At 64.0% G+C, this 50,644-nt stretch carries 46 protein-coding genes (1 of these 46 running past the window's edge); 12 read left to right on the forward strand and 34 right to left on the reverse strand.

Annotated elements, in window-relative coordinates; translation table 11 throughout:
- Window positions 1–38 carry the start of a serine protease gene (locus AC0L3U_RS12325; RefSeq protein ID WP_473361926.1) on the reverse strand. The gene continues 1,321 nt to the left of window position 1, outside the view, so the window shows 38 of its 1,359 coding nt (coding positions 1–38); it begins with the start codon at window positions 36–38; its stop codon lies beyond the left edge, outside the window.
- A 229-nt stretch (window positions 39–267) separates the two neighbouring features.
- Between AC0L3U_RS12325 and AC0L3U_RS12330 the strand changes: the two genes are divergently transcribed.
- The gene (locus tag AC0L3U_RS12330; protein ID WP_473361927.1) at window positions 268–1,071 is read left to right on the forward strand and encodes a HesA/MoeB/ThiF family protein; all 804 of its coding nucleotides are present in this window, start codon (window positions 268–270) and stop codon (window positions 1,069–1,071) included.
- A gap of 9 nt (window positions 1,072–1,080) precedes the next feature.
- Here the strand turns inward: AC0L3U_RS12330 and AC0L3U_RS12335 are convergent, their stop codons facing one another.
- Window positions 1,081–2,088 (reverse strand): aldo/keto reductase, encoded by a 1,008-nt coding sequence (locus AC0L3U_RS12335; RefSeq protein ID WP_473361928.1) that lies wholly within the window; start codon window positions 2,086–2,088, stop codon window positions 1,081–1,083.
- Between the two features lie 115 nt (window positions 2,089–2,203).
- Between AC0L3U_RS12335 and AC0L3U_RS12340 the strand changes: the two genes are divergently transcribed.
- Window positions 2,204–3,115, forward strand: a complete 912-nt coding sequence (locus tag AC0L3U_RS12340) for a LysR family transcriptional regulator (RefSeq protein ID WP_473361929.1) — start codon at window positions 2,204–2,206, stop codon at window positions 3,113–3,115.
- Between the two features lie 3 nt (window positions 3,116–3,118).
- Here AC0L3U_RS12340 and AC0L3U_RS12345 read toward each other — a convergent pair whose 3' ends face one another.
- Window positions 3,119–4,120 carry a 2-hydroxyacid dehydrogenase gene (locus tag AC0L3U_RS12345; protein WP_007598360.1) on the reverse strand — a complete coding sequence of 334 codons (1,002 nt, stop codon included), beginning with the start codon at window positions 4,118–4,120 and terminating at the stop codon, window positions 3,119–3,121.
- Window positions 4,121–4,446: 326 nt separating this feature from the next.
- Between AC0L3U_RS12345 and AC0L3U_RS12350 the strand changes: the two genes are divergently transcribed.
- On the forward strand, window positions 4,447–4,977 hold the full coding sequence (locus AC0L3U_RS12350; protein WP_456767017.1) for an SH3 domain-containing protein: 531 nt from the start codon (window positions 4,447–4,449) through the stop codon (window positions 4,975–4,977).
- 162 nt (window positions 4,978–5,139) lie between these two features.
- Here AC0L3U_RS12350 and irrA read toward each other — a convergent pair whose 3' ends face one another.
- Entirely contained in the window at window positions 5,140–5,631 is a 492-nt protein-coding gene (irrA, locus tag AC0L3U_RS12355) for an iron response transcriptional regulator IrrA (RefSeq protein WP_018455787.1), read from the reverse strand.
- 355 nt (window positions 5,632–5,986) lie between these two features.
- On the opposite strand from irrA, the gene fabA reads away from it, so the two are divergent.
- From fabA to fabI, 3 genes are all read left to right on the forward strand, one after another.
- Entirely contained in the window at window positions 5,987–6,508 is a 522-nt protein-coding gene (fabA, locus tag AC0L3U_RS12360; protein WP_456767018.1) for a bifunctional 3-hydroxydecanoyl-ACP dehydratase/trans-2-decenoyl-ACP isomerase, read from the forward strand.
- Window positions 6,509–6,547: 39 nt separating this feature from the next.
- Window positions 6,548–7,771, forward strand: a complete 1,224-nt coding sequence (gene fabB, locus AC0L3U_RS12365; RefSeq protein ID WP_473361930.1) for a beta-ketoacyl-ACP synthase I — start codon at window positions 6,548–6,550, stop codon at window positions 7,769–7,771.
- Between the two features lie 137 nt (window positions 7,772–7,908).
- The gene (fabI, locus tag AC0L3U_RS12370) at window positions 7,909–8,709 is read left to right on the forward strand and encodes an enoyl-ACP reductase FabI (protein WP_473361931.1); all 801 of its coding nucleotides are present in this window, start codon (window positions 7,909–7,911) and stop codon (window positions 8,707–8,709) included.
- Window positions 8,710–8,798: 89 nt separating this feature from the next.
- On the opposite strand, the gene AC0L3U_RS12375 is transcribed toward fabI, so the two are convergent.
- The 4 genes from AC0L3U_RS12375 to AC0L3U_RS12390 form a co-directional block, all read right to left on the reverse strand.
- A complete protein-coding gene (locus AC0L3U_RS12375) occupies window positions 8,799–9,677 on the reverse strand; it encodes a hypothetical protein (RefSeq protein WP_473361932.1) in 879 nt (292 codons plus the stop codon).
- Between the two features lie 72 nt (window positions 9,678–9,749).
- Window positions 9,750–10,673, reverse strand: a complete 924-nt coding sequence (locus tag AC0L3U_RS12380) for a hypothetical protein (protein WP_473361933.1) — start codon at window positions 10,671–10,673, stop codon at window positions 9,750–9,752.
- Window positions 10,674–10,676: 3 nt separating this feature from the next.
- Window positions 10,677–11,141, reverse strand: a complete 465-nt coding sequence (locus tag AC0L3U_RS12385) for a GNAT family N-acetyltransferase (RefSeq protein ID WP_473361934.1) — start codon at window positions 11,139–11,141, stop codon at window positions 10,677–10,679.
- Window positions 11,142–11,148: 7 nt separating this feature from the next.
- Window positions 11,149–12,075, reverse strand: a complete 927-nt coding sequence (locus tag AC0L3U_RS12390) for a hydrogen peroxide-inducible genes activator (protein ID WP_018455793.1) — start codon at window positions 12,073–12,075, stop codon at window positions 11,149–11,151.
- A gap of 114 nt (window positions 12,076–12,189) precedes the next feature.
- On the opposite strand from AC0L3U_RS12390, the gene katG reads away from it, so the two are divergent.
- Both katG and AC0L3U_RS12400 read left to right on the forward strand, forming a co-directional pair.
- The gene (katG, locus tag AC0L3U_RS12395) at window positions 12,190–14,358 is read left to right on the forward strand and encodes a catalase/peroxidase HPI (protein WP_473361935.1); all 2,169 of its coding nucleotides are present in this window, start codon (window positions 12,190–12,192) and stop codon (window positions 14,356–14,358) included.
- Window positions 14,359–14,545: 187 nt separating this feature from the next.
- A complete protein-coding gene (locus AC0L3U_RS12400) occupies window positions 14,546–16,936 on the forward strand; it encodes a hypothetical protein (RefSeq protein WP_473361936.1) in 2,391 nt (796 codons plus the stop codon).
- 106 nt (window positions 16,937–17,042) lie between these two features.
- On the opposite strand, the gene pnp is transcribed toward AC0L3U_RS12400, so the two are convergent.
- The 8 genes from pnp to rimP all read right to left on the reverse strand — a co-directional run bounded on the left by pnp (window position 17,043) and on the right by rimP (window position 27,510).
- Entirely contained in the window at window positions 17,043–19,196 is a 2,154-nt protein-coding gene (gene pnp, locus AC0L3U_RS12405; RefSeq protein ID WP_007598347.1) for a polyribonucleotide nucleotidyltransferase, read from the reverse strand.
- 463 nt (window positions 19,197–19,659) lie between these two features.
- Window positions 19,660–19,929: a 30S ribosomal protein S15 gene (rpsO, locus tag AC0L3U_RS12410; RefSeq protein WP_007598346.1), complete on the reverse strand. Its 270-nt coding sequence runs from the start codon at window positions 19,927–19,929 to the stop codon at window positions 19,660–19,662.
- A 3-nt stretch (window positions 19,930–19,932) separates the two neighbouring features.
- Window positions 19,933–21,051, reverse strand: a complete 1,119-nt coding sequence (gene truB, locus AC0L3U_RS12415) for a tRNA pseudouridine(55) synthase TruB (RefSeq protein ID WP_456767027.1) — start codon at window positions 21,049–21,051, stop codon at window positions 19,933–19,935.
- Entirely contained in the window at window positions 21,048–21,479 is a 432-nt protein-coding gene (gene rbfA / locus AC0L3U_RS12420; protein WP_027514691.1) for a 30S ribosome-binding factor RbfA, read from the reverse strand. The genes truB and rbfA overlap by 4 nt, the downstream gene beginning before the upstream one ends.
- A gap of 156 nt (window positions 21,480–21,635) precedes the next feature.
- Window positions 21,636–24,341 carry a translation initiation factor IF-2 gene (gene infB, locus AC0L3U_RS12425; protein ID WP_473361937.1) on the reverse strand — a complete coding sequence of 902 codons (2,706 nt, stop codon included), beginning with the start codon at window positions 24,339–24,341 and terminating at the stop codon, window positions 21,636–21,638.
- Window positions 24,342–24,411: 70 nt separating this feature from the next.
- Complete coding sequence (locus AC0L3U_RS12430; RefSeq protein ID WP_473361938.1) at window positions 24,412–25,095, reverse strand: RNA-binding protein; 684 nt, start codon at window positions 25,093–25,095, stop codon at window positions 24,412–24,414.
- 22 nt (window positions 25,096–25,117) lie between these two features.
- The gene (gene nusA, locus AC0L3U_RS12435) at window positions 25,118–26,728 is read right to left on the reverse strand and encodes a transcription termination factor NusA (RefSeq protein ID WP_007603900.1); all 1,611 of its coding nucleotides are present in this window, start codon (window positions 26,726–26,728) and stop codon (window positions 25,118–25,120) included.
- A gap of 2 nt (window positions 26,729–26,730) precedes the next feature.
- Window positions 26,731–27,510 carry a ribosome maturation factor RimP gene (rimP, locus tag AC0L3U_RS12440; RefSeq protein WP_473288314.1) on the reverse strand — a complete coding sequence of 260 codons (780 nt, stop codon included), beginning with the start codon at window positions 27,508–27,510 and terminating at the stop codon, window positions 26,731–26,733.
- A 362-nt stretch (window positions 27,511–27,872) separates the two neighbouring features.
- Between rimP and AC0L3U_RS12445 the strand changes: the two genes are divergently transcribed.
- Window positions 27,873–28,955 (forward strand): DUF2336 domain-containing protein, encoded by a 1,083-nt coding sequence (locus AC0L3U_RS12445; RefSeq protein WP_473361939.1) that lies wholly within the window; start codon window positions 27,873–27,875, stop codon window positions 28,953–28,955.
- Here the strand turns inward: AC0L3U_RS12445 and AC0L3U_RS12450 are convergent.
- From AC0L3U_RS12450 to murJ, 16 genes are all read right to left on the reverse strand, one after another.
- Window positions 28,952–29,662 carry a tRNA (guanine(46)-N(7))-methyltransferase TrmB gene (locus AC0L3U_RS12450; protein ID WP_473361940.1) on the reverse strand — a complete coding sequence of 237 codons (711 nt, stop codon included), beginning with the start codon at window positions 29,660–29,662 and terminating at the stop codon, window positions 28,952–28,954. The two genes, AC0L3U_RS12445 and AC0L3U_RS12450, sit on opposite strands and share 4 nt — an antisense overlap.
- The gene (locus AC0L3U_RS12455; protein ID WP_473361941.1) at window positions 29,659–30,816 is read right to left on the reverse strand and encodes a M20 family metallopeptidase; all 1,158 of its coding nucleotides are present in this window, start codon (window positions 30,814–30,816) and stop codon (window positions 29,659–29,661) included. The genes AC0L3U_RS12450 and AC0L3U_RS12455 overlap by 4 nt, the downstream gene beginning before the upstream one ends.
- A gap of 85 nt (window positions 30,817–30,901) precedes the next feature.
- Window positions 30,902–31,315, reverse strand: a complete 414-nt coding sequence (locus tag AC0L3U_RS12460; protein WP_007598327.1) for a helix-turn-helix domain-containing protein — start codon at window positions 31,313–31,315, stop codon at window positions 30,902–30,904.
- A gap of 210 nt (window positions 31,316–31,525) precedes the next feature.
- Window positions 31,526–33,139, reverse strand: a complete 1,614-nt coding sequence (lnt, locus tag AC0L3U_RS12465; RefSeq protein ID WP_473361942.1) for an apolipoprotein N-acyltransferase — start codon at window positions 33,137–33,139, stop codon at window positions 31,526–31,528.
- Window positions 33,136–34,254, reverse strand: coding sequence for a hemolysin family protein (locus tag AC0L3U_RS12470; protein WP_473345843.1), 1,119 nt, complete (start codon window positions 34,252–34,254; stop codon window positions 33,136–33,138). The genes lnt and AC0L3U_RS12470 overlap by 4 nt, the downstream gene beginning before the upstream one ends.
- 1 nt (window position 34,255) lies before the next feature.
- Complete coding sequence (gene ybeY, locus AC0L3U_RS12475; protein WP_473345842.1) at window positions 34,256–34,765, reverse strand: rRNA maturation RNase YbeY; 510 nt, start codon at window positions 34,763–34,765, stop codon at window positions 34,256–34,258.
- 61 nt (window positions 34,766–34,826) lie between these two features.
- A complete protein-coding gene (locus AC0L3U_RS12480) occupies window positions 34,827–35,885 on the reverse strand; it encodes a PhoH family protein (protein ID WP_219678884.1) in 1,059 nt (352 codons plus the stop codon).
- Window positions 35,886–35,889: 4 nt separating this feature from the next.
- Window positions 35,890–37,278, reverse strand: a complete 1,389-nt coding sequence (miaB, locus tag AC0L3U_RS12485) for a tRNA (N6-isopentenyl adenosine(37)-C2)-methylthiotransferase MiaB (protein ID WP_473361943.1) — start codon at window positions 37,276–37,278, stop codon at window positions 35,890–35,892.
- A gap of 192 nt (window positions 37,279–37,470) precedes the next feature.
- A complete protein-coding gene (locus tag AC0L3U_RS12490; RefSeq protein WP_473361944.1) occupies window positions 37,471–38,151 on the reverse strand; it encodes an HAD family hydrolase in 681 nt (226 codons plus the stop codon).
- The gene (locus AC0L3U_RS12495; RefSeq protein ID WP_007598312.1) at window positions 38,152–38,607 is read right to left on the reverse strand and encodes a Fur family transcriptional regulator; all 456 of its coding nucleotides are present in this window, start codon (window positions 38,605–38,607) and stop codon (window positions 38,152–38,154) included.
- A gap of 38 nt (window positions 38,608–38,645) precedes the next feature.
- On the reverse strand, window positions 38,646–39,131 hold the full coding sequence (rimI, locus tag AC0L3U_RS12500) for a ribosomal protein S18-alanine N-acetyltransferase (RefSeq protein ID WP_473361945.1): 486 nt from the start codon (window positions 39,129–39,131) through the stop codon (window positions 38,646–38,648).
- Complete coding sequence (gene tsaB / locus AC0L3U_RS12505) at window positions 39,128–39,823, reverse strand: tRNA (adenosine(37)-N6)-threonylcarbamoyltransferase complex dimerization subunit type 1 TsaB (protein WP_473361946.1); 696 nt, start codon at window positions 39,821–39,823, stop codon at window positions 39,128–39,130. The genes rimI and tsaB overlap by 4 nt, the downstream gene beginning before the upstream one ends.
- 72 nt (window positions 39,824–39,895) lie before the next feature.
- Window positions 39,896–40,465 carry a NifU family protein gene (locus AC0L3U_RS12510; protein ID WP_354170455.1) on the reverse strand — a complete coding sequence of 190 codons (570 nt, stop codon included), beginning with the start codon at window positions 40,463–40,465 and terminating at the stop codon, window positions 39,896–39,898.
- A gap of 183 nt (window positions 40,466–40,648) precedes the next feature.
- Window positions 40,649–41,143 (reverse strand): universal stress protein, encoded by a 495-nt coding sequence (locus AC0L3U_RS12515; RefSeq protein ID WP_007598307.1) that lies wholly within the window; start codon window positions 41,141–41,143, stop codon window positions 40,649–40,651.
- 106 nt (window positions 41,144–41,249) lie between these two features.
- Complete coding sequence (trpS, locus tag AC0L3U_RS12520; protein WP_247464515.1) at window positions 41,250–42,302, reverse strand: tryptophan--tRNA ligase; 1,053 nt, start codon at window positions 42,300–42,302, stop codon at window positions 41,250–41,252.
- Between the two features lie 73 nt (window positions 42,303–42,375).
- Window positions 42,376–43,926 (reverse strand): murein biosynthesis integral membrane protein MurJ, encoded by a 1,551-nt coding sequence (gene murJ / locus AC0L3U_RS12525; RefSeq protein ID WP_473361947.1) that lies wholly within the window; start codon window positions 43,924–43,926, stop codon window positions 42,376–42,378.
- Between the two features lie 125 nt (window positions 43,927–44,051).
- Here murJ and AC0L3U_RS12530 point away from each other — a divergent pair, with 125 nt between their 5' ends.
- A complete protein-coding gene (locus AC0L3U_RS12530; protein WP_219678907.1) occupies window positions 44,052–45,053 on the forward strand; it encodes an adenosine kinase in 1,002 nt (333 codons plus the stop codon).
- 114 nt (window positions 45,054–45,167) lie between these two features.
- On the opposite strand, the gene AC0L3U_RS12535 is transcribed toward AC0L3U_RS12530, so the two are convergent.
- Entirely contained in the window at window positions 45,168–46,862 is a 1,695-nt protein-coding gene (locus tag AC0L3U_RS12535; protein ID WP_473361948.1) for an AMP-binding protein, read from the reverse strand.
- A gap of 79 nt (window positions 46,863–46,941) precedes the next feature.
- Window positions 46,942–48,135, reverse strand: a complete 1,194-nt coding sequence (locus AC0L3U_RS12540; protein ID WP_473361949.1) for a serine hydrolase domain-containing protein — start codon at window positions 48,133–48,135, stop codon at window positions 46,942–46,944.
- Between the two features lie 348 nt (window positions 48,136–48,483).
- On the opposite strand from AC0L3U_RS12540, the gene AC0L3U_RS12545 reads away from it, so the two are divergent.
- Together AC0L3U_RS12545 and AC0L3U_RS12550 are read left to right on the forward strand one after the other, a co-directional pair.
- Window positions 48,484–48,804: a hypothetical protein gene (locus AC0L3U_RS12545; protein ID WP_007603877.1), complete on the forward strand. Its 321-nt coding sequence runs from the start codon at window positions 48,484–48,486 to the stop codon at window positions 48,802–48,804.
- A 122-nt stretch (window positions 48,805–48,926) separates the two neighbouring features.
- Entirely contained in the window at window positions 48,927–50,420 is a 1,494-nt protein-coding gene (locus tag AC0L3U_RS12550) for an NAD-dependent succinate-semialdehyde dehydrogenase (RefSeq protein WP_473361950.1), read from the forward strand.
- Window positions 50,421–50,644 lie beyond the last annotated feature (224 nt).

A 50,644-nucleotide genomic window follows, 5' to 3' on the forward strand; every position in this document is an offset into this window, starting at 1 on the left:
GCCGCAAACATCAGTGTTGCCGCAAGCATCGATCTCATGACAAATCCAGCCAGCCCATTGAACGCAATGCCATTGAAGCACATCTCGTTGGTCGCGAACAATGTTGCGGTGGTTCAGGCGGGCAGGAGAGGTCTAGCTCCTCATCCTGAGGAGCGGCGTAAGCGGCGTCTCGAAGGATGAAGGCCGTGCAGCTGCAGCGGGGCCTTCATGGTTCGAGACGGCGCTTCGCGCCTCCTCACCATGAGGGGAGGATCTGGAAGGATAACGATGCTGAGCCCGAACGAACTCGAACGTTATGCCCGTCATATCGTGCTGCGCGATGTCGGTGGCCCCGGCCAGGCTGCGCTGAAGCGGGCCTCCGTGCTGGTGATCGGCGCCGGCGGGCTCGGTGCGCCGGCCTTGATGTACCTTGCGGCCGCCGGCATCGGTACGCTCGGCGTGGTCGATGACGATGTGGTGTCGCTGTCGAACCTCCAGCGTCAGGTCATTCACACCACGCCCGATATCGGCCGGCACAAGGTCGAGAGCGCGGCCGAACGGATTTCGGCGCTCAATCCGCATGTCCGCTTCGTCGGCCACGCCACCTGGCTCAATGCCGACAATGCGCTGGCGCTGATCGGCGACTATGACCTCGTGCTCGACGGCTCCGACAATTTCTCGACCCGCTATCTGGCCTCGGACGCCTGCTTCTTCGCCAAGAGGCCGCTGATCACGGCGGCGCTCGGCACATTCGACGGCTCGCTGACCACCATCCGCGCCCATGAGAAGAACGAGCAGGGCGAATTCAATCCGACCTATCGCTGCCTGTTCCCGGAGGCGCCGCCGCCCGGGACCGTGCCGGCGTGCGCGGAAGCCGGCGTCATGGGTGCGCTCGCGGGCGTGATGGGCTCGATGATGGCGCTGGAGGCGATCCGCGAGATCGTCGGCTTTGGCGACGGCCTGGTCGGCCGTCTCCTGATGATCGATGCGCGCGCGATGCGCTTCGAGACGCTGCGCTACGCGCGCGATCCGGCCAATCCGCTCAATGGCGATGGGCCGGTCGTGACCGATTTGAGCGCCCATCGCACCTGATTGCAGACGTCATGCTGAGGCCGGCTTCTCACTGTCGAGATGCGCCATCTGCTCGGCGGCGTAACGCGTACCGGCGGCGACATCGGGCGGGAAGGCCTTTGCCAGCACCGCGAGATGAGCTGGCGTCAGCGTGACCTTGGCCGCGCCAAGTGCCTCGCTGAGGCGGTTGCGGGTGCGGGCGCCGACCAGCGGCACGATCTCCTTCCCTTGCGCCGCCACCCAGGCGATCGCGACTTGTGCCGGCGTTGCGCCAATCTCGGCGGCGATGGCGCGCAGCTGCTCCACCAGCGCCAGATTGACGTCGAGATTCGATCCCTGGAAGCGCGGCGTCATCAGCCGGTAGTCCTTGCCTGTCTTGCCGGAGTCCTTCGACCAATGGCCGCTGATAAGGCCGCGTGCCAACACGCCGTAAGCCGTGATGCCGATGCCGAGCTCGCGGCAGGTCTTCAGGATGTCGCGTTCGATGCCACGCTCGATCAGCGAATATTCGATCTGGAGATCGGCGATCGGGTGCACGGCATGCGCGCGGCGGATGGTGTCGGAGCCGACCTCGGACAGGCCGATATGTTTGATGTAGCCGGCCTTCACGAGATCGGCGATGCCGCCGATGGTTTCCTCGGTCGGAATGTTGGGATCGAGCCGCGCCGGACGGTAGATGTCGATGTAGTCGGTGCCGAGCCGCTGCAGTGAATAGGCCAGGAAGTTCCTCGTTGCGGCCGGCCTCGTGTCCATGCCGGTGAATTCGCCGGCAGGACCGCGCAGCGCACCGAATTTGACGCTGATCTGCACCTTGTCGCGCGGCACGTCCTTGAGCGCTTCGCGCACCAGCATTTCATTGTGGCCCATGGCGTAGAAATCGCCGGTGTCGACCAGGGTGATGCCGGCATCCAGCGCGGCGTGGATCGTGGCGATGCTCTCGCCGCGATCGGCGGGGCCGTAGACCTCGGACATGCCCATGCAGCCGAGACCGAGAGCGGAGACGGTGGGACCGGTTGAACCGAGTTTGCGCTGTTCCATGATGGCTCTCCTCGAAAAGGCGCTGACTGCGCCGCGTGACGAGGCCTGATATGCGCCTGATCGATTGCGCCGATAAGCTGGACAATCGAGAATGGCTTGTTCACACTGGCGAACAATGACCGAGCCCGACCTGCGTGATCTCGACGTCTTCGTGGCGGTCGCCCGCACCCGCAATTTCCGGCGCGCGGCGGTCGAAATTCGCGTGTCGGTATCGAGCCTTAGCCAACGATTGCGGGACCTCGAAGAGCGCCTCGGCGTCCGCCTGATGAACCGCACCACCCGCAGCGTCGCCCTGACCGAGGCGGGCGATCTGCTGCTGTCGCGCTTGGCGCCGGCGCTGCGCGATGTCGGCGACGCCCTCGATCAAGTCCGGGGCCTGCGCGAAGTGGCCTCGGGCCGGCTGCGCATCAACGCGCCGCCGCCCGCGGTCGATCTCGTGCTGGCGCCGATGATCGGGCCGTTTCTTCAGGCCTATCCGCAGGTCGACCTCGACATCGTCTCCGAGAGCGGGTTCGTCGACATCGTCAGCGCGGGCTTCGATGCCGGCGTGCGCTATGGCGAGCATCTCGCGCAGGACATGGTCGCGATCTCGCTCAGCGGACCGCAGAGCTATGTCGTGGTCGCTTCGCCCGATTACCTCGCGCGCCGCGGCAAGCCTGAGCATCCGAAGGACCTGCTCGACCATGATTGCATCCGCGCCCGCTACTCCAGCGGCGTCATGCATGATCTGGAGTTCGAGAAGGCCGGTCAGCTGGTGAAAGTCGATCCGCCGGCAAAGCTGATCTCGACCAACATGGGCCTTTCCATGCGCGCTGCGCTCGACGGCGCCGGCATCTGGGCGACGCTTGATGGATATGTCGGCGAAGCCCTGAAGTCGGGCGCGCTGGTCAGGCTGCTCGAAGACTGGTGCGAGCCGTTTCCGGGCCCGTTCCTGTATTATCCAAGCCGGCGCCAGACGCCCCCGGCACTGCGGGCCTTCATCGATTTCGTCGCCGACTGGCGCAAGCGCGAAACACGCAACAAATAGACGTCACAGCATGCTCGGCAGCACGCGATCCGGCGGCTTGTGGGCGTCGAGGAAGGTGCGGATGTTGATGATCACCTTCTCGCCCATCTCGACGCGGCCCTCGATCGTGGCCGAGCCCATATGCGGCAGCAACGTCACCTTGCCGGCCTTGGCGAGCCGCACCAGCTTCGGGTTCACCGCGGGCTCGTGCTCATAGACATCGAGGCCGGCGCCGCCGATCTCGCCGCCTTCGATCAGCTTGATCAGCGTGTCCTCGTCGGTGACCCCGCCGCGTGCGGTGTTGACGATGTAGGCGTCCTTGCGAATGAGCTTCAGCCGGCGCGCCGACAGCAGATGGTAGGTCGCCGGCGTGTGCGGACAGTTCACCGAGATGATGTCCATCCGCGCCAGCATCTGGTCGAGGCTTTCCCAATAGGTCGCGCCCAGCTCTTCGGCGATCTTGGGCGCCACCGGCCTCCGGTTGTGATAGTGGATCTGCAAGCCGAAAGCGCGGGCGCGGCGTGCGACCGCCTGGCCGATGCGGCCCATGCCGATGATGCCGAGGCGCTTTCCGCCGATGCGATGACCGAGCATCCAGGTCGGCGACCAGCCCGGCCATGGTTTTCCTTCCGTCAGGATCGAGGCGCCTTCGATCATCCGCCTGGGCACGGCGAGGATCAGCGCCATGGTCATGTCGGCGGTGTCTTCGGTCAGAACTTTCGGTGTGTTGGTGACGGTGATGCCGCGGGCATGCGCGGCCTCGACATCGATGTTGTCGACGCCGTTGCCGAAATTGGCGATCAGTTTCAGCCTGCAGTCGGGCTGGTTGACGATGTCGGCGGAGATGTGATCGGTCACGGTGGGGACCAGCACGTCGGCGGTGCGGGCGGCTTCCGCGATCTGCTCGGGCGACATCGGCGCGTCGTCGAGATTGATCCGCGCGTCGAACAGCTCGCGCATCCGGGTCTCGATCGAGTCCGGAAGCTTGCGCGTCACGACGACGAGGGGCTTTTTCTTCACCGACATGTCCTGCCCTCATGAGGCGTTGCGAGCCGCCTCTGTCGCCAAAGGCCGGCCGTTGAGGCCTCATTAACCCGGTTGTTCGACACTGCCTTTGCCGTGTCGTCCCCGGCGTTTCCTTCAAGCTCTCCCGACATTTCCGGCCGGAAAATCGGGACAAACCGGTTGTTCAGACGTCCGTCCTCTCTAGCAGAAGGCCGGGCCAAGACAAGAACCACGGGCAAAGGGCTCGGGAACACCCGCGTGGGGCGGGTCAGGGGCGACGGCGGCCTGGTTTTGGAATTTTGGGGTGAGGGCCCGGCTCGGCCGGACCTTCGACAGGAGACGGGTTGATGGCGTTGGGGCGTTTTTGTTCGGTGATGGCGCTCGTTTGCACCTGGTTGAGCGCTTCGGTCAGTCCCGGGCATTCGGCAAAGGACAGCACACCCCAGACGGCCTCGGGCCTCCCGGTGCCGCGCTACGTCAGCCTGAAATCGGATCACGTCAACGTCCGCGCCGGCCCGACCAAGGACAATGACGTCGCCTGGGTCTACACCCGCTCCGGCCTGCCGGTCGAAATCACCGCCGAGTTCGAGAACTGGCGCCGGGTGCGCGATTCCGAGGGCGCCGAGGGCTGGGTCTATCACTCGCTGCTGTCGGGCCGCCGCACCGCGGTCGTCACGATGAAGCACAAGGACGAGCTCGCGCCGATCTACGATCGCGCCGATCCCGACAGCGCGGTGGCCGCAAAGCTCCAGGCCGGCGTCGTCACCCAGGTGAAGAAGTGCAGCGCAAACTGGTGCCACGTTCTCGGCAACGGCTTTGACGGCTGGATTCAGCAGGAGCGCCTCTGGGGCGTCTACTCGGACGAGCAGGTGAACTGATCTCGTTGTCGTCCCGGCGAAGGCCGGGACCCATAACCACAGGCAGTAGTTTGAGGAAGAGTGGTAGTTACCCGGTCGTCCCGCGATACAGATTGCTGTGATTATCGATAAATCACGCGGTATGGGTCCCGGCCTTCGCCGGGACGACGCGAAATTCGAAGCTCAGCGCTTCTTGCGCAGCCGTACGACCATGTCGATGCGGGCGATCTCGTAACCCGCGGGCACCTCCGGCATCTTGGACAGCGCCAGATGCGGATCCTCGATATCGACCAGCTCATGGCTGTTCTCGAGGTAGTAGTGATGGTGGGTGGTGACGTTGGTGTCGAAATAGGTCTTGGTGCCGTCGACGCTGACCTGACGCAGTAGACCGGCGTCGGTGAGCTGGTTCAGGGTGTTGTAGACGGTCGCCAGCGAGACCGGCACCTTGGCCAGCGTCGCTTCTTCGTAGAGCATTTCAGCCGTGAGGTGACGTGCACCCTTGCCGAACAGGAGCCAGCCGAGCGCCATGCGCTGGCGGGTCGGGCGAAGCCCTGCGGACTGGAGCATTTCGTTGACGTCATGCCACGGGCAACCGGTCAAAGCCGGCTGGCGGCCGGACATAAGAGCCGCCGCATGGGCCTCTTCGTCGCGATGGGGCGCGTTATTTTCGTTCATTTCCAGCTTCGGGCACGCGTGAACACTGTGATCCCCAAACATATATGGAGAGATAGATGCAGATGCAAGTTTCTCGCAACTAGAGTGGTTCTAATCAGGTAGGGAACCGGCTTGGTGGCCCGTCATTTTACCTTCATGAGAGCGCTTTGCTACCCGAAATGGCCTGTGTTAGAGAGCCCGCGGTTCCGCTTAACCGATTTTGGCGCGACCCGGCATTGAAGGCCGCTCGCTATCGATCCAGGGTCCTTCGGTATTCTCGTCCGACAATGGCAACAGATGTTGCCTTTCGAACAGGAGAGGGCCCATTTTCGCCGGAAACGCCGCTCAATCGGGGTTTGAACACAAAGGCTTCCGCATGCTGAACAGGCGCAACGGTTACGAATATGAAGATCTGCTGGCGTGTGCCCGCGGCGAGATGTTCGGCCCTGGCAATGCGCAATTGCCGCTGCCGCCGATGCTCATGTTCGACCGCATTGCGGACATCAGCGAGACCGGCGGTGAATTCGGCAAGGGCGTGGTGCGCGCCGAGCTCGACGTGAAGCCCGACCTCTGGTTCTTCGGCTGCCACTTCAAGAACGATCCGGTGATGCCCGGCTGCCTCGGGCTCGATGCGCTGTGGCAAATGGTCGGCTTTTATCTGGGCTGGAGCGGCGGTGAAGGTCGCGGTCGCGCGCTTGGCCTGAACGAGCTGAAGTTCAGCGGCCAGGTGCTGCCGGAGGCCCGCAAGGTTGTGTACAACATCGATATCAAGCGCGTGATGCGTTCAAAGCTGGTGCTCGGTATCGCCGACGGATGGCTTTCGGTCGATGACCAGATTATCTATCGCGCGAAGGATTTGAAGGTCGGCCTGTTCAAGCAGGGCACGAGCCTGGGCTGAGCGCATCACCACGAAGACAACGATTGAGGCGAGGCTGTCATGAGGCGGGTTGTGGTCACCGGGATGGGCATTGTCTCCTCCATCGGAAACAACACCCAGGAAGTGCTTGCGAGCCTTCACGAGGCGAAGTCGGGCATTTCGCGGGCTGAGAAATATGCCGAGCTCGGCTTCCGTTCGCAGGTGCAGGGTGCACCGACGCTCGATCCTTCGACGGTGGTCGATCGCCGCGCCATGCGCTTCCTCGGTCAGGGCGCGGCGTGGAATCACGTCGCGATGGAACAGGCGATCCAGGATTCCGGTCTGTCGCCTGACGAAATTTCCAATATTAGCACCGGCATCATCATGGGCTCCGGCGGCCCGTCGGCGCGCACCATCGTCGAGGCCGCCGACATCACCCGCACCAAGGGACCGAAGCGCGTCGGGCCGTTTGCAGTGCCGAAGGCGATGTCCTCCACGGCCTCCGCGACGCTTGCGACCTGGTTCAAGATCAAGGGTGTGAACTATTCGATCTCGTCCGCCTGCGCCACGTCGAACCATTGCGTCGGCAACGCCTATGAGACGATCCAGATCGGCAAGCAGGACGTCATCTTCGCCGGCGGCTGCGAGGAGCTGGACTGGTCGCTGTCGGTGCTGTTCGACGCCATGGGCGCGATGTCCTCGAAGTACAACGACACGCCCGCCACAGCCTCGCGTCCCTACGACGTCAACCGCGACGGCTTCGTGATTGCCGGCGGCGCCGGCGTGCTGGTGCTGGAAGAGCTCGAGCATGCCAAGGCGCGTGGCGCGCGCATTTACGGCGAGATCGTCGGCTACGGCGCGACGTCCGACGGCTACGACATGGTCGCACCGTCAGGCGAGGGCGCCGAGCGCTGCATGCGCATGGCGATGTCGACCGTGAAGACCAAGGTCGACTACATCAATCCGCACGCGACATCGACCCCGGCCGGCGATCCGCCGGAGATCGATGCGCTTCGCAGGGTGTTCGGAAGCGGCGAGAAGTGCCCGCCGATCTCGGCGACCAAGGCGCTGACCGGTCACTCCCTGGGCGCAACCGGCGTGCAGGAAGCGATCTATTCGCTGCTGATGATGAACAATGGTTTCATCTGCGAGAGCGCGCACATCCAGGAACTCGACCCCGTGTTCGCCGACATGCCGATCGTGCGCAAGCGCATCGACAACGTCAAGATCGGCACCGTGCTGTCGAACTCCTTCGGCTTCGGCGGCACCAACGCCACGCTGGTGTTCAGCCGGCTGGATGCGTGACGTCCTTGCGGACGCGCTGGTAATTTTCTCGTCATGGCCGGGCTTGTCCCGGCCATCCACGTCTTGGTCCCGGCTTCGAAGGGCGTGGATGCCCGGGACGAGCCCGGGCATGACGAAAGCGGAAAGCGATCGAAACGATGCAGGAACTAATGAAAGGCAAGCGCGGTCTGATCATGGGCATCGCCAATGATCATTCGATCGCCTGGGGCATGGCGAAGACGCTGCATGCCCATGGCGCCGAGCTTGCCTTCACCTTCCAGGGCGAGGCCCTGGGCAAGCGCGTCAAGCCGCTGGCGGAGCAGCTTGGCGTCGACATGGTGCTGCCCTGCGACGTCGAGGACATCGCCAGCGTCGACGCCACATTCACGGCCTTGCGCGAAAAGTGGGGCCGGCTGGATTTCGTGATCCACGCGATCGGCTTCGCCGACAAGAACGAGCTCAAGGGCCGCTACGCCGACACCAGCCGCGAGAATTTTTCGCGTACCATGGTGATCTCCTGCTTCTCCTTCACGGAAGTGGCAAAACGCGCCGCCGAGCTGATGACGGAGGGCGGCAGCATGATCACGCTGACCTTCGGCGCCTCGGGACGCGCGATGCCGAACTACAACGTGATGGGCGTGGCCAAGGCGGCGCTGGAAGCCTCGGTGCGCTATCTTGCGTCGGATTTCGGACCGCGCGGCATCCGCGTCAACGCGATCTCCGCAGGCCCGATCCGCACGCTCGCCGGCTCCGGCATCGGCGAGGCGCGCGCGATGTTCGCCTTCATGCAAAAGCATTCCCCGCTCCGCCGCGGCGTCACGCTCGACGAGCTCGGCGGCTCCGCGCTGTATCTGTTGTCGGATCTCTCCGGCGGCGTGACCGGCGAGATCCACTATGTCGATAGCGGCTACAACACCGTCCTGATGCCGCGGCCGGACGATCTGAAGACGCAGGATTAGCTCTCGTAGAGTGGGCAAAGGCGCGCAAGCGACGTGCCCACGATTTCTTAAAATTGGGCCACGAACTTTTGCCGCGAGCGACGTGTTGATCAGCGTGCGTCGCTGTTGCGTGTCGCGCGTTGAAACCCGAGCAAGAGCGGCAGCGTCTTGTCGAGGCTTTCCGTCAGCATGGCGCGCACGCCGTCGCGCAGTGCGGGATTGTCGGCGGCATCTTCAGGGCGGGTTGGAAACGATTCTGCGGCTAGTTCGCGATAGGGGCCGCCGATTTGCACGCCCAGAAGCCTCTGCACCATGAGGGAATGATGCGTGTTGATCAGCGCAGAACTCTGTCTGACAACGGAAAAGTCGCGCCCGTCGAAGATGCGGACAAACGCCAGGGCATAGAGATAGATGCGACGCCCGAGCACCACATCATGGTTGAGGATGCCGAAGCCGCGGACCGTATAGTTGGATGACCCGAAAGGGCTGATTGAATTGAGGATCTGGATGTAGTGCCGGCAATTCGTTCCTTTCACGACCTCGCGCATGTATTGGGCCAGCTCCGCATTGAGATCGCGGAACAACCTGTCCTTCAATGTGTCCTTGGACTCGTCGTGGGGAGGAAATTTCGCCGGGTTGTAGGGGATTCTCAGAACGGATACGCCGGCAGGGATCGCGGCGCGAGTCCGCGCGAAGATCAGTTCATTGAGTCCCCAGCCCGGGATCGGGACAACCGTCTTCTTGTTCTGAAATACGGTCAGGCCGGTCGTCAGCACGGTGAACTCATCGCCGGTGGTGACGACGACACCGAAGTCGCACGAGCCGCCGACCACGGGAGCGGGTTTGGCCGTCCGCGTGGTCGTCTTGTTGTTGTTTTGCTTGACGGCTGATCCTGCCGTCTCCGTCCCTGGTGGTCCCGATTTGGTCTGCGCCCAGGCAGATGTCGAAAAGCACCACACGACAGCCGCCACCACGAGCAGCCGGGCCATAACCTCAAATGCAGCCCAGCCGCAGGAAGCGGACGAGCGATAGTCTTTGTCGCGTCCCCTCGGCAAAGGCGCTTACTCGCCCTTGATATACGCGGGTAGATACCTGTCCAGCTGGGCCGTGAGCAGGCTGCGTGTGCTGTCACGCAGCAATGCGCTGCTAGTCACCTGTTCCGGAGTCTTGGGAAATTCGAGATTGTTGAGGATTTGCATATTGTCGTTCTTGTTGGAGAAACTCGAAGCAATCACATCGCCGAAGCTGCGGGTAGGCGCCCGATGGATGTCGAAAGTCCGTCCGTCAAAAACGTTGATGCGGAAATAGGAAACCACGACGCCGCGCCCGGAAGGGCTCGCCCAATTCTTGTAGACCCCGAGGCCCTCGATTGATTGATTGGTGCCATCAACCGAAACGCGGGCTTTCGTGGCTACGACGTAACGTTCGCAATTTGAAGTTCCGGCGATCTGCCGCACCAGCGCCGTCAGGTCGTCACGGTCCTTGCGGAACAGTTTCGCTTCCGGATGATAGTAAGGCTTGAAGGCTCCGCTCGCGTAAGCGATCTTTCGGACAGCGGTGCCGGGCGCCGCGGCGCGAACCCTCGCGACGAACAGATCATCGATACCCCACGTCTCGATCGGCGCCTCCATGTACTCGTTTCCGAGCATCGTGAGGCCGACATGTTGCACCGAGAACTGGTCTCCGATCGCGGAAATGACGCCGATCTGGCAGGGGCCACTCTCCGCCCCGACTGGCTGTTGTGCAGCCGGTTTGGCCTTCGGCGCCGCCTTCTTGACTGCCTTCTTGGCCGGCGCCGCCGTCTGAGCGGGAGGCGCGGCGGTTGCGGGAGGGGTCTGCGCGGCTGCCGCAGTGAGCAGGGACAGCAACGCGATCAGCGAGACAGCAATTCGAAACATCGATTCCGGGAGATCAGGGCAGGAGGACGGCGGATACACCACACTAAATTGGAACCGTGACAACCGCAAGCTGCACCAGGCGACCACTGCCTATCCGGTACGTCCCGGCCGCCGCCACCTGTAATACTTCATCATAAACCCGTTCGATGGTTCGATCTCTTGCTTCTCGAACACAAAACCTTCGCGCTCGTACCAGCGCCAGGCTTTTTCGTTCTCGCGGACGCAGCGCAGAGACATCTCATCCGGCATTTGCGTGCGCGTGAAGGCGAGCAATTGGCGGCCGAGCGATTGACCCTGATAGACGGGCGCGACGAACAGCATGTCGAGATAGAATTTTGGCAGATGCAGCGCCAGCATCGCGGCGATCGTGCCGTTGTCGTCGGCAACGAACAGGCTCCAGCCGTCCTCGATCTCGCGCCGGATGCGTGCACGCAGGTTTGCCAGCAGGAAGTCGCTCGTCTCGCCGAGCCCGGTCGAGACCCAGCTCTCCATCCAGACACGGCCGATCTCGTCGTATTCGTCCGCGCGGGCCGGGCGGATGATGGGATGCGACATCGAGGCCTCAGGTCGGCTTGCTGCGCACGGATGGACGCGCGCGAACCTTACCCGCCGACAGGCACACTACCTCGGAGATCTGCAGCAGTTGCCGCGCCAGCGGGCTGGTCTTGCGCCAGACCATGCCGATGGTGCGTGACGGCTGCGGGTCGCGGAAGCGTGCCAGCGAGACCGAGGCCGATCGCGTCTCCACCGACACGGCCATCTCCGGGATCAAGGTGACGCCGATGCCGGCGCTGACCATCTGGACCAGCGTCGACAGCGAATTGGCGTCCAGCATCTCGCGCGGCGGCGCCGATTGCATGTTGCAGAATGACAGCGCCTGATCGCGGAAGCAGTGTCCTTCCTCGAGCAACAGCAGCCGCATCTCGCGCATCATCTCCCGCGATGGTGCCGGCGTTCCCTCGTCCGCGCTCGGCCGCACCAGCAGGAATTTTTCCTCGAACAGAGCGACCTCGGTGAGCGAGGGCTCGGACACCGGCAACGCCACGATGGCGGTATCGAGCCGACCTTCCACCAGTTCCTGGATCAGCCGCGGCGTCATCGTCTCGCGCACGCGGATGTCGAGCTCCGGATGCATGCGCGTCAGATTCTTGGTGATTGTCGGCAGCAGATAGGGCGCAATCGTCGGAATCATGCCGATGCGCAACCGTCCGGAAAACCGGTCCTGCGAGGCGCGGGCGAAATCGCCGAGCTCGTCGACCGAGCGCAAGATGTCGCGGACGCGCTGCGCGAGCTCCTCGCCGAATCGGGTCAGCGCCACCTGTCGGGCGCTGCGCTCCAGCAGCAGGCCGCCGAGCGCCTCCTCCAGCTCCTTGATCTGCATCGACAGGGCAGGCTGCGAGATCGAGCAGGACTCAGCCGCGCGGCCGAAATGACTGTGACGCGCCAGGGCGTCGAAATACCGGAGCTGGCGCAGGGTGAGGTTTAGCATCAGAAAATCTTATCGCTGCGATCATTAAAGTCAACTTCCCCTGATCGAACGTGAAGCTTAGAGTGCTTCCACCTGGTCAAAGGCGCGAGTTCGACGCCACCAGAGGAGGTATTCATGGACGACTCTTCAAAGTGCCCGTTTTCGGGTGGAAAACGCGTGCCGGCGAACCGCGATTGGTGGCCGACCCAGCTCAGCATCGAGATGCTGCACAAGAATTCGGCCAAGTCCGACCCGATGGACAAGGACTTCGACTACGCCAAGGAATTCAAGTCGCTCGACCTGAACGCGGTCATCAAGGACCTGACCGCTCTGATGACCGAATCGCAGGAATGGTGGCCCGCTGACTTCGGTCACTACGGCGGCCTCATGATTCGCATGGCCTGGCATAGCGCGGGCACCTATCGCACCACCGACGGTCGCGGTGGCGCCGGCGCCGGACAACAGCGTTTCGCGCCGCTCAACAGCTGGCCCGATAACGCCAATCTCGACAAGGCACGCCGTCTGCTCTGGCCGATCAAGCAGAAATACGGCCGCAAGATTTCCTGGGCCGATTTGATGGTGCTGGCCGGCAACGTCGCGCTGGAATCGATGGGCTTCAAGACCTTTGGCTTTGCCGGTGGCCGCGTCGACGTCTGGGAGCCGGAAGAACTGTATTGGGGTCCGGAAGGCACGTGGCTGGGCGATGAGCGCTACAGCGGCGAACGCCAGCTCGCCGAGCCGCTCGGCGCGGTGCAGATGGGCCTTATCTATGTCAATCCGGAAGGCCCGAACGGCAAGCCGGATCCGATCGCCGCGGCAAAGGACATCCGCGAGACGTTCGCCCGCATGGCGATGAACGACGAGGAAACCGTCGCGCTGATCGCCGGCGGCCACACCTTCGGCAAGACCCATGGTGCCGGCGATCCGTCGCTGGTCGGACCGGAGCCGGAAGCGGGCGCGCTCGAGGATCAGGGTCTCGGCTGGAAGAGCAAGCACGCTTCGGGCATTGCCGGCGATTCCATCACCAGCGGTCTCGAGGTCACCTGGACGACGACGCCGACGAAGTGGAGCAACAACTTCTTCGAGAACCTGTTCAAGTTCGAATGGGAGCTGACGAAGAGCCCGGGCGGTGCGCAGCAGTGGACGGCGAAGGGCGCCGAAGCGATCATTCCCGACGCCTTCGACAAGTCCAAGAAGCATCGCCCGACGATGCTGACGACCGATCTCTCGCTGCGTATGGATCCGGCCTATGAGAAGATCTCGCGCCGCTTCCTGGAGAATCCCGATCAGTTCGCGGACGCCTTCGCCCGTGCCTGGTTCAAGCTCACCCATCGCGACATGGGCCCGATCCAGCGCTATCTCGGCCCGCTGGTGCCGAAGGAAACGCTGATCTGGCAGGACCCGATCCCCGCCGTGAATCACGAGCTCGCCAGCGAGCAGGATATCGCCTCGCTGAAGACCAAGATCCTGGCTTCGGGTCTGTCGGTCTCGGAGCTGGTCTCGACCGCCTGGGCGTCGGCCTCGACGTTCCGCGGCTCGGACAAGCGCGGCGGCGCCAACGGCGCACGCATTCGCCTCGCCCCGCAGAAGGATTGGGAGGTGAACGAGCCGGCTCAACTCACGAAGGTTTTGGGCAAGCTCGAAGCGATCCAGAAGGACTTCAACGCGTCATCCGGTGCGAAGAAGGTCTCGTTGGCGGACCTGATCGTGCTCGGCGGCACCGCCGCGGTCGAGAAGGCCGCGAAGGATGCCGGCGTCGACGTCAAGGTCGGCTTCACGCCGGGCCGCATGGATGCCTCGCAGGAGCAGACCGACGCCGCTTCGTTTGCTCCGCTGGAGCCGCGGGCCGATGGCTTCCGCAACTTCATCGGCAAGCGGCAGCAGTTCATGATGCCCGAGGAGGCTCTGGTCGATCGTGCTCAGCTGCTCCGGCTTACCGGCCCGGAGATGACGGTGCTCCTCGGCGGTCTGCGTGTGCTCGGTGCCAATGCGAACGGTTCGAAGAACGGCGTCCTCACCTCGAAGGTGGGAACGCTGAGCAACGACTTCTTCGTCAACCTGCTCGACATGAGCACGCAGTGGACGCCGGCCGGCACCGACGGCACCTATGAGGCCCGCGACCGCAAGACCAACGCGGTCAAGTGGACGGGCACGCGCGTCGACCTGATCTTCGGTGCGCACTCGCAGCTTCGCGCCTACGCCGAGGTCTATGCCACGTCGGATTCCAAGGAGCAGTTCGTCAAGGACTTCGCCAAGGCCTGGACCAAGGTCATGAACCTCGATCGCTACGACATCGCGGCCTGATCCCAAAGCTCAGTGAGCGACAAACAAAAAGGGCGGCCGCGAGGCCGCCCTTCGTGTTTCTGGCAGGTAGCGAGATTTACTCGCCGGCCGCTTCGCAATGTTGGCATTGCGGGTGTCCTTGGACCATGCAATCTTAAGGAGATTGTTTGGCTTATTAATTTTCAGATAGTTAATCGCCGGGTGTGCCATGTGGAAGAAAGCTTGGGCCGCGGTCACGGTTGTCCTCTGGTTCTTCGTTCGTACAATTCGCTACCTTATCAAGCCGTTCGTCTGGCTAATCTCCCTTGCTATTGCGGTGCTGGCGGTTTTGGTTTTGGTCGTGCCGACGACGTCCCGCGACGTGGCCTATCGAAACATAGATCCTGCTTCCGAAACCTGCGGCTTCGCTCCCGATCGAGCTTGGGCGATTCTTGCCGATCCAGCTGGAGCGGCCGATGGTCCGGTTGACAATGACGAGATCAAGGCGATCAGGAATTTCCCATCTGGCGGATGGGAGAAGAAATTCTCCTGTTCGCTTCAGCGGCACACCATCCCCGGCGTCAACGGTGGCGAGCCACTCTTCTACAACCTGGCATTCGTTGAGTTCAGGGAAGATGGCTCGCCCTACGAACTGATCAAGGACCTTGGGCAGCCCTATACCATTGAAGAGCTATCGAGCCGCATTCGCTTTGTCAGTAGCAACAAGCGCGAGCCGATCACGCAGCTGCGGGCTCTGACAAACCTGCTGCGACAAACGAGCGGCCGGAACTACGTGGTGGTGTTCGTCCACGGCTGGCGGCATGACGCTCGGATCGGAGACGACAACGTTGGCGCGCTTCGTAGATATGCGGCACACGCCGCACGTTACCTGAAGGAGCGATGCAGAGCCGGCGAACAAGAGCAGTGCGAACGTATTGTGACGGCGGTCTACATCGGATGGCGAGGGGCAAGGATCGACGAGCCACGTATTGTCGACCCCCTTGTCGCAATCGGAGACTGGCTCGACGGCGGACCAGATAAATGCCGGGCAGACGATTCCGCCAAGCCTGCCGGCGGAGGCCCAAGTGCTCAAAGGTGCTGGCGGAGAATTATGAGCAGCTGGGGTAATGGTGCGGCGTCGCTCGTTACAGCCCTCACGTTGTTTGACCGGAAGCCGGTCAGTGAAACGATCGCGCCGCATGTCCTCACCGCCATACGATCAATCGAGAGCACGTTCGACGTCGTCAAGAATGGGCAGCTGCTGCACTACTACGACAGGGAGCAGAATCCGAATCGTCTCTTGGTGGTCGGTCACAGCTTGGGTGGGAATCTATTAGCGACTGCACTCGAGCACGACGCGCTCAAGCGCGTTGAATGGCAGTCCGCCCGTAATGCCGATTCGCGCGGGAGCAGGCAGACTCCAAACGGGGAGCGCACTTCATCGACGGCGAAGCAGCAGAATTATTTTGAGCCACCGCTCGGAAATCTTGTCGTCTTGATCAATCCGGCGGCGGAGGCCCGAAAATGGACGTCGATTCAGCGGGCGGTTTGGCGGCACATGGTCTTCCGGGAAGGCGAGGCAAGATCGGAGGAGGACTATGGTCATGAGTTCTTCCCGGACTACCAGCGTCCGGTTGTCGTCGCTGTTACGTCTGCGTTCGCCTGGCCGCCAGGCGGAATCCGTACGGAGGACTGCGCCGTCGCATTCAACTTCGACAAGGAGTTTAGGGACAATCCCCCTGTGACGGGGGGCGCGGATACCCTGCGCCGGAAGGAAGAGCGGCTACACACGGCAATCGATGACGTCGATCAGAAGTCAAAGAAGGGCGGCGTAGTCTACGATACCGCGACGCACGATCTGTTTCCCTTCTTCAAATTCGATTTCCGTCCGATGGCGGATCGACTCGATCGATACGCGCGGTACCTTGCCGAGCAGAAGGTGCCACGACTCTCCTGCGCAAGGGAACCGGAGATCAAGTCGTGGTGGCCGTGGCTGTTGGCAAAGGTTGCGGCGCATCTGCGCGATGCGCCATTCCAGAACTCGGACATGGAGGAGACCAGAACTATTGGCAATTTGGACGTCCCCAGGCACGCGGCTGGAACCCTTGATGATTATCTGATCCCCTCCAAGCCTTTCGGAACGACACACGAGATGCGCGGCCTCGCGAATGCTGCCAAGTCGATGTCGTATTCGAGCCTCGCAACGAGCCAGTTGGCGGAATGTCCGATCAGTCATTTTTGGCTGAGCCGGGCACGCCGTCAGCAGTCGCCCCACGGCACGAATTGGAATAGCAACGAGCTGGCGGCGGTCGCTTCAGATGAAGATCCGGCAGCGAAGTCATTATCGACGCGAATCACTCACGGTTTCGACATGGCCGGCATCACGCCGGTCACGCGTGCGAATGATCCTTTCTGGAATATGCGGGCTTTCGACGACGTGATTGCCGAGCACAGCGGCTATCGTCTTTCGTCTTTCATCTGTGCGATCAATCAATTGGTCATGGACGAAGCGACCAAGCTTCCTGGCCCGCCGGCGCCAACGGTCGCCGCAGAGGCTCCGAGGAATCCGGCAGACAGTCTCACTGCCTCGTCTCCGCCGGTGATCCTGAAGAAGGATTAATTGGCTATTCGGCTGCTCGCATCCTGCGATGAGATGCCAGAAGACGTGTTCAACAAAAAGGGCGGCCGCGAGGCCGCCCGTCGTGTTTCTGGCAGGTCGCGGAGATTTACTCGCCGGCCGCTTCGCGCGCGGGCTGCTGGCTCTCGCCCTTGCCCTCGAGGTCTTCGCCGGTCTCCTGGTCGACCACCTTCATCGACAGGCGGGTCTTGCCGCGGTCGTCGAAGCCGAGCAGCTTGACCTTGACCTTGTCGCCTTCCTTGACGACGTCGGAGGTCTTCTGCACGCGCGCCGAGGCGAGCTGGCTGATGTGGACGAGACCGTCCTTGGAGCCGAAGAAGTTCACGAAAGCGCCGAACTCCATCACCTTGACGACGGTGCCGTCATAGATCTGGCCGACTTCCGGATCGGAGGCGATCGACTTGATCCACTTGATCGCGGCCTTCATGGCCTCGCCGTCGTTGGAGGCGACCTTCACGGTGCCGTCGTCCTCGATGTTGACCTTGGCGCCGGTCTTCTCGACGATCTCGCGGATCACCTTGCCGCCGGTGCCGATCACTTCGCGGATCTTGTCGGTGGCGATCTTGAAGGTCTCGATGCGCGGCGCGTATTCGCCGAGCTCGGCACGGGCGTTGGTGAGCGCCTTCGACATCTCGCCGAGGATGTAGATACGTCCATCCTTGGCCTGGCCGAGCGCGACCTTCATGATCTCCTCGGTGATGCCCTCGATCTTGATGTCCATCTGGAGCGAGGTGATGCCCTGCTCGGTACCGGCGACCTTGAAGTCCATGTCGCCGAGATGGTCCTCGTCACCGAGGATGTCCGAGAGAACCGCGAAGCGCTTGTCTTCGAGGATCAGGCCCATCGCGATGCCCGCGGTCGGCCGCTTCAACGGCACGCCGGCGTCCATCAGCGCGAGCGAGGCGCCGCAGACCGATGCCATCGACGAGGAGCCGTTGGATTCGGTGATCTCCGACACCACGCGCGTGGTGTAGGGGAATTCGTGGTGCGGCGGCAGCACCGGGTGGATCGCGCGCCAGGCGAGCTTGCCGTGGCCGATCTCGCGCCGCTTGGTACCGCCGAGGCGGCCGGTCTCACCGACCGAGTAGGGAGGGAAGTTGTAGTGCAGCAGGAACGTCTCTTTGTACGTTCCAGACAGCGCGTCGATGTACTGCTCGTCCTCGCCGGTGCCGAGCGTGGTCACGACCAGCGCCTGGGTCTCGCCGCGGGTGAACAGCGCCGAGCCGTGAGCGCGGGGCAGCACGCCGACTTCGGCGACGATGTTGCGCACGGTCTTGGAATCGCGGCCGTCGATGCGCTTGCCGGTGTCGAGGATGTTCCAGCGAACGATCTTGGCTTCGAGCTCCTTGAACACGCCGCCGATGCGCAGCTTGTCGTATTTCGGCTCCTGGCCTTCCGGGAAGTAGTGCGCGATCACCTTTTCCTTGACCTTGCCGACCGCGGCGTAGCGATCCTGCTTGACCGGAATGGCGTAGGCGGCGCGCAGTTCCTGCTCGACCATGCCGAGCATTTCCTTTTCGAGCGCCGAATTGTCGATCGTGGTGACCTCGCGCGGCTCCTTCGCGGCCTTTTCGGCGAGCTCGATGATCGCGTTGATCACGGGCTGGAAGTGGCGGTGACCGAACATCACGGCGCCGAGCATGATCTCTTCGTTCAGCTCCTTGGCTTCCGATTCCACCATTAGCACCGCGTCCGCGGTGCCGGCGACGACGAGGTCGAGCTGGGTGTCGACCATCTCGTCGAGGGTCGGGTTGAGGATGAACTCGTCATTGGCGAAGCCGACGCGCGCGGCGCCGATCGGGCCCTTGAAGGGAGCCCCCGACAGGGTCAGCGCAGCCGACGAGGCTACCAGCGCGACGATATCGGGATCGTTCTCCATGTCGTGCGAGAGCACGGTGACGATCACCTGGGTCTCGTTGCGCCAGCCGTCGACGAACAGCGGACGGATCGGACGGTCGATCAGGCGGGAAACCAGCGTTTCCTTCTCGGTCGGACGACCTTCGCGCTTGAAATAGCCGCCGGGAATGCGGCCGGCTGCGTAGGTCTTCTCCTGGTAGTCGACGGTCAGCGGCAGGAAGTCGACGCCTTCGCGCGGCGACTTCGCGGCAACGACGGTGGCGAGCACCACGGTCTCGCCGTAGGTCGCGACGACGGCGCCGTCGGCCTGGCGGGCGATCTTGCCGGTTTCGAGCTTGAGAGGGCGTCCACCCCAGTCGATCTCGACTGAATGCTTATTGAACATAGAGGTCTTCTTTCATGGGTTCTCGAAAGAAGGACGGGTCGAAAAACAAAAACCATGCGCAAGATTGCGGGACGTTGATCGAAGCGGGCGATCAGCGTCCTGCGATCCTGCCATGGTTTTTGGATTTCGGATGGCGTCCATCCCTTCGGGTCATACGGGCGCCTTGCCCGTTGTGCCCAGCCGCCGGATTGCTGCTGGACTGTCAGTCGGCACGAACGCGAACACCGAAGCGCGGTGTTCGCCCATCATGCCCCGGATGCTCGCCGTCACTCGAGTATGATCCGGAAAAGTGCAAAGCGGTTTTCCGACAAGATCATGCTCAAACAACAATCCAAAGTGCGATTTTATCGCGCTTTGGGCTCGCATCCGACGCGCACGCAGCCTCGACGAAAAACCTTTAAACAAACGCTTTCGTTCGAAATCACGCGCGAAAACGCGCGCCGTTTGGCGCGCGCAAGAACTCTTAACGACGAATGTTGTGCTTCTCGAGCAGCGCCTTGTAGCGCGCCTCGTCCTTTTTCTTCACATAGTCGAGGAGCGAGCGGCGGGTCGAGACCAGCTTCAAGAGGCCGCGACGCGAATGGTTGTCCTTCACGTGGGTCTTGAAATGGTTGGTGAGGTTGGCGATGCGTTCCGACAGGATCGCGACCTGAACCTCTGGCGAGCCGGTATCGCCGGCCTTGTTGGCATTCGTCTTGATGACTTCCGCTTTGCGTTCTGCGGCAATCGACATCGGTCAATTTCTCTCGTTGCGATCGGCGCTGGCAGTCAGGCCGGTCAGGTTGAACACACGCTTGGGGATGATTTCGCCATTGCCGACTTCGGCAAGCGCGAGAAGTCGGCCTGCCACCGTGACATAGACTGTGCCGCTACAAGTGGGCGCATCCCGTCCGCGCAACAAAACGGCTTGGCCCCGATGGAGCCTTGCCGCATCAGCCCGAGTGACGGCCAGTGCCGGGATGTCGTCCAGCGCGGTCTCAACGGGCATAAGCGCGTCGGCGAGGCTACCCTCGCCGGACGCGGCTCTATCGCACAAAGCCTCCAACTGATCCAGCGGAATCATGTCGTTCTCGCCAAATGGGCCGACCAGGGTCCGCCGCAGCGCGCAGATATGGCCGTAAGTGCCGAGAATCCGGCCCATATCGCGGGCCAGCGCGCGAACATAGGTGCCCTTGCCGCATTCGGCCTCGAACACGGCATGGTCGCTATCCGGTTGATCTACAAGGCTTAAACGGTGAATCTCGACCGGGCGGGGGGCCAGTTCCACGATCTCGCCGTCGCGGGCCAGGTCGTAGGCGCGCTCGCCCTGGACCTTGATCGCGGAATAGCGCGGCGGGATCTGCTGGATCACCCCGGTGAAACGGGGCAGCAGGGCCTCGATGGCCTGCCGGGTCGGGCGCTGGTCCGAGGTTGCGGTCGCCCGGCCCTCGATGTCGTCGGTGTCGCGCTCCTCGCCCCAGCATACCGTGAACCGGTAGCGCTTGCGGCCGTCCATAACGAAGGGAACGGTCTTGGTGGCCTCGCCGAGCGCGATCGGCAGGCCGCCGGAGGCGAGCGGATCGAGCGTGCCGGCATGGCCGGCGCGTTTGGCGTTGAACAGGCGCTTGAGCACGGCAACGGCCTGCGTCGAGGTCATGCCGATCGGCTTGTCGAGCACGACCCAGCCGTGGACGTCGCGGCGGTCGCGGCGCGGCTGGTTGCCCTTCTGCTTGTTGGCGCGCGGATCGTTGTTGACGCGGCGCGGCTCCTGAGGCGGCTGAGAATTGCCGCCCATGTCCGCAAAATTATTTTTCTGCACGTCGAGCTGATCGGCCTCTTCGCCGCCGATCGTGCCGTGAGCCGGGTCCATCGTCATCGTTCTTCTTCCCGATCCGAATCCGGATCCTGTTCCAGGTCCTTCTGCACCGCGGGTGTTCGCAAAAGCTTCTCGATCCGTTCCGCTTCGTCGAATCGTTCGTCGACGCGGAAGCGAAGGTCAGGTGCAAATTTCAGGTTAACGCGCCGCGCGACCTCGCCGCGCAGGAATTTCTTGTTGCGCTCGAGCGCAGCGAGGACGATCTCGGTATCGCGGCCACCGAGCGGCATCACATAGACTGTTGCGAGCTTCAGGTCGGGCGACATCCGCACCTCCGGCACGGTGATGATGTGGCCTTCGAGGTCAGCATCATGCACGCTGCCTTGCGCCAGAATCTCGGCTATCGCATGGCGAACCTGCTCGCCGACCCGCAACTGACGTTGCGAGCCGCCGGACGCGGAACTCTTTTTCTGATGATGGCGGGGCATGGTCTGAAAATCACCTCGTCGTGCCCGCTTTTGGGACACGGGCATTGTCATTTGTCTTGCTGAAACGAAGAGGGGTGGATGGCCGGAAAAAATCCGGCCATCGCACTCCCGCAATTCAGTTCAAAAAAGATCCGGGCGCTTCGGTAAGATTTGGACTTACAGGGAGCGCTGGATCGTCTCCACGCGGTAACACTCGATGACGTCACCGGCGCGCATGTCGTGATAGTTCTCGAAGGCCATGCCGCATTCCTGACCGGACTGGACTTCCTTCACTTCGTCCTTGAAACGCTTCAGCGTCGACAGCTTGCCTTCGTGCACAACGACGTTGTCGCGGATCAGGCGCACGTTGGCGCCGCGTTCCACGGTGCCGTCGGTGACGCGGCAGCCGGCGACCTTGCCGACCTTGGAGATGTTGAAGATCTCCAGGATCGCGGCATTGCCGAGCATGGTTTCCCGCAGGGTCGGCGCAAGCAGGCCGCTCATGGCCTTCTTCACGTCGTCCACGAGGTCGTAGATGATGTTGTAATAACGGATTTCGATGCCGTTGCGCTTGGCGGCCGCAGCGGCCTCCTTGTTCGCACGAACCGAGAAGCCGATGATCGCGGCGTTGAAGCCTTCCGCGAGCGTCACGTCCGATTCCGAGATGCCGCCGACACCGGCATGCAGGATACGCGCGGCGACCTCGTCGGTGCCGAGCTTCTCCAGCGAGCCGAGGATCGCTTCCAGCGAGCCCTGCACGTCGGCCTTGATGATCAGCGGGAATTCCTTGCGGCCCGCCGTCTTCAACTGCGACATCATCTGCTCGAGCGAGCCGCGCATGCCGGAGATCGAGGCCGCCGCGTTCTCGCGCTTCTGGTGCGCGCGGTAGCTGGTGACCTGGCGGGCGCGGGCTTCGTTCTCGACCACGGCGAGACGATCGCCGGCTTCCGGCGGACCGTTGAAGCCGAGCACCTCGACCGGCACCGACGGACCTGCCTCCTGCACCGTCTCGCCCTGATCCGAGATCAGCGCGCGGACGCGGCCCATTTCGGCGCCGGCGACGATGATGTCACCGACACGGAGCGTGCCGCGCTGGACCAGAACGGTCGCGACCGGACCGCGGCCGCGATCGAGCTTGGCTTCGATCACGGTGCCTTCGGCCGGACGATCGGAATTGGTCTTGAGGTCGAGGATGTCGGCCTGGAGCGCGATCATCTCGAGCAGCTTGTCGAGATTGGTCTTGTTCTTGGCCGACACTTCGACGTCGACGACTTCGCCGCCGAAGGATTCGACCTGCACCTCGTGCTGGAGCAGCTCGGTGCGCACGCGCTCGGGCTTGGCGTCGGGCTTGTCGATCTTGTTGATGGCAACGATGATCGGCACCCGCGCCGCCTTGGCGTGGTTGATGGCTTCGATCGTCTGCGGCATCACGCCGTCGTCGGCCGCAACCACGAGCACGACGATGTCGGTCACCTTGGCGCCGCGGGCGCGCATCGCGGTGAACGCGGCGTGGCCGGGCGTGTCGATGAAGGTGATCTTCTTGCCGCTTTCGGGCGACAGCACCTGATAGGCGCCGATATGCTGGGTGATGCCGCCGGCTTCGCCGGAGACCACGTTGGCATGGCGGAGCGCGTCGAGCAGCGAAGTCTTGCCGTGGTCGACGTGGCCCATCACGGTCACGACCGGCGAGCGCGGCTCGGTGTCGGTGGAATCATCGATGGCGTCGAACAGGCCTTCTTCAACGTCGGACGCGGCAACGCGCTTGACGGTGTGACCGAGCTCCTCGGCGATCAGCTGCGCGGTGTCGGCATCGATAACGTCGGTGATCTTATGGATCGCGCCCTGCTTCATCAGCATGCGGATGATTTCCACCGCGCGCTCCGACATGCGGTTGGCGAGCTCCTGGATGGTGATCGCTTCCGGAATGACCACCTCGCGGATGAGCTTTTCTTTCGGCTCGTTCGCGGCATGGCCCTTCAGACGCTGGGTGCGGCGGCGGAACGAGGCGATCGAGCGCTCGCGGACGTCGTCGGCATTGAAGGCGGTGACGACCGTCAGGCGGCCGCGCTCCTTCTGCGGGCCGGGCTTGTGGGTGGGCTTGGGAGCGACCACAGGCCGCGCAGCGCCGCCGGGGCCGCGACGGATCTGGCGCGGACCCTCGTCCTCGTCCGGTCCGGCCGCGACAGCGGGGGCGCGGCCCACCGGGCCTCCCGGCCGTTGCGTGGTCGTTCCGGGCCGCGCGGTCGTTGTTCCCGGGCGTGCCGTGGTGGTTGTGCCGGGGCGCGCCGTGGGCGCTCCGGGCCGCGCTGCAGGAGCGGCCGAGGTCGCAGTTGCAGGGCGCGCCGTAGATTGCGGTTGCTCGCCTTCGCCAAAACGCTTCTTGGCCTCGGTTTCGGCCTTCCGCTTGGCTTCCTCTTCGTGGCGGTGACGCTCCTCCTCGGCCTTGCGGCGGGCTTCGGCGGCCTCGCGATCGGCACGCTCGGCGCTTTCGCGGACCGCGCGGCGCTGCGCCTCTTCCTCGGCATGGCGGCGCTCTTCGACTTCGCGCACCTTGGCATCGGCCAGCGCGCTGGCGCGGGCGGAACGTTCGTCCTCGGTCAGCGTACGCAGCACCACGCCGGAGCCGGCGTTGCGCGGCGGCGCGGGGCGGGCCGGAGCAGGCTTGGGCGCGACGGCGGCCGGCGCGGGCTTCGCCACCTCGGCCACCTGCGGCTCGGGGCTGCCGTCGACACGGCGCTTGCCACGCTTCTCGACCACGACCTGCTTGCTACGGCCATGACTGAAGCTCTGGCGCACGGTGCCCGTTTCGACGCGCGGCTTGAGCGATAGCGTCTTGCTCGGAACGCTCAGCTTCTTGTCGCCAGGGGTCTTGGTATCAACCATTAAGCAGTCCTAATCCTGATCTTGTTGTCTTGTGCGTTGCCGCACCGTGCTATCGGGTGGTCGTTGTCTCTCAGAAATCCTGGCCGGGCTTTTCGGCAGTCCTGTCAGCGTCCGCCATCCGGTATCGGACCAGCATCTGGCTACGTGACAGGAATGACTTGCTCGCCGGGCCCGCGAGCAGGGCAGCATGTATCACATTTGACCGGGTAAGTGCCAAATCCAATTCTGTCGATTTTAGTGCGGTGACGACGGGAATCGGCGGCTTGGCGCCGCGATTTCCCTCATTTTGACGCGCCAGCATGTCCAATTTGCGGATTCCGTCCGCGGCCCCGTCGCTGGCATGGATCAGGACCTCGACCGTACCTTCCCGAAGCGCGCTTTCGACCTTGCCGAAACCGGCCACGATCTGGCGCGCCTTGGCTGCAATCCCAAGGGCTTCGACCACGCTCCGGACCAGGAGCGCCTCGAGGTCGACGGGAAGCGTCTGAGGGATGCGCAGCTCGCGCTTGAAGGCTTTGGTGAAATGGTGACGCCGAACGGCTTCCGCAACCACCTCGCGCGAGGCGGTGACCCACATGCCGCGTCCGGGCAGCTTGCGCTTGAGATCGGGAACTATGTGCGCTTGCGGCGAGACGACGAAGCGGATCAGCTCGTCGATCGGCCGGACCTCGCGGCTGACCACACACATCCGCATGGTCGCGGACCTTTCGGTCCGCGGTCCATGGTCGAGTTCGGGGTCAGTATCGGCGAGCATCCGGGTGACATCCTCCTTCGCCTTAAGCCGGCTGATCTTCGGTCGCCTCGGCCTCTTCGGCGGGCTTGGCGAGATCGGCCTCGGTGATCCAGCCGGCCTTGACACGGGCCTGCATGATCATCGCTTCGGCATCGTCACGGGAGATTTCGAGGCCATCGAGCGCGCCCGGATATTTGGTCTGCTCGCCGCCTTCCTTGCGCTCGGTCCAGCCGACCAGATCGTCCGTGGCGCAACCGGCGAGGTCGTCGACCGTCTTGATGTCGTTCTCGCCGAACTTCACCAGCATCTTCGAGGTGACGCCGGGCACGTCCTTCACGGCGTCCTCGACGCCGAGCTCCTTGCGCCTAGCCTCGAGTTCGGCTTCCAGCTGTTCGAGATATTCCCGGGCGCGGTTCTGGAGTTCCTGCGCAGTCTCCTCGTCGAAACCTTCGATGCCGGCGAGTTCCTTGACGTCCACCATCGCGAGTTCCTCGACCGAGGTGAAGCCTTCCGACGCCAGCAATTGGCCGACCACTTCGTCGACATTGAGCGATTCCATGAAGACGCGGGTGGAGTTCTCGAAATCGGCCTGGCGGCGCTCCGATTCCTCCTGCTCGGTCAGGATATCGATGTCCCAGCCCGTAAGCTGCGAGGCCAGACGCACATTCTGGCCGCGGCGGCCAATCGCCAGCGAGAGCTGGTTGTTGGTGTCGGGCACGACGACCTCGATGCGCTCGCGGTCTTCGTCGATGACGACCTTGGAGACTTCGGCCGGCGCCAGCGCGTTGACCACGAAGGTCGCGATGTCGGGCGACCAGGGGATGATGTCGATCTTCTCGCCCTGCAATTCGTTCACCACCGCCTGCACGCGCGAACCGCGCATACCGACGCAGGCGCCGACCGGATCGACCGAGGAATCGCGGGAAATTACGCCGATTTTGGCGCGCGAGCCGGGATCGCGGGCGACCGCCTTGATCTCGACGATGCCGTCATAGATCTCGGGCACTTCCTGCGCGAACAGCTTTGCCATGAACTGCGGATGGGTGCGGGAGAGGAAGATCTGCGGCCCGCGGGTCTCGCGGCGGACATCGAAGATGTAGGCGCGGACGCGGTCGCCGTTGCGGAACACTTCGCGCGGCAGCATCTCGTCGCGGCGGATGATGGCCTCGCCGCGGCCGAGATCGACGATCACGCTGCCATATTCGACGCGCTTGACGACGCCGTTGACGATGTCGCCGATGCGGTCCTTGAATTCCATATATTGCCGGTCGCGCTCGGCCTCGCGCACCTTCTGCACGATCACCTGCTTGGCCGACTGCGCGGCGATGCGGCCATATTCCAGCGGCGGCAGGGTGTCGGCGATGGTGTCGCCGACCTGGGCACCGGGATTGGCGCGCTGCGCATCCACCAGCGAGATCTGGTTGGAATGGTTTTCGACCGTCTCGACCACCAGCATGTGGCGCGACAATCGGAGCTCGCCCTTCTTCGGGTCGATCTCGGCGTGAACGTCGGTCTCGCTGCCGTAACGGGCCCGCGCCGCCTTGGCGATGGCATCCTCCATCGCCGCGATGACGATGCCGCGGTCGATCGATTTCTCGCGCGCAACGGCGTCGGCGATCTGAAGCAATTCAAGTCGGTTGGCGCTGACTGCCATGGCTAGTCTCCTTCGTCAGGATCGATCTCGCCCCGTCGCGCGCGTTCGGCGGCCAGGCGATGTTTCTTGGTGTTTGTCGGAGCCGGCTTCTTCGTAGTTGCCGGCGCCGGCTTCTTAGCCGGCTTGGTGTTCTTGGTCGTCTTTTCGCTGATGCTGGCGTGCGGCGCAGCCGGCGGCTCCAGGCCGAGATTGCGGCGCATCTCGCGTGCCTGGGCTTTGCCGCGGCGCATGGATTCCGCGATCAGCTCGTCGGTCAGCACTAGCCGCGCCTCGGCGATATCTTCCATCGTCAGGAGCACGTCGGCAGCCTCGGCCGCCTTGACGTCGTCGCGATGCAGATGCACCTGGTCGCCTTCGACGGGGCCGATTGTGCCGCGGAACCGCTTCCGCCCATCATGGGCGACCGCCATCTCGATCTTCACCAGATGCCCGGCATAACGCTCGAAATCGGAGCGGCGCACCAGCGGGCGGTCGATCCCCGGTGAGGAGATTTCCAGCCGATAGGCGCGATCGACGGGATCGGCGACGTCGAGCACGGGCGACAGCGCCCGCGAGATCGCCTCGCAATCCTCGATCTGCATGGAGCCGTCCGGCCGCTCGGCCATAACCTGCACGGTGCAGCCGGATTCCCCGGAAATGCGGATTCGCACCAGGCGGTAGCCCATGCCTTCGAGCACCGGCCCGGCGACCGCGGACACCCGTGCCGCCACGCCCGGCTCGACTACGAGCCTCGGCTCGGCCAGCAGTTCGGCATCCGTGGAACCAGGGTTCGGTTCGGTCATGTCAGAGGTCAAGGCGCTCGATATGGTTAAGGCTTGGTTTAAGATCTCAAAGCTCGCTTCGGAACTCTCCCGACAGATCGCCGGGCCGCACATCTTCCACCAAGCCGCGTTCAGGTAATAAAAAAGAGCGGGTCCTTTCGGGCCCACTCTCACTACGCGGATCGTATGAGAAGATGAATTGGCGCTGATATAGCCCTTTCCGTCTTCCCGGACAAGGCCCATGCAGGGCCGGCTGGGCTTTTTGCGCCCGGCCTGCGGCCCCGCGCAACGCTTCCTTCACCTCCGAGGCCTAAATTCCTGATTGTGGGGCGGCTTGGACTAAGGGCGCACCCGCGGCGTGCCCCGTACGAGTTTGCGTTTTCATGACCGTTGCCACGTCGCTCATTCCTGGACTGGACGATATCGTCAAACGCGGCGACCCGCGGCGTCGCGGCGAGATCGCGCACGCCATCTCCCAATTGTTCTTTCAGGACGCCGAGAACCTCCGTCCCGATGCCATCGATCTCTTCGACAACCTGCTGATCGATCTCGTCCCGCATGCCGAGCTCGCCTCGCGCGTCGATCTCGCCGAACGCTTCTCGCGCCTGAACAACGCGCCCCGGCATCTCGTGAGTCAGCTCGCGCGCGAAAACGAAATCGCGGTGGCGGGCCCCGTGCTGCGCCATTCGCCCGTGCTCGACGACGCCGCTCTCGTCGAAATTGCGCGACTGAAGGGCCAGGGCCATCTGCTCGCGATGAGCGAGCGACCCACGCTGTCGGCTGTCATCACCGACGTGCTGATCGAGCGCGGCGATCGCGACGTGGTGCGCCGCGCCGCGGGCAATTCCGGCGCGGTGTTCTCGCCTGGCAGCTATTCGGAGCTGATCAAGCGTGCCGCGCAGGACGGCGTGCTGACGCTCAGGATCGGCCAGCGCAGCGATCTTTCGGGCGAGAACCTGAAACAGCTTCTCGACGGTACGCTTGACGTCATCCGCCGTCGCCTCTCGAGCGTGGTCAATCCCGTGCGCCAGGTCGAGATCAAGCGCGCCATGGCGGCCATCGAGGAAGCCACGCTGCCGCCCGGACCGCGTCGCGATTTTTCGGGAGCGCAACGTACGATTCTGGCCTTGCATCGCGGGGGTCATCTTGGCGAGAGCGCGCTGTTTGGCTTCGCGAAGGCCCACAAATACGAGGAGGCGATCGCGTCGCTCTCGGCGATGTCCGGCGTCCGCCTCTCGGTCCTCGACCGCCTGATCACGGGTGACCGCTACGATCCAATTCTGGTTCTGGCGCGTGTGCTGAATGTCAGCTGGCCGACGGTGCGTGCACTGATCCTGATGTGGTACGGCCCGAATCGCACGCCGGCCGATGCCGATCTTGAGCAGGCGCGCGCCAATTTCACGCGGCTGATGCCGACGACCGCCGAGCGCGTCGTGAATTTCTGGCGCAACCGGCAGACGATCTAAACCCGCCTGAATCGCAGATACGCCGCCTTGCGGCCTTCGCGCGTGGCCTTTCGGCCATAGCGCGTCATCGTGTATCCGTCCCACGGCAGGCGAAAATCATCGGCGCGCTCCGCGAGCCAGACAAAGTCCTGCGAGCGCGACAGATGCGACAGCGTCCAGGCGCAGTAATCGTCGATGTCGCAGACGAAACGAAATTCGCCGCCGGCTTTCAACACGCGCGCCATCGCGGCGATGGTCCGGTCCTGGACGAAGCGCCGCTTCCAGTGCCGCCGTTTCGGCCAGGGGTCGGGATGGATCAGGTCGATGCGCGACAGCGAAGCCTTCGGCAGCCAGGCCAGGAGCTCGGCGGCATCACCTGCGAACAGGCGGATGTTGCCGATCTCGGCGGCCTCGATCTGCGCGAGGATCTTCGCCATGCCGTTGACGTAAGGCTCGCAGCCGATGAAGCCGGTTGTGGCGAAGTTTTGCGCTTCCGCCGCAAGATGCTCGCCGCCGCCGAAGCCGATCTCAAGCCGCAAATCGTCGACTGCGGGGACGAAGATCTCGCGGGCATCCGCCGGTGCTTCGCGGTCGATGGCGAGCGCAAGACGCGGCAGCAGATGATCGATCAGCTCGGCCTGGTGCTGCCTGAGCTTGTGGCCCTTGCGGCGCCCGAAGAAGGCGCGCTCGCTGTCCTCGCGATCGGGATCTGATTTGCGCTCACTCATCGTAGCGTCTGGTACAGGCGATGGAGCAGCCGCGCGCGCGGTTCGAGCGACGAGACATAGAGCTGCTCATAATGAGTGTGCGCGCCCTTGCCGTCGACGCCGAGCCCGTCGAGCGTCGCGGTGTGGGCCGCGGTGAAATTACCATCCGAGCCGCCGCCGGTGTGAACGTCGACCAGCTCGAAGCCGATCTCTGCGGCAACCGTCTTTGCATGTTCGTACAGCGAGGCGCCTGCATTGCTCTTCTCGTAAGGCGGACGATTGAGTCCGCCCGTGACCTTGACGGTGACGCCATCCGTCCTCGATGCCAGGGCGAGGATCTTGCCGACGAATTCATCCGCGTCCTTGAAGCTCGGCACGCGCAGATCGATTTCGGCATAGGCTTCTTCCGGCGTCACGTTGGGCCGCGTGCCGCCGCGCACCACGCCGACATTGACGGTGACGCCGCGCGCCAGATCGTTCATCGCTTCCAGCGCCAGGATGACGTTGGCGAGCTCGCGGATCGCGCTGCGGCCATCCTGGGGCCGCGTCCCGGCATGCGCGGGCACGCCCTTGATGAACACTTCGAATCGCCCGACGCCCTTGCGGCCGGTGACGATCTTGCCGCCATCGCGGGCCGGCTCCGTCACCAGGACGTATTTCGCCTTGCGCCCTTCGGTCTCGATGAGTGCGCGAGAGGTGGGGCTTCCGATCTCCTCGTCCGAGGTGAATAGGTGGGTGATGCCGAGCGGCGAGCGATCGGCCGTGGCGCAAAGCGCGCGAAAGGCGTGGTGGGCGATGTAGGCGCCGCCCTTCATGTCGTAAATGCCGGGACCGAACGCGCTGTCGCCTTCGACCTTGAACGGCAGGCGCTCGATGAATCCCATGGGGTGAACGGTATCGAGGTGGCTCAGCACCAGGATGCCGGGCCGGTCCTGGCCCCAGGTCGAGCGCGCCACGAGATGATCGCCGCAGCCATCGACGCCGGCGATGCGCTCGAGCGTAACAGGGAGATCGCGGTATTGCTCCGCGACTATTGAGACCAGCTTGTTGACCTGTTCAGGTGCGTCCGTTGGCGTCTCGACCTCTACCCAGCGGCGGATGCCATCGAGAATAGTTTGGGAATCGAACCAATTGGAGCTGACCATGAGTGCATCTGTGCCTTTGAATCGCATCATCGAGGAAGACGCGCATCAAAGCGCGGCCGCAAATGACGACATAGGCCAGATTTGACGCAGTCTCAAATCGGATTGAGATGCCGCGTCAGCGCTTGTCGGGGCCTTCGCGAGCCGCGATCTGCTCGACGAGATCGACGATCGAGCGGCGCATCTTCGAATCGGTGATTCGGGTGAACGCCTTGGTCAAGGCCAGTCCTTCGGACGTCGCGAGAAAATCCGAGACGTAAGACGGCGATGCGCCTTCTGCGAAGCCGTCCGGCCCCGCCACGCCGCTCGGACCGCCCTCGAACAGGAAGGACACCGGCACCTGGAGAATTTCGGCAATTTGCTGGATGCGGCTCGCGCCGACCCGGTTTGTGCCCTTCTCGTATTTCTGAACTTGTTGGAAGGTCAGGCCCAAAGCTTCACCGAGCTTTTCCTGGCTCATGCCCAACATGATGCGGCGCATCCGCACGCGACTGCCGACATATTTGTCAACAGGGTTGGGCGCTTTCGACATTTCCTCAGCCCTCCAAACATCACCTTCGGCGCAATCAGGAATGCCTCAGGTGTAAGCAACGTCAAAATCAGACCCTGTTATTGGAAAACATTGCGGAGAAATTTAGCAATGCCCACTGTCTTTTGCAGCCGGTGCAGAATGAGGAGGCCGCGTGCAGTCTGTCAACCGTGGGACTACGGTTGTCAAAAGTTATCGGCCGCGGCTGCGTGATCAGGGATGCCGTTTGGCAACACGTCGGCGGACCGCCCAAAACACGGCGAGCGCGACAAGCATGGCCGCGGGTACATCGCCCACGCGCGCATAGATGGTCGGCGGGATCGCGGCGGGCAGATTTGCATCCAAAACGCCTTCGATCCCGAGACCGAGACTGGCGACGATGCGTCCCACCGGATCGATTACCGCGGAAACGCCGGTATTGGCGGAGCGAACCAGCGGTAATCCGAGCTCGATCGCGCGCATCCGCGCCTGTTCGAGGTGTTGGTAGGGGCCGGTCGAGATTCCGAACCAGCCGTCATTGGTGAGATTCACGATCCAGCCCGGACGCTCATTGGGTCCAGCCACCTCGCCGGGGAAGATTGCCTCGTAGCAGATCAGCGGCAGCGCGGACGGCGCGCCGGGGACCGCCAGCGCATGGCGCACGGTGCCGGCAATGAAGCCACCGCGCACACGCGTGAGTTGCTCGAAACCGAGCTTCTCCATCAGACCCTGGTAGGGAAGAAACTCGCCGAACGGCACCAAATGCAGCTTGTCGTACATGGAGAGCACGCTGCCGTCGTGGTCGATCACGTAGATCGAATTATAGGCGCGTGTGATCGGCGTGCCCCGCGGCAGGTCGGGCGCGCGGACCGAGCCCGTGATCAGCACCGTGCCCTTGGGCAGAAGCTCCGCGATTTGCGCCATCGCATCGGCTTCGCGAGTGAGGAAGAACGGAAAGGCGGATTCCGGCCAGATCAGGATGGTGGCATCGCGCACGCCGGTCGATTGCGGCCCGGAGGCGCGGTCCGACAAGGCCAGATATTTCTTCATCACCTCCGCCTTGGCGGCGTAGTTGAATTTCGCGTCCTGCTGGAGATCCGGCTGCATAAGGCGCAATTTGGTGCCCGCGACCATCGTGGTCGGATGCAGCGACAGGCGGATCGCGCCGAAGATACTCATGACCAACAGGAGCGCCAGGGCCGCGGCCGGTGCGCGCCACGCCAGGCGGCGATCGGGCGTGCGGTCGATCAGCGCCGCGGGGCTTGCGAAGATCGCAACCGTCAGGAACGTCATGCCCCAGAGGCCGATCAGCGACGCCGTTTGTGCCAGCGGCAGCGGCTCGGACAGCGCATAACCGAACGCGTTCCAGGGAAAGCCGGTCAGCGCATGACCGCGCAGCCATTCGGTGATGGTGAGACTTGCCGCGAGCGCAAGCACGCGCGTGGCGTTCTTGGTCCAGAGCAGGCGGGCGAGCGCAAAGCCCATTGCCGTGAAGATGGACAGATAGGCCGGCAGGCCCAGCACGGCGAACGGCGTCAGCCAGGCGAACACATCGGCATCGACGAAGAAGGCGTAGCCGATCCAGTAGAGGCCGGGCACGAAATAGCCGAGGCCGAACCAATAGCCGGTCAGCGCCGCGGCGGGGACGCCGCGATATCGGCCGGCGCCGGCGCCGTCGATCAGCCAGACCAGCACCGGGAAGGTGATGAAAAGCACCGGGAAGGCGTTGAACGGCGCCAGTGCCAGCACCGAGAGCGCACCGGCAGCCATCGCGACGAGCGCGCGCTTCCATCCCCAGGTCAGGATGATGGCAAGCGCGATCTGGCGAAATCGCTGGAACGGGCTCACTGCGGACCGGTCCCGTCGCTTGGCGGCGGGGTAGGCGTGTCGCTGGCCGACGGCTGGCTGCCATCCGGCGCAGCCTCGCGGCGCCGGCTTTCGCGCTGGGTGCGCGGCGCGGGACGCTCCTTTCGCGTCGAGATCCGCAGCCGCTTGACCCGGCGCGGATCGGCATCGAGCACCTCGATCTCGTAATGGCCGGGGCCCGAGATCACCTCGCCGCGCACCGGCAGGCGCCCGACGAAGCTGACGAGATAGCCGCCCAGCGTCTCCACTTCCTCGCCGGCCTCGCCGGTGACGAAGTCCTCGCCGATCACGGTGCGGACGTCGTCGAGGCTGGCGCGGGCGTCGGCGATGAAGGCGTTGTCGGGCAGCCGCACGATCGAAGGCGGCTCGTCGCTGTCATGCTCGTCGTCGATCTCGCCGACGATCTGCTCGACGATGTCCTCGAGCGAGACCAGGCCGTCGCTGCCGCCATATTCGTCGACCACCAGCGCAAGATGGATGCGGGTGGCCTGCATCTGCGCGAGCAGGTCGATCGCCCGCATCGACGGCGGCACGTAGAGCAGCTTGCGGATGATGCGCGCTTCTTCGAGCGGCAGCGCGAGATCGACCGTACGCAGATCGAGCCCGGCCGGCAGCGGTTTCTTGCGCTTGGTTTTCGTGACCCCCGACACGCGCGCACGCGCGGTCATGAAGGCGAGCAGATCGCGGATATGGACGATGCCGACGGGATCGTCGAGCGTCTCGTTGTAGACCACCAGGCGCGAATGGCCGGCGCTCTCGAAGCGGTCCATCAACTCGCCCAGCGGGATGTCGCGCTTCACCGCGACGATGTCGGCGCGATGCACCATGACATCGGCGATTCGACGCTCGTGCAGGCCGAGGATGTTGCGCAGCATGGTGCGCTCGACCGTCGAGAAGCCGGTGTCGTCGGGCGTCGTGGCGTCGAGCACAACCTGGAGGTCGTCGCGTACCGAACCCGCCTTCCAGCCGAACAGGCTGCGAATGGCACGCAGCAGCCAGCCTTCCGCGGTCGGGCGCATCACCTCGCCTGAGGTCACCACGACCGGTAAATTGGCCGTGTTGCGCGGATTGTCCTGAATCGGGTCGGAATCCGGCATCTCAATGCGTCCCTGGGCGGTCGGCATAGGGGTCGGGAATGCCGAGATGAGCCAGGATCTCTCGTTCGAGCGCTTCCATTTCCTCGGCGTCGTCTTCGTTTTCGTGGTCGTAGCCGACCAGATGCAGGAAACCGTGCACGGCGAGATGGCTCAAATGATGATCGAACGGCTTTTGTTCCTCGTCCGCCTCACGCCGCATGGTCTCGTAGGCGATCGCGATGTCGCCGAGCATGCGCGGCGCATCGCCCGGTTTCCAGTCGCCATCCGGCTGCAGCGCGGGAAACGACAGTACGTTGGTCGGCTTGTCGATGCCGCGCCAGTTGCTGTTCAGGGTGCGGATGCCGGCATCATCGGTCAGCATCACCGCCACTTCCGCCTCCGCAACGTCTTCGTCGACATTCTCGGCGGCGGCCGCCACGGCGCGCTGGATCACGGCTTCGGATTCGGGCTCCCGCTGCCAGCAATCGGCGACGACGAGGACCTCGGTGATGGGAAGGTTGGGGTGTGACATTGTCCTTGTTCCGAACGAAGGGGCGCTGTGTCCGCGCCCGTATGGTCCGGTTGCTGCCTCGTCAGGATTTACCGGCGGCCGGCCGCTGCGGCGCCCCTTCGTAGGCGGAGACGATCCGCGCCACGAGTTCGTGGCGGATCACGTCTTCGGCCTTGAAATGAACTTGCGCAATGCCTTCGACGCCGCTCAGCAGGCGCGTCGCCTCGGCGAGGCCCGAGGTCTGGCCGTTCGGCAAGTCGATCTGCGAGGGATCGCCGGTGACGATCATGCGGCTGTTTTCGCCAAGGCGGGTCAAAAACATCTTCATCTGCATCGACGTGGTGTTCTGCGCCTCGTCCAGGATGATGGCCGCATTGGTCAGCGTGCGACCGCGCATGAAGGCGAGTGGCGCGATCTCGATCTCGCCGGTCTGCAGCGCGCGCTCGACAATGCGCGCGTCCATCAGGTCATAGAGCGCGTCGTAGATCGGGCGAAGATAAGGATCGACCTTCTCGCGGAGATCGCCGGGCAAAAAGCCGAGCCGCTCGCCGGCTTCCACCGCCGGGCGCGACAGGATGATCTTGTCGACTTCCTTGCGCTCGAACAGCTGCGCGGCATGCGCGACCGCGAGCCAGGTCTTGCCGGTGCCGGCGGGGCCGATGCCGAACACCAGCTCGTGGCGCTTCAGCGCGCGGATGTAGGAATCCTGCGCCGCCGTGCGCGCACGCACCGGGCGCTTGCGCAAATTGATGCTGTCGAAGGTGGATTTGGCCGACTTGGCGTCGAACTCGAACAGCGAGCCCTGCGCGATCACGGCACGGATCGCGCCCTCGACCTCGCCCTGGTCGAGATCCTGTCCCTTCACGGCCTGGGCGTAGAGCGTCTCCAGCACGCGGCGCGCGGCATCGCAGCCGTCGCGCGAGCCGCCGATCGTGATGTGGTTGCCCTTGGAATCGACGACGACGCCGAGCCGCCGTTCGATCTGTGCCAGATGCTGGCCATAAGGGCCAACCAGCGCGGACGCGGCGCGGTTGTCATCGAAATCGATGACGACCTGGGTCTCGGGCGGAACCTGCATGTCGCGGTCAAATTTGCGGCTGGGAGCGATGGAAGAAGACGAATCCGATGCGCTTTTGGGCAAGGGTTCAGGCTCCAGTGGCGATGGGCGATAAAGCGGGCTCGTGCGCCATGGCGAGCTCACCGAGGAAGCTGTAGCGTTCAAGGCTGTCGATCCGGACCGGCAGGATTTGTCCGATGATGTCGGGCGAGGCCATCACATGCGCGGGCTGGAGGAATGCGGTGCGGCCGACGATCTGGCCGTCCTTGCGGGCCGGACGCTCGAACAGCACATCGACCGTTGAGCCAATCGCAGCCTTGTTGAAGGCCGATTGCTGGCTGTCGATCAGTTCCTGGAGCCGCTCCAATCGCTGGTCCATCTCGGAGGGGGACACCGTCTCCTGCATATCCGCGGCCGGCGTTCCCGGCCGGGCGGAGTATTTGAACGAATATGCTGCAGCGTAGCCGATTTGCGTGACAAGCGCGAGGGTCGCGAGAAAATCTTGCTCGCTCTCGCCCGGGAAGCCGACGATAAAATCTGATGAGAAAGCAATGTCTTGGCGTGCGGACCGGAAACGGTCGATGACATCAAGATAATCATCGGCGGTATGTTTCCGGTTCATGGCGGCCAGAATCCGGTCCGAGCCCGACTGCACCGGCAGGTGCACGAACGGCATCAAGGCATCGAGATCGCGATGGGCTGCAATCAGACTGTCATCGACATCGCGCGGATGGCTGGTCGAATAACGTAGCCGCGCGACGCCCGGGAGCGCCGCGAGGTGCTCCAGCAGCCTGCCGAGCGGCCAGCTTTTTCCGTCCGGTCCCTCGCCGTGATAGGCGTTGACGTTCTGTCCGATCAGCGTGAGCTCGCGGACGCCACTCTCGGTGAGCCGCTTCACGTCGTCGACGATCTTTGCCACCGGCCGCGAGACTTCCGAGCCACGCGTGTAAGGCACGACGCAGAAGGTGCAGAACTTGTCGCAGCCTTCCTGCACCGTGACGAAAGCGGAAATGCCGCGGGCGCGGATTGCGCCGGGCTTGGGCGGGGCGAGGAAGCCGAACTTGTCCTGAGCCGGGAATTCGGTCTCGATGGCGCGGCCCTCATTGCCGGCGCGCTTCAACAGCTGCGGCAAATGATGATAGCTCTGCGGACCGACGACGACATCGACCGCGGGTGCACGGCGCACGATCTCCTCGCCCTCGGCCTGTGCCACGCAGCCCGCGACCGCGATCTGCATCGTACGCCCGTCGCGCGCGGCGGCGTCCTTGGCGACGCGCAGGCGGCCGAGCTCCGAATAGACCTTTTCCGAGGCCTTCTCTCGGATATGGCAGGTATTGAGGATGACGAGGTCGGCGTCATCAGCGCTGGCCGTCTCCACGAATCCTTCCGGGGCCAGCGTGTCCACCATGCGCTGGGCATCGTAGACGTTCATCTGGCAGCCATAAGATTTGATGTGCAGCTTGCGCGGCGGCGTCATGGAACCCGGAAATGAGGTGGGAGGACTGCCCTCAGATATAGGCTGGGAAGGCGAAAATCCAGCGATTGGGGGTCTTTTCGGTCGTCATTCCCGGGCGCGACGCAGTCGCGAACCCGGAATCCAGAGGTTTTGGCACGAAATTTCGGGTTCGATGCTGACGCATCGCCCCGGAATGACGCCGAGAGGAGGGATTCAGCCCGCCACAGTGTCCGCCGCGACCCGCCGGACCAGCTCCGGCAATTGCCGCATATCGTCGAACGTCAATCCGGCCCCGGCGGCCCGTAGTCTTTCAGCGTGGCCTGGCGGGCAATGGCTGCCACCGTGAAAGCCCAGCACGGTCATCCCGGCGGCATGCGCGCCGGTCACCCCGGGGACGCTGTCCTCGATCACGAGGCACCGCTCCGGCGCGACTTTCATCTGCGCGGCGGCGAACAGAAAAAGATCGGGCGCGGGCTTGCCGCGCGCGACCTGGCTCGCGGAAAAGATGTTCGGAGCGAGCAGATCGTAGAGACCGGCGCAGGTCAGGCCGTGGTGGATCTTCTGTGGCGTGCCGCTCGACGCAACGCATTTGGGCAAATCGATTGCGCCAATCGCTGCGGCCACATGGGTGATCGGCTGCAAATCGCTGGCATAAAATTGCAGCGTCGCCGCATTCACCTGGCTTTCGAGATCATCGGGAAGATTGCGGCCGATCTCCTGTTCGACCATTCGCCGTGCGTCTTTCTCGGATACACCCAGGAAGCGGACCAGCACCTGCTCCGATGTGATCGGATAGCCGTGCCTGGACAGCACATCAGCATGCGCGCGACAGGAGATCACCTCGCTGTCCACGAGCACGCCGTCGCAATCGAAGATGACGAGATCGATGGCCACTTAACTTGTGGGTTTGTCGTCGTCGAGCGGGACGCAATAGAGCTCGAGCCGATGATCGACCAACTTGTAACCGAGCTTGCGGGCGATCTCCGCCTGGAGCTTCTCGATCTCCTCGGAGGTGAACTCGATCACCTTGCCGTCGCGCAGGTTGATGAGGTGGTCGTGATGGCTGTCGCGCATCTGCTCGTAGCGCGCGCGGCCTTCGCGGAAATCATGGCGTTCGATGATGCCTGCATCCTCGAACAGTTTGACGGTCCGATACACGGTCGAGATCGAGATCTTGTCGTCGACGGCGACACAGCGGCGGTACAGTTCCTCGACATCGGGATGGTCGACCGCCTCCGCGAGCACGCGGGCGATGACACGGCGCTGCTCGGTCATGCGCATGCCGGTGGCGGCACAGCGCGCCTCGATGCCGGACGCCTTGGAAGCGGGGGAAGGTTTAAGACCAGTCATGTGATGTCCGCCTGACGGGGCGCTTTCTGCCATCAATGTTACGACAAGTCACGTCGCATCAGAAGTGCGTTCAATTGTTCCCCGTTCGGCTGCTTATAGTAGCGTTCGCGGCGTCCGACCACCATGAATCCGGTCCGGTCGTAGAGCCGCCGCGCCGGCTGGTTATTTTCCTCGACCTCGAGAAATATTGTGCGCACGCCGCGTCCTGCCAGGTGGCCGAGATGGGTCATCAGCAGCGTGCGAGAGAGGCCGCGGCCGCGATGGGCGTGGTCGACGGCGATCGAGAGGATCTCCGCTTCGTCCGCGCCGATCCGGGACACCGCAAAGCCCACGGTCTTGCGGCCGAGGCGCAACCGGTGCACCAGCGTGTTGCGCTCACTGAGCATGCTCTCGAACTCGCCTTCGCCCCAACCGCGCGCGAAGGAGTCGCCGTGGAGCTGCGCGAGCCGTGCGACGTCGCGCGCGACAGCCGGCTCGACGACGGCCGTGCCGCCGCGCCACCATTCCGACAACCATCTCATCATGAGCTTGCGGCTTGTGCTGCAAGCGGCAGTTGTGCGGACGGCTTTGCGTCGGGCGCTCGCAGGTAGAACGGCCGCGCCGGATTTGTCGCGGGATCGGCCGCGGCGCCAAGCCATGCGACCCAGCCGATGTCGGGCGCGGGCTGCGCGTCCACCGCGACCGGCTGCGGCATATCTTTAGGCCAGCGCTCGGCGAGGATGTTTGCGGCATTGCCGACCAGATGCGGCGCGCCGAATTGCGAAGCCGCGATTGCCTCGTCGATGGGAGCGACGCCCGGCCGCACCAGCTGACTGCCGTCACCGGCCACGATCTGGAAATAGACGTGGTCGTGCCGCGCGTCGATCGCCGAGATCACCGGCGCCGCTCCGCTCTGGCCGACGACGCCGGCGGCATAGGCCGACAAGGTGGTCAGACCGACGGCGGGCCGCTTCGCAGCAAGCGCGAGGCCTCGGGCCGCCGAAATGCCGACGCGCAGGCCGGTGAAACTTCCGGGGCCCATGGTGACCGCGATGCGGTCGAGCGCGGTGAAGGCAAGATTGGCTGAGTGCATCACGCGCGCGATCATCGGCATCAACGCTTCGGCGTGGCCGCGCTTCATCAGAAGCTGCTCCTGCGCGAGGAGCTGGCCGGAATCGGTGTCGAGAACGGCAACCGCGCACGCTTCCAGCGCGGTATCGATGGCGAGGATCAGCATGGAACGATCATAGCATCATCCCGCTCGTCATGGCCGGGCTTGACCCGGCCATCCACGACTTTGCGCCCCAGCCTACATCGGCCGGACTTCGACCACGTCGGGGACGAAGTGCTTGAGCAGGTTCTGGATGCCGTGCTGGAGCGTCGCGGTCGACGACGGGCAGCCGGCGCAGGAGCCCTTCATGTTGAGATAGACGATACCGTCCTTGAAGCCGCGGAAGGTGATGTCGCCGCCGTCATTGGCGACCGCCGGGCGCACGCGGGTCTCGATCAGATCCTTGATCATGTCGACCGTCTCGGCGTCGGCCTCGTCGAAGAATTCGTCCTCGTCGTCGAGATCGACATCGCTCGCGGCCGCACCGTCGGCGAGCAGCGGCGCGCCGGACATGTAGTGCTCCATGATGGCGCCGAGGATCGCGGGCTTGAGCTGCTGCCATTCACCGTTCGCCTTGGTCACGGTGATGAAGTCCGATCCGTAGAACACGCCGGTGACACCGGGGACCTCGAACAGCTTTTCGGCGAGCGGCGAGCGTGCGGCCGATTCGCGGTTGGCAAATTCCATCGGTCCGCCGTCGACCACGACGCGGCCGGGAATGAACTTCAGCGTGGCGGGATTGGGAGTGGCTTCGGTTTGAATGAACATGGTTTTCTCCAGACGTCGCCGGTTCAAGGCCGGCGCGTGCTCTATCCACTAGCAGATGGCGACGGCGAACGCACGGTCAAGGGGTAAGTTGGCCGTTCACCTGTTATATCAGCGGGTTAGTGTAGGGGTGCCAAACTCCCGCGGCGTCATGGCCGGGAGCCCGGGCATGACGAGCGCCTGAGTTTACGACAGCGAATCCACGCTCTGGTCGCTCAGCGCGCCGGAAATGACCGTCACCGGCACCGGGAACGTGCCCAACGCGTGCGCGAGCAGCGAGACCAATGGCCCCGGGCCTTCCGCGCCCGGATTCGCGGCGAGCACCAGCATGGCGATGTCGGGGTCCTCGTCGATCACCGCCAGCAGCTGTTCCATTGCGGCGCCTTCGCGGATCACCCGTTCCGGCGTGATCGCGGCGATGCCGTTGGCGCGGCCGGCGGCACGGTCGAGCGCGGCTTCTGCCGCCTCCTGCGCCTCGGCGCGCATGATGTCGGCGACCCCCAGCCATTCCTGGCTCTGCTGCTCGGGCTCGATGATGCGGAGCATCACCACGCCGCCGCCGGCCCGGATCGCCCAGCGGCTGGCGTAATAGACCGCGCGATCCCATTCGGCGGTGTCGTCGACGATGACGAGGCATTTGGGCTTGTGACCCGGCTCGAAGCAAAGTCGCTTGCTGGTCATGCATGTCCCGGAATGTGCACGGCTGACATGCTGCCACACTCCGTCGTGCTTGGGGAGAGCAGAAGCGGCCGGCGCCGTGGCGTCGGCCGCGTTTCGCGAGCGCGCTCTACCGCCGGCGAATGAAGCCGACGATGTCCTTCGAGAGCTTCATGGTCTCGTCGGCGATCGCACGCGCCCGGTCGGCGCCGTCGTTCAGGATCGCGTCGATATGACCGGGGTCGGCGACGAGGCGCTTCATCTCGCCGGCGATCGGCGCGAGTTTGGTGACGCACAAATCCACCAGCGCGTTCTTGAAGCTGGAGAACTGGCCGCCGCCGAAATCCCTGAGCACGTCGGCTTTGGAGCGACCGGAGAGCGCGGCGAAGATACCGACGAGATTGTCGGCCTCGGGGCGCGCTTCCAGACCCTTCTCCTCGGTCGGCAGCGGCTCCGGGTCGGTCTTGGCCTTACGCACCTTCTGCGCGATGGTGTCGGCGTCGTCGGTCAGATTGATGCGCGAATTGTCCGACGCGTCCGACTTCGACATCTTCTTGGTGCCGTCGCGCAAGCTCATGACGCGCGTCGCCGGGCCCGTGATCAAGGGTTCCGGCAACGGGAAGAACAGGCCGTCATTGGCGCCGAGGTTGCGGATCGAGTCGCCAAAGTCATTGTTGAACTTCTGCGCAATGTCGCGCGAGAGTTCGAGATGCTGCTTCTGGTCCTCGCCGACCGGCACGTGGGTGGCGCGGTAAAGCAGAATGTCGGCCGCCATCAGCACGGGATAGTCGAACAGCCCGACGGATGCGTTCTCGCGGTCCTTGCCGGCCTTCTCCTTGAACTGGGTCATGCGGCCGAGCCAGCCCATGCGCGCGACGCAGTTGAAGATCCAGGCGAGCTCGGCGTGGCCCGAGACCTGGCTCTGGTTGAACACGATGTGCTTGCTCGGGTCGATGCCGCTGGCGATGAACGCCGCGGTGACCTCGCGGGTGTTGCGCGCGAGCTCGACCGGTCCACCCCAGACGTCCACGCCCTGCGTGATCGCGTGCATGTCGACGACGCAATAGATGCAGTTGTGGGTTTCCTGCATTTTCACGAAGTTGACGATCGCGCCGAGATAGTTGCCGAGGTGCAGATTGCCCGTCGGCTGGACGCCCGAAAAAACCCGTTCAACGAATGCCATGGCAGCTTCCCTGCAAGATACGGGGCGTCGTTTCCAACAGCGACGCTGCCCCGTCAAGGGAATTTCGCTAAACTCAGGCGCCGGGATCGGGCTGGGCGGGGCGCTTCAAGGCACCGGCCGCCTCGCGCCAGGACGCGACGCGGAATATCTGCAGGAGCAAGCCATAGACGACGATTCCGGCGGCGATCTGTGAGCCCAGCGCAATCAAGCGGATGAACCCATGGGCCTCTGAAGGCAAGAGGCCCGCGGTCAGCCAGAGCAGGGCGCCCATGGCGAGCGCGGCGAGCACGATCCGCGGCAGCCGCTTGCGGGCGGCGGCAGCGACCGAGAAGCCGAATTCACTGTTGCCTTTCCGCAGCAGCGAGATCGCACTGCTCCAGGCGCCGGCGGCAATGCTGGCGGCGATCCCGCTCGCGCCGAAGAAGTGACCGAGCAGGATCGCGAGCGCGACAGCGGCCACGAACCCTTTGGCAGTCGCCAGCAGCGGCGTCATCGTGTCGCCGCGGGCAAAATAGGCCGGGGACAGCGCCTTGATCAGCACATGAGCCGGCAGTCCCAGCGCCAGCCACATCAGGGCGCGCGCCGTGGCCGCGCTGTCCTCCGCGCCAAAGGCGCCGTGTTCGAACAGCAGCCGCACGATCGGCTCCGCCAGCACGATCAGGCCGAGCGTCGCCGGCAATGCCAGCCCGGTGGCGAGTTCCAGCGCGCGCGATTCCGCATGCACAACCGCATCACGATCGCCGCTCCTCACCGCGCGCGTCAGCTCCGGCACCAGCACGGTACCCATGGCGACGCCGACAATGCCAAGCGGCAGCTCGATCAGACGGTTGGCGAAATAGAGCCAGGAGACCGCGGCGGGCGTGGCGGAGGCGATGATCGCACCGGCCACCATCAGCCATTGCGGGCCGGAGCTCGCGATCATGCCTGGGATCGCCTTGGCGAAGAAGCCGCGCATGTCCTTGTCGAAGCTCACGCGCAGCGGCGTCGCCAGACGCGCACTTCGCTGTGACAGCAGCATCAGGAGCTGCAACAGGCCGACGATGCCGACGGTGGCCGCCAGCATCCACGCGGCGAAGGTTGCATCGGCGTGCCCCAGCAGGAGTGCCGCGATCGCGGCGATCAGGGCGATGTTGAACAGCAGCGGCGAGAAGGCGGTGAGCGCAAACCGCCCCTGCGCGTTGAGCAGCCCCATCAGCACCGTGACGGGCCCAGCGAAGGCGAGATAAGGCAGCATCAGTCGCGCATTCTGGACGGCGAGATCGAGCGATGCGCTGCCGATGAAGCCCGGCGCGATGATCATGACGATCAGCGGCATCAAAAGTGCAATCACGACCGAGATTGCGATCAGGCACGCGCTGACGGTGCCGAGCACGCCTCCCGCGAACGTCGCCGCAGCCGCCTCGCCTTCGCGGTCACGAACGCGCAGCCAGGCCGGGATCAACGCCGCATTCAGGGCGCCCTCGCTGAGCAGGCGCCGCACCACATTGACGAGCTGAAACGCCGCCAGAAACGCGTCCGCCACGGCGCCGGTGCCGAGCAGTGCCGCGATCAGGGAATCGCGTGCAAAGCCCAGCAGCCGTGAAGCCAGTGTCCCCGTCGAGACGGTCAGGAAGGAGCGGATCATCGGAACTGCATAATACCGTTGCTTGCCCGCGAAGGGCCGGCCGTGATAGGCCGCGAGCCAGATTTCAGACCGACAGGAAGCGGATTTCCGCGGGTATCGCAATCCGCCAAACAGGATCAAGGTGAATGGCTGACGTGAAATATGACGTTCTCGGCATCGGCAACGCGCTGTTCGACGTGTTGGTCAAGACCGACGAAGCCTTTCTGGGCAAGCACGGCATGACCAAGGGCAGCATGTCCCTGATCGACGAGGCGCGGGCCGCCGCCATCTACAAGGACATGGGCCCGGCGACGGAAGTTTCCGGCGGTTCGGCTGCCAACACCATCGTCGGCATCGGCAGTCTCGGGGCCCGCGCCGCCTATGTCGGCAAGGTCAAGGACGACCAGATCGGCAAGCTCTACGTCCACGACATCCGCGCGGCCGGCGTCGCCTTCAATACGCCCGCGGCGAAGGACGGCCCTGCCACCGGATGCTCCTACATCCTGGTGACCGATGACGGCGAGCGCACCATGAACACCTATCTCGGCGCGGCGCAGGATTTGTCGCCCGCCGACATCGACCCGGCCGAGATCGCCGCGGCCGGCATCGTCTACCTCGAGGGCTATCTCTGGGACCCCAAGAACGCCAAGGACGCCTTCGTCAAGGCGGCCAAGATCGCCCATGACGCCAAGCGCAAGGTGGCGCTGACATTGTCGGATTCCTTCTGCGTCGATCGTTATCGCGACGAGTTCCTGGGGCTGATGCGCAACGGCACCGTCGATATCGTGTTCGCCAACGAGTCCGAGCTGCATTCGCTCTACCAGACATCCGATTTCGACACCGCGCTCAAGCAGTTGCGCAACGACGTCAATCTCGGCGTGGTCACCCGCAGCGAGAAAGGTTGCGTGGTGGTGACGCCAACTGATGCCGTCGCAGCGCCGGCGTCTCCGATCGCGAAACTCGTGGACACCACCGGCGCCGGCGACCTCTTCGCTGCCGGCTTCCTGTATGGTCTGGCGCGTAACCTGTCCCACAAGCAGTGCGGCGAGCTCGGCGCGCTCGCAGCCGCCGAAGTGATCCAACACATCGGCGCGCGTCCGCTTGTGTCGCTGAAGGAGCTCGCGGGGCAGCGCGGCCTGACCGTGTAACGCGGTCTCTCTCGCGTCATTGCGAGGAGCGCAGCGACGAAGCAATCCAGACTGCCTCTGCGGAAAGATTCTGGATTGCTTCGCTGCGCTCGCAATGACGATGGGGTTGGCAACCTACGCAGTCTTCGCGGCTTTCAGCCCAAGCCGTTGCTCGACCTCGTCGCGCATCAGGAATTTCTGGATCTTTCCGGTCACGGTCATCGGAAACTCGTCGACGAATTCCACGTAACGCGGAATTTTGTTGTGGGCGATCTGGCCGTCGCAGAAGGCGCGCACCTCTTCCATCGTCAGCGTCTCGCCGGACCTGACGCGGATCCAGGCGCAGAGCTCCTCGCCATAGCGGGTATCCGCAACGCCGAAGATCTGCACGTCCTGAATCTTGGGATGGCGATAGAGAAATTCCTCGATCTCGCGGGGATAGAGGTTCTCGCCGCCGCGGATCACCATGTCCTTGATGCGGCCGACGATGTTGCAATAACCCTGGTCGTCGATGATGGCGATGTCACCGGTATGCATCCAGCCGTTGGCGTCGAGCACATCCGCGGTCTTCTCCGGCTCCTCCCAATAGCCCAGCATCACGCTGTAGCCGCGGGTGCAGAGCTCGCCCCGTTCGCCGCGCTTGACGATCTTGCCGTCGAGATCGACGATTTTGACCTCGACATGCGGATGGATTCGTCCGACCGTCGAGACGCGGCGGTCGAGCGGATCGTCGACGGCGCTCTGGAAGCTGACCGGGCTCGTCTCGGTCATGCCATAGGCGATCGTGACCTCGCCCATGTTCATCTCGCTATTGACGCGCTTCATCACTTCGATCGGGCAGGGTGCACCGGCCATGATGCCGGTGCGCAGCGATGTCAGATCGAAGCTTGAGAATTCGCCGTGGTCGAGTTCGGCGATGAACATCGTCGGCACACCGTACAGCGCGGTGCATTTTTCCTGCTCGATCGTCCGCAGCGTCGCCAGCGGATCAAACCCTTCGCCGGGATAGACCATCGTCGCGCCGAGCGAGACGGAGGCGAGGTTGCCCATGACCATGCCGAAGCAATGATAGAGCGGCACCGGAATGCAGATGCGGTCTTGTTCGGTCAGGCGCATCGCGCGGCCGACGAAATAGCCGTTGTTGAGAATGTTGTGATGGGTCAGCGTCACGCCCTTGGGCGATCCCGTCGTTCCGCTGGTGAACTGGATGTTGACGGCATCGTCGAATTGCAGGGAGGCACCGAGCGCGGCGAGCTGTTCGCGATGCAGGGGTCCGCCCATGACGGCGACCTCCTCGATTGGGATCGTGCCCGGGCAGGCAGGGCCGCCGATCTGGATCACGATGCGCAAGGCCGGCAGCCGCGCGGCGCGCAATTGCCCGGGCTTGGCGCTCGCAAGCTCCGGCAACAGCGTGTTGAGCATGTCCATGTAGTTGCTGGTCTTGAACGCCGTCGCGGTGACGATGGCGCTGCATCCGACCTTGTGAAGCGCGAATTCCAGCTCGCTCAGCCGGTAGGCCGGATTGATCGTCACCAGGATGAGACCGGCCTTGGCGGCAGCAAACTGGGTCAGGGTCCATTCCGGCCGGTTCAGCGACCAGATGCCGATCCGTTCGCCGCGTTCGAGGCCGAGCGCGACAAAGCCGGCCGCGAGCGCATCGACCCGCGCGGCAAACTCCGTCCATGTCCACCTCACGCCGTGGCTGGGCGAGGCCAGCGCCTCGCGATCGCTCCAGCGTCGCGCGGCCTGATCGAGGCTGCGCCCGATCGTGTCGCCGAGCAGCGGCGTGTCGGAGATGCCGCAAACGTAACTGTCGGCTTTGTCTGCCAAGATCGTGTCCTCCAGTCAGGTGCGTGGACGGCCGGGACAACAAGCCCCGCCGTCACGCGTCGTGAGAGCTAGGCGCGCCTTAGGCCGCTTTCTGCCCGCTGCCGGCATCGAGCCCGGCATAAACGCCGCGCTCGAAGCCGGCAAAAGCCTCGAGACACTTTGCATCGGCGAATGGCAGCAGCTGCATCAGGATCACGCCGGTGACGTCGCGCGCCGGGTCGATCCAGTAGTAGGTGTTGGCGAGGCCGGCCCAGGCGAGGCTGCCCGCGCTGCGCCCCTCGGCGGTCTTCGCGGTGTTGATCATGAAGCTGAGGCCCCACTTCTTCACCTGCTCCGGATAGAGATCGACGTCGTTGGTGTACATCGGCGCCGCCGTGGTCATCTTGCCCATGGCGAGGTCGCCGATGTGGTTCTGGCCCATCGTCGCGATGGTCTCGGCCTTCAGCACCTGATTGCCGTTGCCCCGGCCCTTGTTGAGGATCATCTGGGTGAACCTGATGTAATCGGCCGCGGTCGAATAAAGGCCGCCGCCACCCATGTGGAATTCGGGCTCCTGTTCGAGCTCGAACGGGATCGCAGCGAGCTGGCCATCCTCGCCGCGCGCATGCATGCCGACCAGGCGCTTGCGCATGTCGGCGGTGATCTTGAAAGCGGTATCGCTCATGCCGAGCGGTGCGAACAGATTGTCGCGCAGATAGGCATCGAGGCGCTTGCCGCTGGCGGCTTCCACGGCCTTGCCGACGAAATCGATATTGGTGCCGTATTCCCAGCGCGTGCCGGGGTCGGTCATGATGGGCGTCTTCAACGCCGCGTTCTGGCAGGTGGTGATGGCGGGGATGCCCTTCTTGTCCAGATAGATCGCGAGATCGCCGTTCCACATGTTGTAGCAGAAGCCTGCCGTGTGGGTCATGAGCTGGCGCAGCGTGATCGGCCCCTTGGCCGGCCGCAGCTTGGCCTCGCCCTTGGCATCGAAACCTTCGAGCACCTGCGGCTTGGCGAGATCGGGCAATACCTCGCCGATCGGCGCATCCAGCGACAGCTTGCCTTGCTCGACGAGCTGCATCGCGCCTGCCGATGTCACCGCCTTCGTCATCGATGCGATCCAGAACACGCTGTCGGCGGTCATCGCATCCGGCTTGGACAGGTCGCGTTTGCCGAACGCGCCCTGATACAGCACGTCAGTACCGCTGGCGGCGATGGCGACGACGCCGGGAATCTCCCTGGCTTCGCTCTTCTGGCGCAGAATCTGATCGATCTCAGCTTTGCCTTGCATCCGCGTTTCCTCCGGTTTGATTATTGTTGGCAGCGATCGATTGTCCTCCCACGTGCGCCGCGCGGCAAGCACATCCACATACCTGCCGCGGTCGCGATGTCGTGACTTGACGGTCGGCTCCCCGCGCACGACGACAATAGGCAGAACCGCAACACGCAGTCACAATCTTCGGTGGATGTCCGCAACCAGCCGTGACCTTGGATGGGCCTGGGCGAAATGTTTCGAAAGTTTTCGAGCACTTGAAACATTTTGTGAGTTGTGGCGTTCAGCACCGGGCCCAATCGCGGGCCAACGTTAAGACTTGATGCAAATTTGGCGGCCGCCCACCGGCCGCGAGGGGGACCTCAGATGATTTCGACCTGGAGCGAATGGAAGCGCTATCCCCGTCCCGGACGGGGCGAGAACCTGGAAGCGCCGATCGCGCCTGGGATCTACGAGGTCCGTATCGCCGGCACCGGTGCGCTCTATTCGTTCGGCGCGGTCGACAATCTGGCGCAGGCGCTGGCGCTGTTGCCGGTCGGTTCAAAGTCATGGTTCGGCCGCCGCAATGCGTCCGATGTCCCCGATCTCGAATACCGGACCTGCGCGACCTCCTCGAAGGCCGACGCCAAGGCCGCCGCCGAGCGCATGATCGGGCGGCGCGAGACCTATCTGAGCGGCGCGGCGTAAGTCCGCCGCTCCGAGCCTGGCTCCCAGCAGATGTGCGTTGCGGGACGGTGCATTGCGCGCCGCTTCTCCTTATATTCCGGCCGAACCGGAACAGCCCGCAAAAGCCCCGCAGGAGCAACGCCATGACCCCGACCGCCGCCGCACGTGCCCAGCACGCCACGTCCAATCTGCGCGACCGGTTGAAGGACCCGTCGCTGCTGAAGGAGGCCTGCTACATCGACGGCGCCTGGGTCGGCTCGCCGGTCTTCGCCGTCAACAATCCCGCGACCGGCGTCGAGCTCGCAAAGGTTCCGCAGCTTTCGGCCGATGACGCCACCAAGGCGGTCGAGGCCGCCGAACGCGCCTTCCCGGCCTGGGCCAAGCACACTGCCAAGCAGCGCTCCAATATCTTGCGCAAATGGTTCGAGCTGATCATCGCCAATCGCGAGGACCTCGCGCTGATTCTCACCTCCGAGCAGGGCAAGCCGCTCGCCGAAGCGCTCGGCGAGGTCGACATCGGCGGCGCCTATGTCGAATTTTTCGCCGAGGAGGCCCGCCGCGTTTATGGCGAGACCATTCCGACGCAGCGGCCGGATGCGCGCTTGCTCGCGATCAAGCAGCCGATCGGTGTCTGCGGCGCCATCACGCCGTGGAATTTCCCGAACTCGATGATCACGCGAAAGGTTTCGCCGGCGCTTGCGGCCGGGTGCACCGTGGTGCTGAAGCCCGCCAATGAAACGCCGCTGTCGGCGCTGGCGCTTGCCGCGCTCGCGGAGAGAGCCGGCGTGCCCAAGGGCGTGTTCAACATCATCACCGGCGATGCAGCGCCGATCGGCAAGGTGCTGTGCGAGCATCCGGCCGTGCGTTTCGTCGGCTTCACCGGCTCGACCGCGGTCGGCAAGATTCTCTACCGGCAGGCCTCCGTCGGCGTGAAGCGGCTCGGGCTCGAGCTCGGCGGCAACGCGCCGTTCGTGGTGTTCGACGACGCCGATATCGATGCGGCGGTCGAAGGCGCCATCGTCTCGAAATACCGCAACATGGGCCAGACCTGCGTCTGCGCCAACCGCATCTACGCCCAGGACAAGATCTACGACGAGTTCGTGCAGAAGCTGTCGAAGAAGGTCGCGGCGATGAAGATCGGCGACGGCACGGAAACCGGCGTCACGCAGGGCCCGCTGATCAATTTGAAGGCGGTCGACAAGGTCGAGCGCCACATCGCCGATGCCGTCAAGCGGGGTGCCAAGGTCGTCACCGGCGGCAAGCGCAGCGAGCTCGGGCGCTCGTTCTTCGAGCCGACGGTGCTCTCCGACGTCAAGCCGGATTCGCTGGTGGCGCAGGAGGAAACCTTCGGCCCGCTCGCGCCGGTGATCCGCTTCAAGGACGAGGCCGACGTGATCGCGATGTGCAACGCCTCCCCGTTCGGATTGGCGTCGTACTTCTACTCCCGCGATCTCGGCCGCGTCTGGCGTGTCGCCGAAGCGCTGGAATCCGGCATGGTCGGCGTCAACACCGGCCTGATCACCACCGAAGTCGCGCCCTTCGGCGGCGTCAAGGAGAGTGGCCTCGGCCGCGAAGGCTCGCATCACGGCATGGAAGAATATGTCGAGATCAAATACGTGATGATGGCGGGGGTGTAGGGCTCGCTATCATTCACGGATGTGATGAACGCAATGCCCCCTCCAGGGTCGTCCTGGCGAAAGCCAGGACCCATTACCCCAGCGAGGCGTTTGGCGAAGATTGGTGGTCCGGTACGTCCACCGCCTGCGATAGATAGATTCCGCGGTATGGGTCCCCTGAGTTCACAAACGAAGTGCAACACTTCCATCTGGAGGTGTTGCCATGGGGCGGACTTACAAACAGC

The sequence above is a fragment of the Bradyrhizobium sp. Kon69 genome, assembly GCF_055807515.1.

Coding starts and splice junctions, on each gene's coding strand:
- ybeY (WP_473345842.1), bottom strand. CDS start 34,765: ATGTCACACCCCAACCTTCCCATCACCGAGGTCCTCGTCGTCGCCGAT.
- rbfA (WP_027514691.1), bottom strand. CDS start 21,479: ATGCCCCGCCATCATCAGAAAAAGAGTTCCGCGTCCGGCGGCTCGCAA.
- AC0L3U_RS12330 (WP_473361927.1), top strand. CDS start 268: ATGCTGAGCCCGAACGAACTCGAACGTTATGCCCGTCATATCGTGCTG.
- AC0L3U_RS12375 (WP_473361932.1), bottom strand. CDS start 9,677: ATGGCCCGGCTGCTCGTGGTGGCGGCTGTCGTGTGGTGCTTTTCGACA.
- AC0L3U_RS12340 (WP_473361929.1), top strand. CDS start 2,204: ATGACCGAGCCCGACCTGCGTGATCTCGACGTCTTCGTGGCGGTCGCC.
- AC0L3U_RS12530 (WP_219678907.1), top strand. CDS start 44,052: ATGGCTGACGTGAAATATGACGTTCTCGGCATCGGCAACGCGCTGTTC.
- fabB (WP_473361930.1), top strand. CDS start 6,548: ATGAGGCGGGTTGTGGTCACCGGGATGGGCATTGTCTCCTCCATCGGA.
- AC0L3U_RS12540 (WP_473361949.1), bottom strand. CDS start 48,135: ATGCAAGGCAAAGCTGAGATCGATCAGATTCTGCGCCAGAAGAGCGAA.
- AC0L3U_RS12345 (WP_007598360.1), bottom strand. CDS start 4,120: ATGTCGGTGAAGAAAAAGCCCCTCGTCGTCGTGACGCGCAAGCTTCCG.
- infB (WP_473361937.1), bottom strand. CDS start 24,341: ATGGTTGATACCAAGACCCCTGGCGACAAGAAGCTGAGCGTTCCGAGC.
- pnp (WP_007598347.1), bottom strand. CDS start 19,196: ATGTTCAATAAGCATTCAGTCGAGATCGACTGGGGTGGACGCCCTCTC.
- AC0L3U_RS12350 (WP_456767017.1), top strand. CDS start 4,447: ATGGCGTTGGGGCGTTTTTGTTCGGTGATGGCGCTCGTTTGCACCTGG.
- AC0L3U_RS12550 (WP_473361950.1), top strand. CDS start 48,927: ATGACCCCGACCGCCGCCGCACGTGCCCAGCACGCCACGTCCAATCTG.
- AC0L3U_RS12430 (WP_473361938.1), bottom strand. CDS start 25,095: ATGCTCGCCGATACTGACCCCGAACTCGACCATGGACCGCGGACCGAA.
- rimP (WP_473288314.1), bottom strand. CDS start 27,510: ATGACCGAACCGAACCCTGGTTCCACGGATGCCGAACTGCTGGCCGAG.
- murJ (WP_473361947.1), bottom strand. CDS start 43,926: ATGATCCGCTCCTTCCTGACCGTCTCGACGGGGACACTGGCTTCACGG.
- AC0L3U_RS12515 (WP_007598307.1), bottom strand. CDS start 41,143: ATGACCAGCAAGCGACTTTGCTTCGAGCCGGGTCACAAGCCCAAATGC.
- AC0L3U_RS12385 (WP_473361934.1), bottom strand. CDS start 11,141: ATGTCGCATCCCATCATCCGCCCGGCCCGCGCGGACGAATACGACGAG.
- AC0L3U_RS12470 (WP_473345843.1), bottom strand. CDS start 34,254: ATGCCGGATTCCGACCCGATTCAGGACAATCCGCGCAACACGGCCAAT.
- tsaB (WP_473361946.1), bottom strand. CDS start 39,823: ATGCTGATCCTCGCCATCGATACCGCGCTGGAAGCGTGCGCGGTTGCC.
- AC0L3U_RS12545 (WP_007603877.1), top strand. CDS start 48,484: ATGATTTCGACCTGGAGCGAATGGAAGCGCTATCCCCGTCCCGGACGG.
- AC0L3U_RS12455 (WP_473361941.1), bottom strand. CDS start 30,816: ATGATGCGATTCAAAGGCACAGATGCACTCATGGTCAGCTCCAATTGG.
- truB (WP_456767027.1), bottom strand. CDS start 21,051: ATGACGATGGACCCGGCTCACGGCACGATCGGCGGCGAAGAGGCCGAT.
- AC0L3U_RS12450 (WP_473361940.1), bottom strand. CDS start 29,662: ATGAGTGAGCGCAAATCAGATCCCGATCGCGAGGACAGCGAGCGCGCC.
- miaB (WP_473361943.1), bottom strand. CDS start 37,278: ATGACGCCGCCGCGCAAGCTGCACATCAAATCTTATGGCTGCCAGATG.
- katG (WP_473361935.1), top strand. CDS start 12,190: ATGGACGACTCTTCAAAGTGCCCGTTTTCGGGTGGAAAACGCGTGCCG.
- fabA (WP_456767018.1), top strand. CDS start 5,987: ATGCTGAACAGGCGCAACGGTTACGAATATGAAGATCTGCTGGCGTGT.
- AC0L3U_RS12460 (WP_007598327.1), bottom strand. CDS start 31,315: ATGTCGAAAGCGCCCAACCCTGTTGACAAATATGTCGGCAGTCGCGTG.
- AC0L3U_RS12495 (WP_007598312.1), bottom strand. CDS start 38,607: ATGACTGGTCTTAAACCTTCCCCCGCTTCCAAGGCGTCCGGCATCGAG.
- fabI (WP_473361931.1), top strand. CDS start 7,909: ATGCAGGAACTAATGAAAGGCAAGCGCGGTCTGATCATGGGCATCGCC.
- AC0L3U_RS12445 (WP_473361939.1), top strand. CDS start 27,873: ATGACCGTTGCCACGTCGCTCATTCCTGGACTGGACGATATCGTCAAA.
- rimI (WP_473361945.1), bottom strand. CDS start 39,131: ATGATGAGATGGTTGTCGGAATGGTGGCGCGGCGGCACGGCCGTCGTC.
- AC0L3U_RS12510 (WP_354170455.1), bottom strand. CDS start 40,465: ATGTTCATTCAAACCGAAGCCACTCCCAATCCCGCCACGCTGAAGTTC.
- AC0L3U_RS12335 (WP_473361928.1), bottom strand. CDS start 2,088: ATGGAACAGCGCAAACTCGGTTCAACCGGTCCCACCGTCTCCGCTCTC.
- AC0L3U_RS12400 (WP_473361936.1), top strand. CDS start 14,546: ATGTGGAAGAAAGCTTGGGCCGCGGTCACGGTTGTCCTCTGGTTCTTC.
- rpsO (WP_007598346.1), bottom strand. CDS start 19,929: ATGTCGATTGCCGCAGAACGCAAAGCGGAAGTCATCAAGACGAATGCC.
- trpS (WP_247464515.1), bottom strand. CDS start 42,302: ATGGCATTCGTTGAACGGGTTTTTTCGGGCGTCCAGCCGACGGGCAAT.
- irrA (WP_018455787.1), bottom strand. CDS start 5,631: ATGAACGAAAATAACGCGCCCCATCGCGACGAAGAGGCCCATGCGGCG.
- AC0L3U_RS12390 (WP_018455793.1), bottom strand. CDS start 12,075: ATGCTAAACCTCACCCTGCGCCAGCTCCGGTATTTCGACGCCCTGGCG.
- nusA (WP_007603900.1), bottom strand. CDS start 26,728: ATGGCAGTCAGCGCCAACCGACTTGAATTGCTTCAGATCGCCGACGCC.